The organism is Streptomyces sp. NPDC058674 (assembly GCF_042716505.1).
Classification (GTDB): domain Bacteria; phylum Actinomycetota; class Actinomycetes; order Streptomycetales; family Streptomycetaceae; genus Streptomyces.
The window spans coordinates 56,693-100,935 of sequence record NZ_JBHXSC010000019.1; the positions used below are offsets into that span (position 1 = coordinate 56,693).

50 protein-coding genes (1 of these 50 cut by a window edge) are annotated in these 44,243 nt (G+C 67.9%); 47 read left to right on the forward strand and 3 right to left on the reverse strand.

Annotation, left to right across the window (positions count from 1 at the left end; all coding sequences use genetic code 11):
- The 5 genes from ACFWU6_RS12860 to ACFWU6_RS12880 all read left to right on the forward strand — a co-directional run.
- On the forward strand, positions 1–672 hold the 3' portion of the coding sequence (locus tag ACFWU6_RS12860) for a hypothetical protein (protein WP_383980814.1). It extends 285 nt beyond the left edge of the window; 672 of the gene's 957 nt are visible here — the last part of the coding sequence; the start codon falls outside the window, past its left edge; the stop codon is at positions 670–672.
- 257 nt (positions 673–929) lie between these two features.
- The gene (rplJ, locus tag ACFWU6_RS12865) at positions 930–1,460 is read left to right on the forward strand and encodes a 50S ribosomal protein L10 (protein ID WP_267724692.1); all 531 of its coding nucleotides are present in this window, start codon (positions 930–932) and stop codon (positions 1,458–1,460) included.
- A gap of 110 nt (positions 1,461–1,570) precedes the next feature.
- Positions 1,571–1,954, forward strand: coding sequence for a 50S ribosomal protein L7/L12 (gene rplL / locus ACFWU6_RS12870; protein ID WP_356525203.1), 384 nt, complete (start codon positions 1,571–1,573; stop codon positions 1,952–1,954).
- 575 nt (positions 1,955–2,529) lie between these two features.
- Positions 2,530–6,012: a DNA-directed RNA polymerase subunit beta gene (gene rpoB / locus ACFWU6_RS12875; protein ID WP_383802552.1), complete on the forward strand. Its 3,483-nt coding sequence runs from the start codon at positions 2,530–2,532 to the stop codon at positions 6,010–6,012.
- A gap of 97 nt (positions 6,013–6,109) precedes the next feature.
- A complete protein-coding gene (locus tag ACFWU6_RS12880; protein ID WP_383802549.1) occupies positions 6,110–10,009 on the forward strand; it encodes a DNA-directed RNA polymerase subunit beta' in 3,900 nt (1,299 codons plus the stop codon).
- A 102-nt stretch (positions 10,010–10,111) separates the two neighbouring features.
- Here the strand turns inward: ACFWU6_RS12880 and ACFWU6_RS12885 are convergent, their stop codons facing one another.
- Positions 10,112–12,613 carry a YfhO family protein gene (locus ACFWU6_RS12885; RefSeq protein ID WP_383980821.1) on the reverse strand — a complete coding sequence of 834 codons (2,502 nt, stop codon included), beginning with the start codon at positions 12,611–12,613 and terminating at the stop codon, positions 10,112–10,114.
- A 411-nt stretch (positions 12,614–13,024) separates the two neighbouring features.
- Here ACFWU6_RS12885 and rpsL point away from each other — a divergent pair, with 411 nt between their 5' ends.
- From rpsL to tuf, 4 genes are all read left to right on the forward strand, one after another.
- Positions 13,025–13,396 carry a 30S ribosomal protein S12 gene (gene rpsL, locus ACFWU6_RS12890; RefSeq protein ID WP_007265893.1) on the forward strand — a complete coding sequence of 124 codons (372 nt, stop codon included), beginning with the start codon at positions 13,025–13,027 and terminating at the stop codon, positions 13,394–13,396.
- A 2-nt stretch (positions 13,397–13,398) separates the two neighbouring features.
- Entirely contained in the window at positions 13,399–13,869 is a 471-nt protein-coding gene (rpsG, locus tag ACFWU6_RS12895; RefSeq protein WP_330298073.1) for a 30S ribosomal protein S7, read from the forward strand.
- A 39-nt stretch (positions 13,870–13,908) separates the two neighbouring features.
- A complete protein-coding gene (fusA, locus tag ACFWU6_RS12900; protein ID WP_383802546.1) occupies positions 13,909–16,038 on the forward strand; it encodes an elongation factor G in 2,130 nt (709 codons plus the stop codon).
- Between the two features lie 149 nt (positions 16,039–16,187).
- A complete protein-coding gene (gene tuf, locus ACFWU6_RS12905; protein ID WP_215144011.1) occupies positions 16,188–17,381 on the forward strand; it encodes an elongation factor Tu in 1,194 nt (397 codons plus the stop codon).
- A 126-nt stretch (positions 17,382–17,507) separates the two neighbouring features.
- On the opposite strand, the gene rfbC is transcribed toward tuf, so the two are convergent.
- Positions 17,508–18,110 carry a dTDP-4-dehydrorhamnose 3,5-epimerase gene (gene rfbC / locus ACFWU6_RS12910; protein ID WP_383980816.1) on the reverse strand — a complete coding sequence of 201 codons (603 nt, stop codon included), beginning with the start codon at positions 18,108–18,110 and terminating at the stop codon, positions 17,508–17,510.
- Positions 18,107–18,982 (reverse strand): glucose-1-phosphate thymidylyltransferase RfbA, encoded by an 876-nt coding sequence (gene rfbA / locus ACFWU6_RS12915; protein WP_383802541.1) that lies wholly within the window; start codon positions 18,980–18,982, stop codon positions 18,107–18,109. Before rfbA ends, rfbC begins: the two co-directional genes overlap by 4 nt.
- A gap of 49 nt (positions 18,983–19,031) precedes the next feature.
- Between rfbA and rfbB the strand changes: the two genes are divergently transcribed.
- The 38 genes from rfbB to glmM all read left to right on the forward strand — a co-directional run bounded on the left by rfbB (position 19,032) and on the right by glmM (position 44,239).
- Complete coding sequence (gene rfbB / locus ACFWU6_RS12920; protein ID WP_383802539.1) at positions 19,032–20,009, forward strand: dTDP-glucose 4,6-dehydratase; 978 nt, start codon at positions 19,032–19,034, stop codon at positions 20,007–20,009.
- A gap of 47 nt (positions 20,010–20,056) precedes the next feature.
- Positions 20,057–20,956 carry a dTDP-4-dehydrorhamnose reductase gene (rfbD, locus tag ACFWU6_RS12925; protein ID WP_383980823.1) on the forward strand — a complete coding sequence of 300 codons (900 nt, stop codon included), beginning with the start codon at positions 20,057–20,059 and terminating at the stop codon, positions 20,954–20,956.
- A 424-nt stretch (positions 20,957–21,380) separates the two neighbouring features.
- Positions 21,381–21,689, forward strand: coding sequence for a 30S ribosomal protein S10 (rpsJ, locus tag ACFWU6_RS12930; RefSeq protein WP_003948644.1), 309 nt, complete (start codon positions 21,381–21,383; stop codon positions 21,687–21,689).
- A 14-nt stretch (positions 21,690–21,703) separates the two neighbouring features.
- Complete coding sequence (gene rplC, locus ACFWU6_RS12935) at positions 21,704–22,348, forward strand: 50S ribosomal protein L3 (RefSeq protein WP_215015311.1); 645 nt, start codon at positions 21,704–21,706, stop codon at positions 22,346–22,348.
- Between the two features lie 4 nt (positions 22,349–22,352).
- On the forward strand, positions 22,353–23,003 hold the full coding sequence (gene rplD / locus ACFWU6_RS12940) for a 50S ribosomal protein L4 (RefSeq protein ID WP_031146574.1): 651 nt from the start codon (positions 22,353–22,355) through the stop codon (positions 23,001–23,003).
- Positions 23,003–23,326, forward strand: coding sequence for a 50S ribosomal protein L23 (gene rplW, locus ACFWU6_RS12945; RefSeq protein WP_073912895.1), 324 nt, complete (start codon positions 23,003–23,005; stop codon positions 23,324–23,326). Before rplD ends, rplW begins: the two co-directional genes overlap by 1 nt.
- Positions 23,327–23,366: 40 nt before the next feature.
- Positions 23,367–24,203, forward strand: coding sequence for a 50S ribosomal protein L2 (gene rplB / locus ACFWU6_RS12950; protein WP_030388860.1), 837 nt, complete (start codon positions 23,367–23,369; stop codon positions 24,201–24,203).
- A gap of 12 nt (positions 24,204–24,215) precedes the next feature.
- Entirely contained in the window at positions 24,216–24,497 is a 282-nt protein-coding gene (gene rpsS, locus ACFWU6_RS12955) for a 30S ribosomal protein S19 (protein WP_008739713.1), read from the forward strand.
- Between the two features lie 43 nt (positions 24,498–24,540).
- Complete coding sequence (gene rplV, locus ACFWU6_RS12960) at positions 24,541–24,888, forward strand: 50S ribosomal protein L22 (RefSeq protein WP_267725087.1); 348 nt, start codon at positions 24,541–24,543, stop codon at positions 24,886–24,888.
- Positions 24,888–25,730, forward strand: coding sequence for a 30S ribosomal protein S3 (rpsC, locus tag ACFWU6_RS12965; protein ID WP_008739710.1), 843 nt, complete (start codon positions 24,888–24,890; stop codon positions 25,728–25,730). The genes rplV and rpsC overlap by 1 nt, the downstream gene beginning before the upstream one ends.
- Positions 25,731–25,735: 5 nt before the next feature.
- Complete coding sequence (rplP, locus tag ACFWU6_RS12970; protein ID WP_030026326.1) at positions 25,736–26,155, forward strand: 50S ribosomal protein L16; 420 nt, start codon at positions 25,736–25,738, stop codon at positions 26,153–26,155.
- Positions 26,155–26,379: a 50S ribosomal protein L29 gene (gene rpmC / locus ACFWU6_RS12975; protein WP_073912892.1), complete on the forward strand. Its 225-nt coding sequence runs from the start codon at positions 26,155–26,157 to the stop codon at positions 26,377–26,379. Before rplP ends, rpmC begins: the two co-directional genes overlap by 1 nt.
- A complete protein-coding gene (gene rpsQ / locus ACFWU6_RS12980) occupies positions 26,379–26,663 on the forward strand; it encodes a 30S ribosomal protein S17 (protein ID WP_355410230.1) in 285 nt (94 codons plus the stop codon). The genes rpmC and rpsQ overlap by 1 nt, the downstream gene beginning before the upstream one ends.
- Before the next feature lie 106 nt (positions 26,664–26,769).
- On the forward strand, positions 26,770–27,138 hold the full coding sequence (gene rplN / locus ACFWU6_RS12985; protein WP_008739701.1) for a 50S ribosomal protein L14: 369 nt from the start codon (positions 26,770–26,772) through the stop codon (positions 27,136–27,138).
- 2 nt (positions 27,139–27,140) lie between these two features.
- Positions 27,141–27,464, forward strand: a complete 324-nt coding sequence (gene rplX / locus ACFWU6_RS12990) for a 50S ribosomal protein L24 (protein WP_267724807.1) — start codon at positions 27,141–27,143, stop codon at positions 27,462–27,464.
- Positions 27,464–28,015 (forward strand): 50S ribosomal protein L5, encoded by a 552-nt coding sequence (gene rplE / locus ACFWU6_RS12995; RefSeq protein WP_383802527.1) that lies wholly within the window; start codon positions 27,464–27,466, stop codon positions 28,013–28,015. The genes rplX and rplE overlap by 1 nt, the downstream gene beginning before the upstream one ends.
- A gap of 5 nt (positions 28,016–28,020) precedes the next feature.
- Complete coding sequence (locus tag ACFWU6_RS13000) at positions 28,021–28,206, forward strand: type Z 30S ribosomal protein S14 (RefSeq protein ID WP_003956452.1); 186 nt, start codon at positions 28,021–28,023, stop codon at positions 28,204–28,206.
- Between the two features lie 223 nt (positions 28,207–28,429).
- Positions 28,430–28,828 carry a 30S ribosomal protein S8 gene (rpsH, locus tag ACFWU6_RS13005; RefSeq protein ID WP_007265911.1) on the forward strand — a complete coding sequence of 133 codons (399 nt, stop codon included), beginning with the start codon at positions 28,430–28,432 and terminating at the stop codon, positions 28,826–28,828.
- A 20-nt stretch (positions 28,829–28,848) separates the two neighbouring features.
- A complete protein-coding gene (rplF, locus tag ACFWU6_RS13010; RefSeq protein ID WP_383802525.1) occupies positions 28,849–29,388 on the forward strand; it encodes a 50S ribosomal protein L6 in 540 nt (179 codons plus the stop codon).
- A gap of 2 nt (positions 29,389–29,390) precedes the next feature.
- The gene (gene rplR, locus ACFWU6_RS13015; protein WP_383802522.1) at positions 29,391–29,774 is read left to right on the forward strand and encodes a 50S ribosomal protein L18; all 384 of its coding nucleotides are present in this window, start codon (positions 29,391–29,393) and stop codon (positions 29,772–29,774) included.
- 45 nt (positions 29,775–29,819) lie between these two features.
- On the forward strand, positions 29,820–30,422 hold the full coding sequence (rpsE, locus tag ACFWU6_RS13020) for a 30S ribosomal protein S5 (RefSeq protein WP_073912880.1): 603 nt from the start codon (positions 29,820–29,822) through the stop codon (positions 30,420–30,422).
- The gene (gene rpmD, locus ACFWU6_RS13025) at positions 30,422–30,604 is read left to right on the forward strand and encodes a 50S ribosomal protein L30 (protein ID WP_053682614.1); all 183 of its coding nucleotides are present in this window, start codon (positions 30,422–30,424) and stop codon (positions 30,602–30,604) included. The genes rpsE and rpmD overlap by 1 nt, the downstream gene beginning before the upstream one ends.
- A 1-nt stretch (position 30,605) precedes the next feature.
- Positions 30,606–31,061 (forward strand): 50S ribosomal protein L15, encoded by a 456-nt coding sequence (gene rplO / locus ACFWU6_RS13030; RefSeq protein WP_053682613.1) that lies wholly within the window; start codon positions 30,606–30,608, stop codon positions 31,059–31,061.
- Positions 31,062–31,248: 187 nt separating this feature from the next.
- Positions 31,249–32,562 (forward strand): preprotein translocase subunit SecY, encoded by a 1,314-nt coding sequence (gene secY, locus ACFWU6_RS13035; RefSeq protein WP_383802519.1) that lies wholly within the window; start codon positions 31,249–31,251, stop codon positions 32,560–32,562.
- Positions 32,562–33,209: an adenylate kinase gene (locus ACFWU6_RS13040; RefSeq protein ID WP_383802516.1), complete on the forward strand. Its 648-nt coding sequence runs from the start codon at positions 32,562–32,564 to the stop codon at positions 33,207–33,209. Before secY ends, ACFWU6_RS13040 begins: the two co-directional genes overlap by 1 nt.
- 94 nt (positions 33,210–33,303) lie before the next feature.
- On the forward strand, positions 33,304–34,155 hold the full coding sequence (gene map, locus ACFWU6_RS13045; protein WP_383802514.1) for a type I methionyl aminopeptidase: 852 nt from the start codon (positions 33,304–33,306) through the stop codon (positions 34,153–34,155).
- 138 nt (positions 34,156–34,293) lie between these two features.
- The gene (infA, locus tag ACFWU6_RS13050) at positions 34,294–34,515 is read left to right on the forward strand and encodes a translation initiation factor IF-1 (protein ID WP_003956442.1); all 222 of its coding nucleotides are present in this window, start codon (positions 34,294–34,296) and stop codon (positions 34,513–34,515) included.
- Between the two features lie 73 nt (positions 34,516–34,588).
- Positions 34,589–34,702 (forward strand): 50S ribosomal protein L36, encoded by a 114-nt coding sequence (gene rpmJ, locus ACFWU6_RS13055; RefSeq protein WP_003956441.1) that lies wholly within the window; start codon positions 34,589–34,591, stop codon positions 34,700–34,702.
- A gap of 199 nt (positions 34,703–34,901) precedes the next feature.
- Positions 34,902–35,282, forward strand: a complete 381-nt coding sequence (rpsM, locus tag ACFWU6_RS13060; RefSeq protein WP_214936437.1) for a 30S ribosomal protein S13 — start codon at positions 34,902–34,904, stop codon at positions 35,280–35,282.
- Between the two features lie 54 nt (positions 35,283–35,336).
- Positions 35,337–35,741, forward strand: a complete 405-nt coding sequence (rpsK, locus tag ACFWU6_RS13065) for a 30S ribosomal protein S11 (RefSeq protein WP_003956432.1) — start codon at positions 35,337–35,339, stop codon at positions 35,739–35,741.
- Positions 35,742–35,924: 183 nt separating this feature from the next.
- Complete coding sequence (locus ACFWU6_RS13070) at positions 35,925–36,947, forward strand: DNA-directed RNA polymerase subunit alpha (protein ID WP_008739666.1); 1,023 nt, start codon at positions 35,925–35,927, stop codon at positions 36,945–36,947.
- A 135-nt stretch (positions 36,948–37,082) separates the two neighbouring features.
- Positions 37,083–37,544: a 50S ribosomal protein L17 gene (gene rplQ / locus ACFWU6_RS13075; RefSeq protein WP_030008477.1), complete on the forward strand. Its 462-nt coding sequence runs from the start codon at positions 37,083–37,085 to the stop codon at positions 37,542–37,544.
- Positions 37,545–37,646: 102 nt separating this feature from the next.
- Positions 37,647–38,498, forward strand: a complete 852-nt coding sequence (truA, locus tag ACFWU6_RS13080) for a tRNA pseudouridine(38-40) synthase TruA (protein ID WP_383802508.1) — start codon at positions 37,647–37,649, stop codon at positions 38,496–38,498.
- Positions 38,499–38,551: 53 nt separating this feature from the next.
- Positions 38,552–40,171: an ABC-F family ATP-binding cassette domain-containing protein gene (locus ACFWU6_RS13085; RefSeq protein WP_383802506.1), complete on the forward strand. Its 1,620-nt coding sequence runs from the start codon at positions 38,552–38,554 to the stop codon at positions 40,169–40,171.
- 66 nt (positions 40,172–40,237) lie between these two features.
- A complete protein-coding gene (locus tag ACFWU6_RS13090) occupies positions 40,238–41,506 on the forward strand; it encodes a glycosyltransferase family 87 protein (RefSeq protein WP_383802503.1) in 1,269 nt (422 codons plus the stop codon).
- A gap of 231 nt (positions 41,507–41,737) precedes the next feature.
- Complete coding sequence (rplM, locus tag ACFWU6_RS13095; RefSeq protein ID WP_383802500.1) at positions 41,738–42,181, forward strand: 50S ribosomal protein L13; 444 nt, start codon at positions 41,738–41,740, stop codon at positions 42,179–42,181.
- 42 nt (positions 42,182–42,223) lie between these two features.
- Positions 42,224–42,745: a 30S ribosomal protein S9 gene (gene rpsI / locus ACFWU6_RS13100; RefSeq protein WP_383802497.1), complete on the forward strand. Its 522-nt coding sequence runs from the start codon at positions 42,224–42,226 to the stop codon at positions 42,743–42,745.
- A 135-nt stretch (positions 42,746–42,880) separates the two neighbouring features.
- Entirely contained in the window at positions 42,881–44,239 is a 1,359-nt protein-coding gene (gene glmM, locus ACFWU6_RS13105) for a phosphoglucosamine mutase (RefSeq protein WP_383802494.1), read from the forward strand.
- The last annotated feature ends 4 nt before the right edge of the window (positions 44,240–44,243 follow it).

A 44,243-nucleotide genomic window follows, 5' to 3' on the forward strand; every position in this document is an offset into this window, starting at 1 on the left:
GGCCCGGACGTCATGGACATCACCATGAAGGGCGCGCTCCCCGCCGGCTCCGGCGCCGAGTCGGTGCGCATGATCATGTCGAACAACGTCATGTTCATGGAGATGCCGGCCGGCTCCCCCACCGCCAAGGGCCTGGAGGGCATGGAGGGCATGGAGGGGAAGCGCTGGATGAAGCTCGACCTCAACGCCGCCGCGGCGGCGTCGGGCGACGCCGAGGCGCTGAGGAAGCTGGGCGGCCTGGGCGGCGTCGAGCAGGGCCAGGACCCGGCCAAGCAGCTCGCCCTGCTCCTCAGCTCGCCGAACGTGAAGCACGTCGGCAGCGAGAAGGTCGAGGGCACGGACGCCGAGCACTACAAGGGCACCGTCACCTTCGAGGAGATGCTGGCCGCGAACGACTCCGTCAAGGCACTGACCGAGGCGGAGCGCAAGCAGCTCACCGACGCCATGAAGACCGCCGGCATCACGGGCTACGACATGGACGTCTGGGTCAACAAGGACGGCTACCCGGTCCACATGAAGGTCGGCATGAGCATGCCGCAGGGGACCATGAACATGGACGCGTACTACTCGGACTACGGCTCGGCCGCCACCGTGCAGACGCCGCCGGACAGCGAGACCTTCGACCTGTTCGGCATGCTCAAGGAGCTGGGCAAGGCCGGCGCCGGGGCCTGACCACCCGAGGCGATTTGCCTCGGCTGGACCGTTTCACGTACGCTTCACGAGAAGCCAAAGACCGCTGGTCGTTGCCGTGCCCGCAAGGGTGCGGTGGCCGAAGGATCCGCTGAGTGCGGACGTCCTGCGCAGGTGTTCGTGGACACGCTCCCGGAGCAATTCGGTTGAGCTTACGCCCCGTGCGCTTGCGCCGGGGCGTTTCGTTTGTTCAGCCCCTTCTGAGCGGTCCTCATCACCCGGAAGGAGGCCGACGCTCTATGGCAAGGCCCGACAAGGCTGCCGCGGTAGCCGAGCTCACGGACCAGTTCCAGAGCTCGAACGCCGCCGTGCTGACCGAGTACCGGGGTCTCACCGTCGCGCAGCTCAAGACGCTGCGTCGTTCGCTCGGTGAGAACGCCCAGTACGCCGTGGTGAAGAACACGCTGACCAAGATTGCGGCCAACCAGGCCGGGATCACCGCGCTGGACGAGCACTTCGCTGGTCCGACCGCGGTCGCCTTCATCACCGGTGACCCGGTGGAGTCGGCGAAGAGCCTGCGTGACTTCGCCAAGGAGAACCCGAACCTCATCATCAAGGGCGGTGTCCTTGACGGTAAGGCGCTGACCGCCGATGAGATCAAGAAGCTCGCGGACCTCGAGTCCCGCGAGGTTCTGCTCAGCAAGCTGGCCGGCGCGTTCAAGGGCAAGCAGTCTCAGGCTGCCTCGCTCTTCCAGGCGCTGCCGTCGAAGTTCGTCCGCACCGCGGAAGCGCTTCGCGTCAAGCTCGCCGAGCAGGGCGGTGCCGAGTAATTCGGCTCGCGCACTGATCCACGCCGCCTAGTGCGTGGGTCGTAGCGGGCCGTTACGCCCGCCTCTCTATACATCCGGCACCTGCCGAATTAGTGGAAGGATCGCCCATCATGGCGAAGCTCTCTCAGGACGACCTCCTCGCCCAGTTCGAGGAGATGACCCTCATCGAGCTCTCCGAGTTCGTGAAGGCCTTCGAGGAGAAGTTCGACGTCACCGCCGCCGCGGCCGTCGCCGTTGCCGCCCCGGGCGCCCCGGGTGCCCCGGCCGAGGCCGCCGAGGAGCAGGACGAGTTCGACGTCATCCTCACCGGTGCCGGCGACAAGAAGATCCAGGTCATCAAGGTCGTGCGCGAGCTGACCTCCCTGGGCCTCAAGGAGGCCAAGGACCTCGTGGACGGCGCCCCGAAGCCCGTCCTCGAGAAGGTCGCCAAGGAGGCCGCTGACAAGGCCGCCGAGTCCCTCAAGGCTGCCGGCGCGGCTGTCGAGGTCAAGTAACACCTCTGGGGCCTCTCCGAGGCTCCTGCGAAGGGCGATCACCCGTAAGGGTGGTCGCCCTTTGGCGTACCCGTAGTGCCTGACTTGCCCTGGTCTCGTTGGGGAGTAGGGTGATCATCGTTGCCCCGGAGCTGGGTCCGAAGATGATCCGCACGGAGCAGGGGGCCTTGACGAACGGGACGCGGCGCGCAATTCTCAGACCCGTCGCCAGCTCGGACTCCTCGATCGGGGATTCGAGGCATGGATCGACCGTGAAGAGGGCAGTACTGATACGCGCTGTGTGTACGTGTACGAGGCCGCAGCGTTGGATGCAGGGTTTGTTTAACGACATGGGGAAGGCCTGTTGCCGGTTTCCGGAAACCTGGTCTGGACATCAGTGAGCCAAGTGGCTACACTGACCCTTTGCGCTGCCTGTTAGCTGCCCCCTGCCCGTCGCCAGGGGCATACCCACGCTTCAGCACACTTGATTGATTGCCCTGAGCTGGCCCTTCGGCCCAGATCGGGAGCGGCCGTCTTCTGTGTCCGCTGGGACCGGTACGCGCGTAGTGAGTCCGAGCCCTCGGAAGGACCCCCTCTTGGCCGCCTCGCGCAACGCCTCGACCAATACGAACAACGGTGCCAGCACTGCCCCGCTGCGCATCTCCTTTGCAAAGATCAAGGAGCCCCTCGAGGTTCCGAACCTCCTGGCGCTGCAGACCGAGAGCTTTGACTGGCTTCTCGGCAACGCTGCCTGGAAGTCTCGCGTCGAGTCGGCGCTTGAGAGTGGACAGGACGTCCCCACCAAGTCCGGTCTGGAAGAGATCTTCGAGGAGATCTCGCCGATCGAGGACTTCTCCGGGTCGATGTCGCTGACCTTCCGCGACCACCGTTTCGAGCCGGCGAAGAACTCTGTCGACGAGTGCAAGGACCGCGACTTCACGTACGCGGCGCCGCTGTTCGTCACAGCCGAGTTCACGAACAACGAGACCGGAGAGATCAAGTCTCAGACGGTCTTCATGGGCGACTTCCCGCTCATGACCAACAAGGGCACCTTCGTCATCAACGGCACCGAGCGTGTCGTCGTGTCGCAGCTTGTCCGCTCCCCTGGTGTCTACTTCGACTCCTCCATCGACAAGACGTCCGACAAGGACATCTTCGCCGCCAAGATCATCCCGTCCCGGGGTGCCTGGCTGGAGATGGAGATCGACAAGCGCGACATGGTCGGTGTCCGCATCGACCGCAAGCGCAAGCAGTCCGTCACCGTCCTCCTGAAGGCTCTCGGCTGGACCACCGAGCAGATCCTCGAGGAGTTCGGCGAGTACGAGTCCATGCGCGCCACCCTGGAGAAGGACCACACCCAGGGTCAGGACGACGCGCTGCTCGACATCTACCGCAAGCTGCGTCCGGGCGAACCGCCGACCCGCGAGGCCGCTCAGACGCTGCTCGAGAACCTCTACTTCAACCCGAAGCGCTACGACCTCGCCAAGGTCGGCCGCTACAAGGTGAACAAGAAGCTCGGCGCCGACGAGCCGCTCGACGCCGGCGTGCTCACCACCGACGACGTCATCGCGACCATCAAGTACCTGGTCAAGCTGCACGCCGGCGAGACCGAGACCACCGGTGAGTCCGGCCGTTCGATCGTCGTCGAGACCGACGACATCGACCACTTCGGCAACCGTCGTCTGCGCAACGTCGGCGAGCTCATCCAGAACCAGGTCCGCACGGGTCTGGCTCGTATGGAGCGCGTCGTCCGCGAGCGCATGACGACCCAGGACGTCGAGGCGATCACGCCGCAGACCCTGATCAACATCCGGCCGGTCGTCGCCTCCATCAAGGAGTTCTTCGGCACCAGCCAGCTGTCGCAGTTCATGGACCAGAACAACCCGCTGTCGGGTCTGACCCACAAGCGCCGCCTTTCGGCGCTGGGCCCCGGCGGTCTGTCCCGTGAGCGGGCCGGCTTCGAGGTCCGTGACGTGCACCCGTCGCACTACGGCCGCATGTGTCCGATCGAGACCCCCGAAGGCCCGAACATCGGTCTGATCGGCTCGCTCGCGTCCTACGGCCGCGTCAACGCGTTCGGCTTCGTCGAGACCCCGTACCGCAAGGTCATCGACGGTGTCGTCACCGACGACGTCGACTACCTGACGGCCGACGAGGAAGACCGCTTCGTCATCGCCCAGGCCAACGCCGGCCTGAACGACGAGATGCGCTTCACCGAGAACCGCGTGCTGGTCCGCCGTCGTGGCGGCGAGATCGACTACATCGCCGGCGACGACGTCGACTACATGGACGTCTCCCCGCGCCAGATGGTGTCCGTCGCGACCGCGATGATCCCCTTCCTGGAGCACGACGACGCCAACCGCGCCCTCATGGGCGCGAACATGATGCGCCAGGCCGTTCCGCTCATCAAGGCGGAGGCGCCGCTCGTCGGCACCGGCATGGAGTACCGCTGCGCGGTCGACGCCGGTGACTCGATCCGTGCGGAGAAGGACGGTGTCGTCCAGGAGGTCTCGGCCGACTACATCACCGTCGCCAACGACGACGGCACGTACACCACGTACCGCGTCGCGAAGTTCTCCCGCTCGAACCAGGGCACCTCGGTCAACCAGAAGGTCATCGTCAACGAGGGCGACCGGATCATCGAGTCCCAGGTCCTTGCCGACGGTCCCGCGACCGAAGAGGGCGAAATGGCCCTCGGCAAGAACCTGCTCGTCGCGTTCATGCCGTGGGAAGGCCACAACTACGAGGACGCGATCATCCTGTCGCAGCGCCTCGTACAGGACGACGTCCTCTCCTCGATCCACATCGAGGAGCACGAGGTCGACGCCCGTGACACCAAGCTGGGCCCCGAGGAGATCACCCGGGACATCCCGAACGTCTCCGAGGAGGTCCTGGCGGACCTCGACGAGCGCGGCATCATCCGCATCGGTGCGGACGTCGTCGCCGGCGACATCCTGGTCGGCAAGGTCACGCCCAAGGGCGAGACCGAGCTGACCCCGGAGGAGCGCCTGCTCCGCGCGATCTTCGGTGAGAAGGCCCGCGAGGTGCGCGACACCTCGCTCAAGGTGCCTCACGGTGAGATCGGCAAGGTCATCGGTGTCCGCGTCTTCGACCGCGAGGAGGGCGACGAGCTTCCTCCGGGCGTGAACCAGCTGGTCCGCGTCTACGTCGCCCAGAAGCGCAAGATCACCGACGGCGACAAGCTCGCCGGCCGCCACGGCAACAAGGGCGTCATCTCCAAGATCCTTCCGATCGAGGACATGCCCTTCCTGGAAGACGGCACGCCGGTCGACATCATCCTCAACCCGCTGGGTGTCCCGTCCCGAATGAACCCGGGACAGGTCCTGGAGATCCACCTCGGCTGGCTCGCCAGCCGCGGCTGGGACGTCTCCGGCCTGGCCGAGGACTGGGCCGAGCGTCTGAAGGTCATCGGTGCCGACAAGGTCGAGCCCGGTACCAACGTCGCCACCCCGGTGTTCGACGGCGCCCGCGAGGACGAGCTCGCCGGCCTCTTCGAGCACACCATCCCGAACCGCGACGGGGACCGCCTGGTCCTCCCGTCCGGCAAGGCGCGTCTGTTCGACGGCCGCTCCGGTGAGCCGTTCCCGGACCCGATCTCCATCGGGTACATGTACATCCTCAAGCTCCACCACCTGGTCGACGACAAGCTCCACGCTCGGTCGACCGGTCCGTACTCGATGATCACGCAGCAGCCGCTGGGTGGTAAGGCGCAGTTCGGTGGCCAGCGCTTCGGTGAGATGGAGGTGTGGGCGCTTGAGGCTTATGGCGCCGCGTACGCCCTCCAGGAGCTCCTGACCATCAAGTCCGACGACGTGACCGGCCGCGTGAAGGTCTACGAGGCCATCGTCAAGGGCGAGAACATCCCCGAGCCGGGCATTCCCGAGTCCTTCAAGGTGCTCATCAAGGAAATGCAGTCGCTCTGCCTCAACGTGGAGGTGCTGTCCTCGGACGGCATGTCCATCGAGATGCGCGACACCGACGAGGACGTCTTCCGCGCGGCGGAGGAGCTCGGTATCGACCTGTCCCGGCGCGAGCCGAGCAGCGTCGAAGAGGTCTGACGGGCCTGACGGGGGGCTCGCTCAAGAGCCCCCCGTCATCCCCGGGACCGTTCAGACCATGATTGAGACTCGACCCCGAAAGAGGGATTGACGCACAGTGCTCGACGTCAACTTCTTCGACGAGCTGCGGATCGGCCTTGCCACCGCGGACGACATCCGAACCTGGTCCCACGGCGAGGTCAAGAAGCCGGAGACCATCAACTACCGCACCCTCAAGCCCGAGAAGGACGGACTCTTCTGCGAGAAGATCTTCGGCCCGACCCGGGACTGGGAGTGCTACTGCGGCAAGTACAAGCGTGTCCGCTTCAAGGGCATCATCTGTGAGCGCTGTGGCGTCGAAGTCACGCGCGCCAAGGTGCGCCGCGAGCGGATGGGCCACATCGAGCTCGCCGCTCCCGTCACCCACATCTGGTACTTCAAGGGCGTCCCGTCGCGCCTGGGCTACCTGCTGGACCTCGCGCCGAAGGACCTCGAAAAGGTCATCTACTTCGCCGCGTACATGATCACGTTCGTGGACGACGAGCGCCGCACCCGCGACCTCCCGTCGCTGGAGGCGCACGTCTCCGTCGAGCGCCAGCAGATCGAGAACCGCCGCGACGCGGACCTCGAAGGCCGTGCCAAGAAGCTCGAGACCGACCTGGCCGAGCTCGAGGCCGAGGGCGCGAAGGCCGACGTGCGCCGCAAGGTGCGCGAAGGCGCCGAGCGCGAGATGAAGCAGCTCCGCGACCGCGCCCAGCGCGAGATCGACCGCCTCGACGAGGTGTGGGCCCGCTTCAAGAACCTCAAGGTCCAGGACCTGGAGGGCGACGAGCTCCTGTACCGCGAGCTGCGTGACCGCTTCGGCACGTACTTCGACGGCTGCATGGGCGCCGCCGCGCTGCAGAAGCGCCTGGAGTCCTTCGACCTCGAGGAGGAGGCCGAGCGCCTCCGCGAGATCATCCGTACCGGCAAGGGCCAGAAGAAGACCCGTGCGCTCAAGCGCCTCAAGGTCGTCTCCGCGTTCCTGCAGACCAGCAACAAGCCCAAGGGCATGGTTCTGGACTGCGTGCCGGTGATCCCGCCGGACCTGCGTCCGATGGTGCAGCTGGACGGTGGCCGCTTCGCGACCTCCGACCTGAACGACCTGTACCGCCGCGTGATCAACCGCAACAACCGCCTGAAGCGCCTTCTTGACCTCGGTGCCCCCGAGATCATCGTGAACAACGAGAAGCGCATGCTCCAGGAGGCCGTGGACGCCCTCTTCGACAACGGTCGTCGCGGCCGTCCGGTGACCGGTCCCGGCAACCGCCCCCTGAAGTCCCTCAGCGACATGCTGAAGGGCAAGCAGGGTCGATTCCGCCAGAACCTCCTCGGCAAGCGCGTGGACTACTCCGCGCGTTCCGTGATCGTCGTCGGCCCGCAGCTGAAGCTGCACCAGTGCGGCCTGCCCAAGGCCATGGCGCTGGAGCTCTTCAAGCCGTTCGTGATGAAGCGCCTGGTGGACCTGAACCACGCGCAGAACATCAAGTCGGCGAAGCGCATGGTCGAGCGCGGCCGCACGGTCGTCTACGACGTGCTCGAAGAGGTCATCGCCGAGCACCCGGTCCTGCTGAACCGTGCGCCCACGCTGCACCGCCTCGGCATCCAGGCCTTCGAGCCCCAGCTGGTCGAAGGCAAGGCCATCCAGATCCACCCGCTCGTCTGCACCGCGTTCAACGCGGACTTCGACGGTGACCAGATGGCCGTGCACCTGCCGCTCTCCGCGGAGGCGCAGGCCGAGGCCCGCATCCTGATGCTGTCCTCGAACAACATCCTGAAGCCGGCCGACGGCCGTCCGGTCACGATGCCGACCCAGGACATGGTCCTCGGTCTGTTCTTCCTGACCACCGACGGCGAGCTCCGTGACGTCAAGGGCGAGGGCCGTGCGTTCGGCTCGACCGCCGAGGCGACCATGGCGTTCGACAACGGCGAGCTCGCGCTCCAGTCGGCCGTCGACATCCGCTTCCCGGTGGGCACCATCCCGCCGCGGGGCTGGGTGCACCCGGTCGCCGAAGAGGGCGAGCAGGAGTTCCAGCCGGGCGACAGCTTCCGGCTGCGCACCACCCTGGGCCGCGCGCTCTTCAACGAGCTGCTGCCCGAGGACTACCCGTTCGTCGACTACTCGGTGGGCAAGAAGCAGCTCTCCGAGATCGTCAACGACCTGGCGGAGCGCTACCCCAAGGTCATCGTGGCGGCGACGCTCGACAACCTGAAGGCGGCCGGCTTCCACTGGGCGACCCGTTCGGGCGTCACCGTGGCCATCTCCGACGTCGTCGTGCCCGAGGCCAAGAAGGCCATCGTCAAGGGCTACGAGGAGCTGGACGAGAAGGTCCAGAAGCAGTACGAGCGCGGTCTGATCACCAAGGACGAGCGCACGCAGGAGCTCATCGCGATCTGGACCAAGGCGACCAACGAGGTTGCCGAGGCGATGAACGCGAACTTCCCCAAGACGAACCCCATCTTCATGATGGTTGACTCGGGTGCCCGAGGAAACATGATGCAGATGCGACAGATCGCCGGTATGCGCGGTCTGGTGTCGAACGCGAAGAACGAGACCATCCCGCGTCCGATCAAGGCGTCCTTCCGTGAGGGCCTCACCGTCCTGGAGTACTTCATCTCCACGCACGGTGCCCGTAAGGGTCTGGCGGACACCGCCCTGCGTACCGCCGACTCGGGTTACCTCACCCGTCGTCTGGTGGACGTCTCGCAGGACGTCATCATCCGCGAGGAGGACTGCGGCACCGAGCGCGGCCTGAAGCTGAAGATCGCCGTTCGCGGCGAGGACGGCGCGCTGCGCAAGGCCGACGACGTCGAGACCTCGATCTACGCCCGCATGCTGGCCGAGGACGTCGTCATCGACGGCAAGGTCATCGCGCCGGCCAACGTCGACCTCGGTGACGTGCTCATCGACGCCCTGGTCGCCAACGGCGTCGAGGAGGTCAAGACCCGCTCGGTCCTGACCTGTGAGTCCGCGGTCGGCACCTGTGCCTTCTGCTACGGACGCTCGCTCGCCACCGGCAAGCTGGTCGACATCGGTGAGGCGGTCGGCATCATCGCCGCCCAGTCCATCGGTGAGCCCGGTACCCAGCTGACGATGCGTACCTTCCACACCGGTGGTGTGGCCGGTGACGACATCACGCAGGGTCTGCCGCGTGTCGTCGAGCTCTTCGAGGCCCGTACGCCGAAGGGTGTCGCCCCGATCTCCGAGGCCGCCGGCCGCGTGCGGATCGAGGAGACCGAGAAGACCAAGAAGATCGTCATCACGCCCGACGACGGCAGTGACGAGACTCCCTTCCCGATCTCGAAGCGCGCCAAGGTCATCGTGCACGAGGGCGACCACGTCGAGGTGGGCCAGAAGCTCACCATGGGTGCCACCAACCCGCACGACGTGCTGCGCATCCTCGGCCAGCGTGCCGTCCAGGTCCACCTGGTCGGCGAAGTCCAGAAGGTCTACAACTCGCAGGGCGTGTCGATCCACGACAAGCACATCGAGATCATCATCCGGCAGATGCTGCGCCGCGTGACGATCATCGAGTCCGGCGACGCGGAGCTCCTGCCGGGCGAGCTGGTCGAGCGGTCGAAGTTCGAGACCGAGAACCGTCGTGTGGTCACCGAGGGCGGACACCCCGCCTCCGGCCGCCCGCAGCTGATGGGTATCACCAAGGCCTCGCTCGCCACCGAGTCGTGGCTGTCGGCGGCGTCCTTCCAGGAGACGACCAGGGTTCTGACGGACGCGGCGATCAACGCCAAGTCCGACTCCCTGATCGGCCTCAAGGAGAACGTCATCATCGGCAAGCTCATCCCGGCCGGTACGGGCCTCGCCCGCTACCGCAACATCCGGGTGGAGCCCACCGAAGAGGCCAAGGCCGCGATGTACTCGGCCGTCGGTTACGACGACATCGACTACTCGCCCTTCGGCACCGGCTCCGGCCAGGCCGTCCCGCTGGAGGACTACGACTACGGCCCGTACAACGGCTGAGGTCCGAGAGCGCCCAGCGCGTGAGCAGAAGCCCCCCGCACTCCGTGAGGAGCGCGGGGGGCTTCCGCGTACCCGGGGGCCCGGCGGCCGGCGCGGGGCGCGTCAGGCGCGGCGCCGGCGGCGCAGGGACGTGAGGGCGGTCGAGGCCAGGACCAGGAGGGCGAGGGCGCCGGCGGCCAGGCCCGGGGTGAGGCCGCGGGGGGTGAAGGTGCAGGCGACCTTCCGCGTGCCGGGGGAGAGGGGCACCGAGACCAGGCCGTGGAAGCTGCCCGCGGGGGCCGAGCACCGCCAGCCGGGGACGGCGGTCATCGCGAAGACCGCCGTCCCCGTGGCGCCCGCCGGGAGGGTGGCCTCGACGGTGTGGCCGCCGGTCTCGACGCCCGTGGCGCCGGTGGCCGTCAGGCGGGCGACGGCCCGGTCGAGCGCCGGGCGGTCCAGGCAGCCGAGGGGGAAGGCGCCGACCGGGCCCCCGCGGGCGCGGGTCCGCACCCGGACGTCGACCCGGCCCGAGGCGGGGACCCCGCCCAGGGGGGTGACCCCGGTCGCGGAGCCGTTCAGGGGCTGCTCGCGGCCGCCCGCGGAGACGGTGCCGTAGAGGTCGGGGGAGTACCAGAAGGCCTCGGAGCCCGGCGCGCAGCGGGCGGTGAGGCGCTGTCCGCCCGCGGTGCCGGCGCGGGCGGTGCGGGGGACCTCGTACACGGTGGCGCCCAGGAGGGTCTCCTGGCGGGCGTAGACGCTGTCCGGCGGGTGGGGCGAGGTGTAGGGGGCCGACCGTACGGTGACCAGCGGGGGCGCGGGGAAGCGGACCGCGGTCCAGGTGCCCGGGGCGCTCCCCGGGCGGACCCGGGCCCCGATGGAGAAGATCGCGTCGAGCACCGGGTTGTCGGCGCCGAAGAGGGTGCGGCCGTCGTTCTTGTAGCCGTAGCCGAGCGGCTCCAGCGCCTGGTACGTGGCCGCCGGGAGGTAGCTGCTGTAGTACTGCGGCCCCTGCGCCCGCAGGGCGAGCGCGTCGTTGTACGAGGTCTGCGGCGCGCCCGAGTCGGTCCGGTGGGCGGGCCAGCCGTCCACCGCCCGGACGGCGGCGAAGTGGTTCGTGATGGACCGGTTCGAGGTGGCGGCCGGCTTCGCCCAGCGCTCGCGGGCGCGGCGGGCGTCGGCGTTGACCGCCGCCGCGGTGGACTCGGCGAAGACGACGGCGGCCATCAGGGCGGCGGCCGCCGGGACCAGGAACCGGCGCCGCTCGCCGAGGCTCAGCAGGACCAGGGACAGCAGGGACAGCGCGCCGCCGCCCAGGACGGCCGGCCAGGTCCAGCCGCCGAAGTCGTCCGTGCGGCGGAGCACGAAGGCGGCCGCGGCCGGCAGGCCGGCCGCCAGGGCCAGGTGGAGCGGGCGCGGGCGGTGGGCCAGGGACAGCCAGGCGAGGACGACCAGCATCCCGCTGAGGACGAAGGCCTCCCGGTAGGGGTTGCCGTTCGGCACGGCGAGACCGTGCCAGGCGTACTGGGTGGGCGGGAACTGGAAGGAGGCGGCCACCAGGAGCGCCGCGCCGGTCCACACCAGCCGGGTCCGGCGCGCGATCGAGGTGTTGAGGACGAAGGCGCCGGCCAGGATCAGGCCGAGCGAGGCGATGTAGAGCCGGGGGCGGCCGCCCCACAGGTGGGTGGCCGGGAGCAGGCCCGCCAGGAAGACGTCGATCCGTACGGGGTCGAAGGCGCCGGCCCGGGTGGGCTGGGCGGCTCCGCTGGACAGGAACGACGGCAGGAGGAGGGGGAGGGTGAGCGCGATGCCCGTCCCCGCGGCCGTCGCGGCCCGCCAGGCGGCGCGCAGCCGCTGCCCGGGGGCGGGCGCGTCGAGGGTGAGGAGGCGGACGCCGAGGAGGACGCAGGCGGCCGTCGTGGCCATCATGGCCGTGTAGAAGTTGCCGTACCAGGCGAGCGCGACGAGCAGGGCCGCGCCGGGCCAGCGGCGCCCCTCCAGGCACCACTGCGCGGCGATGCCGAGCAGCGGGAGGGCGACCAGGCCCCAGAGCCACATGGGGATGTACGAGGCGTCGCTGAGCGCCCATCCGCACAGGCCGTAGCAGGCGCCGAGGACACCGCGCTGCCACCACGGGCCGGGGTGCAACCGGCCGAGGTAGACCGTCATGACGGCCGCGGCGGTGCCCATCGTGACCGGGGTGACGGCGAAGACGGCCAGGTCGACGTGGGCGCGGGGGACCAGGACGGCCGTCCAGGAGAACGGATTGCCGAGGTAGGTGTGGTAGTCCGAGAGGAACTGCTGGCCGAAGCCGCCGTGCCAGGTGAAGAGCAGGTCGCCGGCGGCGTGTCCGTGGACCAGGTCCCACAGCGCGCGGTGGAAGGGGACGTACTGGTTGGCCTGGTCGTTGAGGGCCCGGCCGGTGGCGCCGAAGGGATAGGCGCCGCGCGCCGCCCAGGCCGCGCAGAAAGCACCCGAAGTGATGAGGAAGGCGAGCAGCGGACCGTGCGGCCGGCCCCACCGGCGGGAGCGCCGGCGCCGGCGCGGGAACGGGCGGTCCGGTTCGGGCGGCCGGTGCTCCGGGCCGGGGTGCGGGGCGTGTTCCACGCTGGTCGGCTCCGGTGCCACGGTCCCCAATGCCCTGCTCCCTGCTGATCGACTCTCGCGCGCTGCGCGGAGGGCAGTGCGCAGCTTAGGGGCGCCGCCGGCCTGCGGCGGGCCGTGCCGGCCGGCGCCGGGGGCCGCCCGGGGGAGCCGTGCGGGGCGGGGGAGGGCGCCACCGCTTGCGCCCGGCGTGTTTTCGTGCTGGGCATTTGTTTTGACCTACCTCTGTGAGGTAGGTACGCTCTGACCTTGTGCCTGGGGTGTGCCTAGGCTCTCGTGCGTGTCCATCAACCGCATGTGAGCCGCATCGGCCACCGCGATCCAAGCGTCTCCGTGTCCGCACGGAGGTCCGCCGGATCCGACACACCCGACCGCGTGGGTCGGCAAATGTTCCAGGTTAGCTTCACTACACGGCACACAGAAACCGGAGAAGTAGTGCCTACGATCCAGCAGCTGGTCCGGAAGGGCCGGCAGGACAAGGTCGAGAAGACAAAGACCCCCGCGCTCGAGGCTTCGCCCCAGCGTCGCGGCGTCTGCACGCGAGTGTTCACGACCACCCCGAAGAAGCCGAACTCGGCGCTCCGTAAGGTCGCGCGTGTGCGTCTGACCTCCGGCATCGAGGTCACGGCCTACATTCCGGGTGAGGGACACAACCTGCAGGAGCACTCGATCGTGCTCGTGCGTGGTGGCCGTGTGAAGGACCTGCCGGGTGTTCGTTACAAGATCATCCGCGGTGCGCTTGACACCCAGGCTGTCAAGAACCGCAAGCAGGCCCGCAGCCGCTACGGCGCCAAGAAGGAGAAGTAAGAATGCCTCGTAAGGGCCCCGCCCCGAAGCGCCCGGTCATCATCGACCCGGTCTACGCATCTCCTCTGGTGACGTCGCTCATCAACAAGATCCTCCTGAACGGCAAGCGCTCCACCGCCGAGCGCATCGTCTACGGCGCCATGGAAGGCCTCCGCGAGAAGACCGGTGCTGACCCGGTCATCACGCTGAAGCGCGCGCTGGAGAACGTCAAGCCGTCCCTCGAGGTCAAGTCCCGCCGTGTCGGTGGCGCCACCTACCAGGTGCCGATCGAGGTCAAGCCCGGTCGCGCGGCGACCCTCTCGCTGCGCTGGATCGTGGGCTACTCCCGCGCCCGTCGCGAGAAGACCATGACCGAGCGCCTCATGAACGAGCTCCTCGACGCCTCGAACGGCCTCGGTGCGGCCGTCAAGAAGCGTGAGGACACGCACAAGATGGCCGAGTCCAACAAGGCCTTCGCGCACTACCGCTGGTAGTCCCACCCCACATCGAGACCGAGAGAAGACCGAAGCCTTATGGCTACCACTTCGCTTGACCTGGCCAAGGTCCGCAACATCGGGATCATGGCCCACATCGACGCGGGCAAGACGACCACCACCGAGCGCATCCTGTTCTACACCGGTGTGTCGTACAAGATCGGTGAGGTCCACGACGGCGCCGCCACGATGGACTGGATGGAGCAGGAGCAGGAGCGTGGTATCACCATCACGTCCGCCGCGACGACCTGCCACTGGCCTCTCGACGAGGTCGACCACACCATCAACATCATCGACACCCCGGGTCACGTCGACTTCACCGTCGAGGTGGAGCGTTCGCTCCGCGTCCTCGACGGCGCCGTCACCGTGTTCGACGGTGTCGCCGGTGTGGAGCCGCAGTCCGAGACGGTCTGGCGTCAGGCAGACCGCTACGGCGTTCCGCGCATCTGCTTCGTCAACAAGCTGGACCGCACCGGCGCCGAGTTCCACCGCTGCGTCGAGATGATCGAGTCGCGCCTCGGCGCGGTTCCGATCGTCATGCAGCTCCCCATCGGTGCCGAGATGGACTTCCAGGGCGTTGTCGACCTGGTCACCATGAAGGCGTTCGTCTGGTCCGCCGAGGCGACCAAGGGCGAGATGTACGACATCGTCGACATCCCGGCCACGCACACCGAGGCCGCCGAGGAATGGCGCGCCAAGCTCATCGAGCAGGTGTCCGAGAACGACGACGAGCTCATGGAGCTGTTCCTGGAGGGCACCGAGCCCTCCGTCGAGCAGCTGCACGCCGCCGTCCGCCGCATCATCATCGGCTCGGGCAAGGGCAACGGCGCCACGATCACCGCGGTGTTCTGTGGCACGGCGTTCAAGAACAAGGGCGTTCAGCCCCTGCTCGACGCCGTCATCCGCTACCTCCCGTCGCCGCTGGACATCGAGGCCATCGAGGGTCACGACGTCCGTGACGCCGAGGTCGTCGTGAAGCGCAAGCCTTCGGACGACGAGCCGCTCGCGGCGCTGGCGTTCAAGATCATGCGCGACCCGCACCTCGGCAAGCTCACCTTCGTCCGGGTTTACTCGGGCCGCCTGGAGGCCGGCACTGCGGTGCTGAACTCCGTCAAGGGCAAGAAGGAGCGCATCGGCAAGATCTACCGCATGCACGCGAACAAGCGGGAAGAGATCGCCGCGGTGGGCGCGGGCGACATCGTCGCCGTCATGGGCCTGAAGCAGACCACCACCGGTGAGACGCTGTGTGACGACAAGGCACCCGTGATCCTGGAGTCCATGGACTTCCCGGCTCCGGTCATCCAGGTCGCCATCGAGCCCAAGTCCAAGGGTGACCAGGAGAAGCTGGGTGTCGCCATCCAGAGTCTCGCGGAGGAGGACCCCTCCTTCCACGTTCACTCGGACGAGGAGACCGGCCAGACCATCCTCGGCGGTATGGGCGAGCTGCACCTCGAGGTGCTGGTCGACCGTATGAAGCGCGAGTTCAAGGTCGAGGCCAACGTCGGCAAGCCGCAGGTCGCGTACCGTGAGACGATCCGCAAGACCGTCGAGCGTCACGACTACACCCACAAGAAGCAGACCGGTGGTACCGGTCAGTTCGCCAAGGTGCAGATCGCGATCGAGCCGATCCTCGAGGCCGACGGCCCGGCGTACGAGTTCGTGAACAAGGTCACCGGTGGCCGCATCCCGAGGGAGTACATCCCCTCGGTGGACGCCGGTGCGCAGGAGGCCATGCAGTTCGGCATCCTGGCCGGCTACGAGATGACCGGCGTCCGCGTCATTCTTCTCGACGGCGGCTACCACGAGGTCGACTCCTCGGAGCTCGCCTTCAAGATCGCCGGTTCGCAGGCCTTCAAGGAGGCCGCGCGCAAGGCGTCGCCCGTACTTCTCGAGCCGATGATGTCCGTTGAGGTCACCACGCCCGAGGAGTCCATGGGCGACGTGATCGGCGACATCAACTCCCGCCGTGGCCAGATCCAGGCCATGGAGGAGCGTCACGGCGCGCGTCTCGTGAAGGGCCTCGTGCCGCTTTCGGAGATGTTCGGCTACGTCGGAGACCTCCGCAGCAAGACCTCGGGTCGCGCCAGCTACTCGATGCAGTTCGACTCCTACGCCGAGGTTCCCCGGAACGTCGCTGAGGAGATCATCGCGAAGGCCAAGGGCGAGTAACTCTTCCGAGTACACGCTTTAGGCTTGTCACCGGAGCCTCTGGGGCATCAGGAGCAACCCTCCCGCTGCCCCGGGGGAACCGGCTATCCAGCAAAGATCACCTGGCGCCGATGAGCAAGGCGTACAGAACCACTCTCCAGGAGGACCCCGTGGCGAAGGCGAAGTTCGAGCGGACTAAGCCGCACGTCAACATCGGCACCATCGGTCACATTGACCACGGTAAGACGACCCTCACGGCCGCCATTACCAAGGTGCTGCACGACGCGTACCCGGACCTGAACGAGGCCTCGGCCTTCGACCAGATCGACAAGGCTCCCGAGGAGCGCCAGCGCGGTATCACCATCTCGATCGCGCACGTCGAGTACCAGACCGAGGCGCGTCACTACGCCCACGTCGACTGCCCGGGTCACGCTGACTACATCAAGAACATGATCACCGGTGCCGCGCAGATGGACGGCGCGATCCTCGTGGTCGCCGCCACCGACGGCCCGATGCCGCAGACCAAGGAGCACGTGCTCCTGGCCCGCCAGGTCGGCGTCCCCTACATCGTCGTCGCGCTGAACAAGGCCGACATGGTGGACGACGAGGAGATCCTGGAGCTCGTCGAGCTCGAGGTCCGTGAGCTGCTCTCCGAGTACGACTTCCCGGGCGACGACCTTCCGGTCGTCCGCGTCTCCGCGCTGAAGGCGCTCGAGGGCGACAAGGAGTGGGGCGAGAAGCTTCTCGGCCTCATGTCCGCCGTCGACGAGGCCATCCCGACCCCGCCGCGTGACACCGAGAAGCCGTTCCTCATGCCCGTCGAGGACGTCTTCACGATCACCGGTCGCGGTACGGTCGTCACCGGCCGTATCGAGCGTGGTGTCCTGAAGGTCAACGAGACCGTCGACATCATCGGTATCAAGGAAGAGAAGACCACCACCACGGTCACCGGTATCGAGATGTTCCGCAAGCTGCTCGACGAGGGCCAGGCCGGCGAGAACGTCGGTCTGCTCCTCCGCGGCATCAAGCGCGAGGACGTCGAGCGCGGCCAGGTCATCATCAAGCCGGGCTCGGTCACCCCGCACAAGGAGTTCGAGGCTCAGGCCTACATCCTGTCGAAGGACGAGGGTGGCCGTCACACCCCCTTCTTCAACAACTACCGTCCGCAGTTCTACTTCCGTACCACGGACGTCACGGGTGTCGTCACCCTGCCGGCCGGCACGGAGATGGTCATGCCGGGCGACAACACCGAGATGACGGTCGCGCTGATCCAGCCGGTCGCCATGGAGGAGGGCCTGAAGTTCGCCATCCGTGAGGGTGGTCGTACCGTGGGCGCCGGCCAGGTCACCAAGATCACGGCCTAGTCCGTGCTCTGACCTGGTAGCCCGGCCACCGGGCACCGAGTCGCACTGAAGGGCCCCGGCCCACCGCTTCGGCGGTGGGGCGGGGCCCTTCGGCGTACCCGGCCCCGGCCGTGCGCCGGCCCGGGGTCAGCCCGCCCGGAGCGACGCGGTGAAGGCCGTGCAGGCCGCATAGTCGGGCAGCAGCCCGCTCGCGAGGGCCTCGGCCAGCGTGGGGGCGGCCTCGTCGCGGGCGGAGAGCCGCGGCGCCCCGGCCGTCGGCCACTCGATGCCGAGGTCGGGGTCGAGCGGGTGGACCGCGTGCTCGCCGGACGGGCTGTAGGGCGCCGAGCAGAGGTACGCGAGCGTGGCGTCGTCGTCGAGCGCGCAGAACCCGTGGCCCAGGCCCTCGGACAGGTAGACCGCGCGCCGGTCGGCGTCGTCCAGCCGTACGCCCTCCCAGCGGCCGAAGGTGGGGGAGCCGACCCGCAGGTCCACGACCACGTCGAGCACGGCGCCCCGCACGCAGGTGACGTACTTGGCCTGGCCGGGCGGCACGTCGGCGAAGTGGACGCCGCGGACCACGCCGCGGGAGGAGACCGAGAGGTTGCCCTGCGCCAGGCTCAGGGGGTGGCCGACCGCTTCGGCCAGCCGGTCGGAGCGGTACCACTCGGAGAACAGTCCGCGCGGGTCGCCGTGGAGCCGCGGGGTGATCTCGAAGGCGCCCTCGACGGACAGCTCGCGGAACCTCACCGCACGGCCTCCTCGGCGAGCAGGGTCATCAGGTAGTCCCCGTACCCGCTCCTGGTCAGCGGCTCGGCGAGCCGGCGCAGCTGCGCGGAGCCGATCAGCCCGGCCCGCCAGGCCGCCTCCTCGACGCAGCCGATCTTGAGGCCCTGCCGCTCCTCGATGACGCGGACGAACTCGGAGGCCTGCACCATCGACACGAAGGTGCCGGTGTCCAGCCAGGCGGTACCGCGGTCGAGGACCGTGACGTGCAGCTCGCCGGCCCGCAGGTAGGCGTCGTTGACCGCGGTGATCTCCAGCTCGCCGCGGGCGCTGGGTTCGAGGCCGGCGGCCATCGCGACGACCCGGTTGTCGTAGAAGTAGAGCCCCGGCACCGCGTAGCGGGACTTGGGCCTGGCCGGCTTCTCCTCGATGGAGACGGCCTGGCCCCCGGCGTCGAACTCGACCACGCCGTACGCGGACGGGTCCGCCACCGGGTAGGCGAACACGTGCCCGCCCTTGGGGTCGGTGTGCTGGGCGAGCCGGGTGCCGAGCCCGCTGCCGTGGAAGATGTTGTCGCCGAGGATCAGCGCGACGGACGCGTCGCCGATGAAGTCGGAGCCGAGGACGAGGGCCTGGGCGATGCCCTCCGGACGCGCCTGGACGGCGTACTCCAGCCGCAGGCCGAACTGCGATCCGTCGCCGAGCAGCCGCTCGAACTGTTCGCGGTCCTCCGGGGTGGTGATGATCAGGATCTCGCTGATCCCCGCCATCACCAGGGTGGAGAGGGGGTAGTAGATCATCGGCTTGTCGAAGACGGGCAACAGCTGCTTCGAGACTGCCCGGGTCAGCGGCCAGAGTCTGGAGCCGGTGCCACCGGCTAAGAGGATTCCTCGCATGCGGAGAACCTATGCGAGGGGCGTTCGACAGGCGGCTAGTCTTCGGATTATGCGCATCCTCGTGACCGGCGGCGCCGGGTTCATCGGTTCGGAGTTCGTCCGACAGCAGCTCGGTGCGGATGCGGCCGCGCGGATCACGGTCCTCGACAAGCTGACCTACTCCGGTGTCGAGTCCAACCTGGCTTCCGTGTCGGGCCACTCGGGGTACACCTTCGTCCGGGGCGACATCTGCGACGCCGAGACCGTCGACCGGGTGATGCCCGGTCACGACGTCGTCGTCCACTTCGCCGCCGAGTCCCACGTGGACCGCTCGATCGCGGGCGCGGGGCCCTTCGTCACGACCAACGTCCTCGGTACGCAGGTGCTGTTGGACGCCGCCCGCGCGCACGGGGTCGGCCGCTTCGTGCACATCTCCACGGACGAGGTCTACGGGTCCATCGCCGAGGGCTCCTGGACCGAGGAGTGGCCGCTGGCGCCCAACTCCCCCTATTCCGCGACGAAGGCCTCCTCCGACCTGTTGGCGCTGGCCTATCACCGCACCCACGGCCTGGACGTGGTCGTCACGCGCTGCTCCAACAACTACGGGCACCACCAGTTCCCGGAGAAGGTCATCCCGCTGTTCGTCTCGAACCTGATGGACGGCAGGAAGGTCCCGCTGTACGGCGACGGCGGCAACGTGCGCGACTGGCTGCACGTCTCCGACCACTGCCGCGGCATCGACCTGGTGATGCGCGCGGGCCGCTCCGGCGAGGTCTACAACATCGGCGGCGGCGCCGAGCTCACCAACGAGGAACTCACCGGCGTCCTGCTGGAGGCCTTCGGCCTCGGCTGGGACATGGTGGAGCGGGTCGAGGACCGCAAGGGCCACGACCTGCGCTACTCGATCGACATCGGCAAGATCGGTGACGAGCTCGGCTACGCCCCCCGGACCGGCTTCGAGGAGGGCATCAGGGCCACCGTCGACTGGTACCGCGAGAACCGTGCCTGGTGGGAGCCGTTGAAGGCGAAGGCGGCGCTGCGCACGTGACCGCGCACCCGGGAACCGCCCGCTGGCTGGTCACCGGCGCCGCCGGCATGCTCGGCCGCGACGTCCTGGCCGAGCTGGCCGCCGCCGCGGCGCGGGACGCCCGTACCGAGGTCGCCGGCCTGGGCCGCGCCGATCTCGACATCACCGACCCCGACGCCGTCCGGACCGCCGTCGCCGGCGCCGACGTGGTCGTCAACTGCGCCGCGTGGACCGACGTGGACGGCGCCGAGACGGCCGAGGAGGCCGCCACCGCCGTCAACGGCACCGGGGTGCGCGTCCTCGCCGGGGCCTGCGCCGCGGCCGGGGCGCGCCTGCTGCACGTCTCCACCGACTACGTCCTGCCCGGGACCGCCACCCGGCCCTGTCCGGAGTCCGCCGCGACCGGCCCGGTCAACGCCTACGGCCGCGGCAAGCTCGCGGGGGAGCGGGCCGTCGCCGAGCTCCTGCCGCGGGACGGGTACGTGGTCCGTACGGCCTGGCTGTACGGGGAGCACGGCGCGAACTTCGTCGCCACCATGCTGGAGCTGGCCGCCCTGCGGGACACCCTCGACGTCGTGGACGACCAGCACGGCCAGCCCACCTGGTCCCGCGCCCTGGCCACCCGACTGGTCGAACTGGGCCGGGCCGCGCTGGAGGGCCGGGCCCCGGCGGGCGTCTACCACGGCACCGCGGGCGGCCGTACGACCTGGTACGGCCTGGCGCGCGAGACGTACCGGCTGAGCGGCCTGGACCCGGAGCGGATCCGGGCGACCACCTCCGCGGCCTTCGTGCGCCCGGCCGCCCGCCCGGCCTTCAGCGTGCTCGGACACGACCGCTGGGCCGAAGCGGGCCTGGCCCCGCCGGCCGACTGGCGCGAGCAGCTGGCCGAGGCCCTGCGCACCCCGGCCTTCGGCGGGCTGGCCGCCCGGGCCCGGGAGGCGGGCGGTTCGGGGCGGCCGACAGTTTGACCACTCAGCGTGGCGGGGTATTCTCTTCGGCCCGATTGGCGCAGTACGTGCCTCGTATGGCAGACTAATCAAGTTGCTCGGTTGAGTGCCGATGCTGCGCGCCTCCCGCCGGGAGGACCGGAAGCGAGTCCCACAGTACTCGTCGTCCTTAATCTGCCCCTCGGGGCAGCAATGGGGACGGACGTACGGGAATCTTCTGGGAAGTGTCAGCACGGTGGTCACCAGGCGCTCGGTGGGTGTTTCTCCCCCGCAGCGCGGTCCAGGGACCGCACCCCTTTCGCAAGGGAGTTTCCGTATGGGAATTTTCTGTAGAGGGTGTGCGACACGCCCGACCGCGTGGGTCGGAGGAGAGGCCGCGGGATACGTCCCGCAGCCAGCCGGGGGCCAGAGCGTTTCCACATAGAGACAGGACTACGGAGTAGCCATGGCGGGACAGAAGATCCGCATCCGGCTCAAGGCCTACGACCACGAGGTCATCGATTCCTCGGCGAAGAAGATCGTCGAGACGGTGACGCGCACTGGTGCGTCGGTCGCGGGCCCGGTGCCGCTGCCCACTGAGAAGAACGTGTACTGCGTCATCAAGTCGCCGCACAAGTACAAGGACTCGCGCGAGCACTTCGAGATGCGCACGCACAAGCGCCTGATCGACATCCTCGACCCGACCCCCAAGACCGTTGACTCGCTGATGCGCCTGGACCTTCCGGCCGGCGTTGACATCGAGATCAAGCTCTGAGAGGCGTCGAGAAGATGGCAAAGCAGATCAAGGGCGTCCTGGGCGAGAAGCTCGGCATGACCCAGGTCTGGGACGAGAACAACCGTGTCGTCCCGGTGACCGTGGTCAAGGCCGGACCCTGCGTCGTTACCCAGGTCCGTAAGAACGACATCGACGGCTACGAGTCGGTCCAGATCGCCTTCGGCGAGATCGACCCGCGCAAGGTGAACAAGCCCCTCAAGGGCCACTTCGCCAAGGCCGACGTGACCCCCCGCCGCCACCTGGTGGAGCTCCGCACCTCCGACGCCAGCGAGTACACGCTCGGCCAGGAGATCACCGCCGCTGTGTTCGAGTCGGGCGTCAAGGTCGACGTCACGGGCAACAGCAAGGGCAAGGGCTTCGCCGGTGTCATGAAGCGTCACAACTTCAAGGGCCTCGGTGCCGGTCACGGCGTCCAGCGCAAGCACCGCTCCCCCGGTTCGATCGGTGGCTGCGCCACCCCTGGGCGTGTCTTCAAGGGCATGCGCATGGCCGGTCGTATGGGTAACGAGCGCGTCACCACCCAGAACCTGACCATCCACGCGGTTGACGCGGAGAAGGGTCTGCTCCTCATCAAGGGCGCAGTCCCCGGTCCGAACGGCGGCCTCGTCCTGGTCCGTACCGCGGCCAAGGGGGCTTGAGGTAATGAGCACCATTGACATCCTTTCGCCGGCAGGCGACAAGGCCGGTACCGTCGAGCTCCCCGCGGAGATCTTCGACGCGAAGACCAGCGTTCCGCTGATCCACCAGGTCGTTGTCGCCCAGCTGGCAGCTGCCCGTCAGGGCACGCACAAGACCAAGCGTCGTGGCGAAGTCCGTGGTGGTGGCCGCAAGCCGTACCGCCAGAAGGGCACCGGCCGCGCGCGTCAGGGTTCGACCCGAGCCCCGCAGTTCGTCGGCGGTGGCGTCGTCCACGGCCCGCAGCCGCGTGACTACTCCCAGCGGACCCCGAAGAAGATGAAGGCCGCCGCCCTCCGCGGTGCCCTCTCGGACCGTGCACGTCACTCCCGCATCCACGTCGTCACCGGCGTGGTCGAGGGTGCCGCCTCCACGAAGGCCGCCAAGACGCTGTTCGGCAAGATCTCGGAGCGCAAGAACCTGCTCCTGGTCGTCGACCGCGCCGACGAGGCCGCGTGGCTGTCCGCCCGCAACCTGCCCCAGGTCCACATCCTGGAGCCGGGCCAGCTGAACACGTACGACGTGATCGTCTCTGACGACGTGGTCTTCACTCAGGCCGCTTTCGAGTCCTTCGTGTCTGGCCCCAAGGCCGATGAGACCGAAGGGAGCGACGCCTGATGTCTGAGGCGACCGTTACCAGCAAGACCTTCACTGACCCGCGCGACCTGCTGATCAAGCCGGTTGTCTCGGAGAAGAGCTACGCGCTGCTCGACGAGAACAAGTACACGTTCATCGTCGCGCCCGGCGCCAACAAGACCCAGATCAAGCAGGCCGTCGAGGCGGTCTTCTCGGTCAAGGTCACCGGGGTCAACACGATCAACCGTCAGGGTAAGCGCAAGCGCACCAAGACCGGTTTCGGCAAGCGCGCGAACACCAAGCGCGCCATCGTGACCCTCGCTGAGGGCGACCGAATCGACATCTTCGGCGGCCAGGGCTCCTAACGGAGTCCTGAGTCGTCCGGAATCGGACGAGGACTGAGAAATGGGTATCCGCAAGTACAAGCCGACGACCCCGGGCCGTCGTGGCTCCAGCGTCGCCGACTTTGTCGAGATCACGCGGTCCACGCCGGAGAAGTCGCTGGTTCGCCCGCTGCACAGCAAGGGCGGCCGTAACAACACCGGTCGGATCACTGTTCGCCACCAGGGTGGCGGCCACAAGCGCGCCTACCGCGTGATCGACTTCCGTCGTCACGACAAGGACGGCGTGCCGGCCAAGGTCGCGCACATCGAGTACGACCCCAACCGCACCGCGCGCATCGCGCTGCTGCACTACGCCGACGGCGAGAAGCGCTACATCATCGCGCCGCGCGGCCTGCAGCAGGGTGACCGGATTGAGAACGGCCCCACGGCCGACATCAAGCCGGGCAACAACCTCGCTCTGCGCAACATCCCGGTTGGTACGACCATCCACGCCATCGAGCTGCGTCCCGGTGGCGGTGCGAAGTTCGCCCGCTCCGCCGGTGCGTCCGTGCAGCTGCTCGCGAAGGAGGGCGTCATGGCCCACCTCCGCATGCCGTCCGGTGAGATCCGTCTCGTCGACGCGCGCTGCCGCGCCACGGTCGGCGAGGTCGGCAACGCCGAGCAGTCGAACATCAACTGGGGCAAGGCCGGCCGCATGCGCTGGAAGGGCGTTCGCCCGTCCGTCCGCGGTGTCGCGATGAACCCGGTTGACCACCCGCACGGTGGTGGTGAGGGCAAGACCAGTGGTGGTCGCCACCCGGTCTCCCCGTGGGGTCAGAAGGAGGGTCGTACTCGCTCGCCGAAGAAGGCTTCGAGCAAGTACATCGTCCGCCGCCGCAAGACGAACAAGAAGCGCTAGGAGCGGGTTTAGATGCCGCGCAGTCTCAAGAAGGGGCCCTTCGTCGACGACCACCTCGTAAAGAAGGTGGACGTCCAGAACGAAGCCGGCACCAAGAACGTCATCAAGACCTGGTCCCGTCGCTCGATGATCATCCCCAGCATGCTGGGTCACACCATCGCGGTGCACAACGGCAAGACCCACGTCCCGGTGTTCGTCACCGAGTCGATGGTCGGCCACAAGCTCGGCGAGTTCTCGCCGACTCGCACCTTCCGCGGCCACGTCAAGGACGACCGGAAGTCGAAGCGCCGCTAAAGGCGGGGTGGTTACGACTATGACTTACACCGAAGGGACAACCATGGAAGCCAGGGCCCAGGCGCGGTACATCCGCGTCACGCCCATGAAGGCCCGCCGAGTGGTGGACCTTATCCGTGGCATGGATGCCACGGAGGCTCAGGCGGTCCTGCGTTTCGCCCCGCAGGCCGCGAGCGTGCCGGTTGGCAAGGTGCTGGACAGCGCCATTGCCAACGCCGCACACAACTACAACCACCCGGACGCCTCTTCGCTGGTCATCAGCGAGGCGTTCGTGGACGAGGGCCCGACCCTGAAGCGGTTCCGTCCGCGTGCGCAGGGCCGTGCCTACCGGATCCGCAAGCGGACCAGCCACATCACCGTGGTCGTCAGCAGCAAGGAAGGTTCCCGGTAATGGGCCAGAAGGTAAACCCGCACGGGTTCCGGCTCGGCATCACCACCGACTTCAAGTCGCGTTGGTACGCCGACAAGCTGTACAAGGACTACGTCAAGGAAGACGTCGCCATCCGCCGGATGATGACGTCCGGCATGGAGCGCGCCGGCATCTCGAAGGTTGAGATCGAGCGCACCCGTGACCGCGTGCGTGTGGACATCCACACCGCTCGTCCGGGCATCGTCATCGGCCGCCGTGGCGCCGAGGCCGACCGCATCCGCGGTGACCTCGAGAAGCTCACGGGCAAGCAGGTCCAGCTGAACATCCTCGAGGTCAAGAACCCCGAGCTCGACGCTCAGCTGGTTGCCCAGGCCGTTGCCGAGCAGCTCTCCTCCCGCGTCTCCTTCCGTCGCGCCATGCGCAAGAGCATGCAGGGCACGATGAAGGCCGGCGCCAAGGGCATCAAGATCCAGTGTGGCGGTCGCCTCGGCGGCGCCGAGATGTCCCGCTCCGAGTTCTACCGCGAGGGTCGTGTGCCGCTGCACACGCTGCGCGCGAACGTGGACTACGGCTTCTTCGAGGCCAAGACCACCTTCGGCCGTATCGGTGTGAAGGTCTGGATCTACAAGGGCGACGTCAAGAACATCGCCGAGGTTCGCGCCGAGAACGCTGCGGCCCGTGCGGGTAACCGCCCGGCCCGTGGCGCGCAGGGCGCTGGCGACCGTCCCGCCGGCCGTGGTGGCCGTGGTGGCGAGCGCGGCGGCCGTGGTGGCCGCAAGCCGCAGCAGGCTGCTGGTGCCGAGGCCCCCAAGGCCGACGCTCCCGCCGCCGCTCCGGCCGAGAGCACCGGAACGGAGGCCTGACCGACATGCTGATCCCTCGTAGGGTCAAGCACCGCAAGCAGCACCACCCGAAGCGCCGCGGTATGGCCAAGGGCGGTACTGAGGTCTCGTTCGGCGAGTACGGCATCCAGGCGCTGACCCCGGCGTACGTGACGAACCGCCAGATCGAGGCGGCTCGTATCGCGATGACCCGCCACATCAAGCGTGGCGGCAAGGTCTGGATCAACATCTACCCGGACCGCCCGCTCACCAAGAAGCCTGCCGAGACCCGCATGGGTTCCGGTAAGGGTTCTCCCGAGTGGTGGATCGCGAACGTGCACCCGGGCCGGGTCATGTTCGAGCTGTCCTACCCGAACGAGAAGATTGCTCGTGAGGCGCTCACCCGCGCTGCTCACAAGCTTCCGATGAAGTGCCGGATTGTTCGGCGCGAGGCAGGTGAGTCGTGATGGCGACGGGAACCAAGGCGTCCGAGCTGCGTGAGCTCGGCAACGAGGAGCTCGTTGGCAAGCTGCGCGAGGCCAAGGAGGAGCTGTTCAAGCTCCGCTTCCAGGCGGCCACGGGTCAGCTGGAGAACAACGGCCGGCTCAGGTCCGTCCGCAAGGACATCGCTCGCATCTACACCCTGATGCACGAGCGTGAGCTCGGTATCGAGACGGTGGAGAGCGCCTGATGAGCGAGAACAACGTGACTGAGAACAAGACCGACCGCGGCTTCCGCAAGACCCGTGAGGGTCTCGTCGTCAGCGACAAGATGGACAAGACCGTCGTCGTCGCCGTCGAGGACCGCGTGAAGCACGCCCTGTACGGCAAGGTCATCCGCCGTACGAACAAGCTCAAGGCGCACGACGAGCAGAACGCTGCCGGCGTCGGCGACCGCGTCCTCATCATGGAGACGCGTCCGCTGTCGGCGAGCAAGCGCTGGCGCATCGTCGAGATCCTCGAGAAGGCCAAGTAAGCACCTGAGGGGTTTCCCTCAGGTTCGTTCCGCCAGGCTCGGTGGGGGCGTCAGCTCTTCGGAGTGAGGCCCCCGCCGGGAACCGGCAGACAAACAGGAGATACACGTGATCCAGCAGGAGTCGCGACTGCGTATCGCCGACAACACTGGTGCCAAGGAAATCCTTTGCATCCGTGTTCTCGGTGGTTCCGGTCGCCGCTACGCGGGCATCGGTGACGTCATCGTCGCCACCGTCAAGGACGCGATCCCCGGTGGCAACGTGAAGAAGGGTGACGTCGTCAAGGCAGTCATCGTTCGCACCGTCAAGGAGCGTCGCCGCCAGGACGGCTCGTACATCCGCTTTGACGAGAACGCCGCCGTCATTCTGAAGAACGACGGCGACCCTCGCGGCACCCGTATCTTCGGCCCGGTGGGCCGTGAGCTGCGCGAGAAGAAGTTCATGAAGATCATCTCGCTCGCGCCGGAGGTGCTGTAAGCATGAAGATCAAGAAGGGCGACCTGGTTCAGGTCATCACCGGTAAGGACAAGGGCAAGCAGGGCAAGGTCATCGCGGCCATGCCCACTGCCAACCGCGTCCTGGTCGAGGGTGTCAACCGGGTCAAGAAGCACACCAAGGCCGGTCAGACCGCTGGTGGGTCCCAGACCGGTGGCATCGTGATCACCGAGGCGCCGATCCACGTCAGCAACGTTCAGCTGGTTGTGGAGAAGGACGGCCAGAAGGTCGTTACCCGCGTCGGGTTCCGCTTCGACGACGAGGGCAACAAGATCCGCGTTGCCAAGCGGACGGGTGAGGACATCTGATGACTACCACTCCGCGTCTCAAGACGAAGTACCGCGAGGACATCGCGGGCAAGCTGCGTGAGGAGTTCTCCTACGAGAACGTCATGCAGATCCCCGGCCTCGTGAAGATCGTGGTCAACATGGGTGTGGGCGACGCCGCCCGCGACTCCAAGCTGATCGACGGCGCCATCAAGGACCTGACGACGATCACCGGTCAGAAGCCGGCCGTCACGAAGGCCCGGAAGTCCATCGCGCAGTTCAAGCTGCGCGAGGGTCAGCCGATCGGCTGCCACGTCACCCTCCGTGGTGACCGCATGTGGGAGTTCCTGGACCGTACGCTGTCGCTCGCGCTGCCGCGTATCCGTGACTTCCGTGGTCTGTCGCCGAAGCAGTTCGACGGCCGTGGCAACTACACCTTCGGTCTCACGGAGCAGGTCATGTTCCACGAGATCGACCAGGACAAGATCGACCGTACCCGGGGTATGGACATCACCGTGGTTACCACGGCGACCAACGACGACGAGGGCCGCGCCCTCCTTCGTCACCTCGGCTTCCCCTTCAAGGAGGCGTAAGCGAGATGGCGAAGAAGGCTCTCATCGCGAAGGCTGCCCGCAAGCCCAAGTTCGGTGTGCGTGCGTACACCCGCTGCCAGCGCTGCGGTCGCCCCCACTCCGTGTACCGCAAGTTCGGCCTGTGCCGCGTGTGCCTTCGTGAGATGGCTCACCGTGGCGAGCTGCCGGGCGTGACCAAGAGCTCCTGGTAACTCCTCCTCGTCCGCAAGGACTTGAGGGGTACCAGGCACTCTCGGTAAGCATCTGGTCGGCAGATGCCCAGCCGCGCATGCCGTAGGCTTGTGTGGTTGGGCGTCTGCCGCCCATAACGACTTACTACGCCGTAGGTCCCCGCACCGCACCCGTCCCGCCACTGAGTGGGGAGAGGGATGGCGCATACAGGAAACCCCGGCGAGAGAGGCCGAAGGCCACTTCATGACCATGACTGACCCGATCGCAGACATGCTCACGCGTCTGCGTAACGCTAACTCGGCGTACCACGACACCGTCGTGATGCCGCACAGCAAGATCAAGTCGCACATCGCGGAGATCCTCAAGCAAGAGGGTTTCATCACCGGCTGGAAGGTCGAGGACGCCGAGGTCGGCAAGAACCTCGTCCTCGAGCTGAAGTTCGGGCCGAACCGTGAGCGCTCCATCGCGGGCATCAAGCGGATCTCGAAGCCCGGTCTGCGCGTGTACGCGAAGTCCACCAACCTGCCCAAGGTGCTCGGCGGCCTGGGCGTGGCGATCATCTCCACGTCCCACGGTCTGCTCACCGGCCAGCAGGCAGGCAAGAAGGGCGTAGGTGGGGAAGTCCTCGCCTACGTCTGGTAGTCGGGAACGGAGGAAAAGCAATGTCGCGAATCGGCAAGCTCCCCATCCAGGTTCCCGCCGGTGTGGACGTCACCATCGATGGCGCCACGGTTGCCGTGAAGGGCCCCAAGGGCTCCCTCACGCACACCGTGAAGGCTCCCATCGCAGTCGAGAAGGGTGAGGACGGCGTTCTGAACGTCACCCGCCCCAACGACGAGCGTCAGAACAAGGCCCTGCACGGCCTGTCCCGCACGCTGGTGGCGAACATGATCACCGGTGTGACCACGGGATACGTCAAGGCTCTCGAGATCAGCGGTGTCGGTTACCGCGTCGCCGCGAAGGGCTCCAACCTGGAGTTCCAGCTTGGTTACAGCCACCCGATCCTGATCGAGGCGCCCGAGGGCATCTCCTTCAAGGTCGAGTCGCCCACCAAGTTCTCGGTCGAGGGCATCGACAAGCAGAAGGTCGGCGAGGTCGCCGCCAACATCCGCAAGCTGCGGAAGCCCGACCCGTACAAGGCCAAGGGTGTCAAGTACGCCGGCGAAGTCATCCGCCGCAAGGTCGGAAAGGCTGGTAAGTAGCCATGGCATACGGTGTGAAGATCGCCAAGGGCGACGCGTACAAGCGTGCCGCCAAGGCCCGCCGCCACATCCGCATCCGCAAGCACGTCTCGGGTACGGCGGAGCGTCCGCGCCTCGTCGTGACGCGTTCCAACCGCAACATCGTTGCTCAGGTCATCGACGACCTCCAGGGTCACACCCTGGCGTCCGCGTCGACCCTGGACACTTCGATCCGCGGTGGCGAAGGCGACAAGAGCGCCCAGGCCCAGGCCGTCGGCGCACTCGTCGCCGAGCGTGCCAAGGCTGCGGGTGTCGAGACCGTCGTGTTCGACCGCGGTGGCAACCGATACGCCGGGCGCATTGCCGCTCTGGCTGACGCCGCCCGCGAAGCCGGGCTGAAGTTCTAAGCCCCGGTTCCGGGACTCACGGACGTAACAGAGAGAGGTAATCCAATGGCTGGACCCCAGCGCCGCGGAAGCGGTGCCGGTGGCGGCGAGCGGCGGGACCGGAAGGGTCGCGACGGTGGCCCTGCCGCCGAGAAGACCGCTTACGTTGAGCGCGTTGTCGCGATCAACCGCGTCGCCAAGGTTGTCAAGGGTGGTCGCCGCTTCAGCTTCACCGCGCTGGTCGTGGTGGGCGACGGTGACGGCACTGTAGGTGTCGGTTACGGCAAGGCCAAGGAAGTTCCCGCGGCCATCGCCAAGGGTGTCGAGGAAGCCAAGAAGAGCTTCTTCAAGGTTCCGCGCATCCAGGGCACGATCCCTCACCCGATCACGGGCGAGCGTGCCGCGGGCGTCGTGCTCCTGAAGCCGGCTTCCCCCGGTACCGGTGTTATCGCCGGTGGTCCGGTGCGCGCCGTTCTGGAGTGCGCCGGCGTTCACGACATCCTGTCGAAGTCGCTCGGCTCTTCGAACGCGATCAACATCGTGCACGCGACCGTGGCGGCCCTCAAGGGCCTGCAGCGTCCCGAGGAGATCGCGGCTCGCCGTGGTCTGCCCCTCGAGGACGTCGCCCCCGCGGCCCTGCTTCGTGCACGTGCCGGGGCGGGTGCGTAATGGCCCGCCTCAAGATCACGCAGACGAAGTCGTACATCGGCAGCAAGCAGAACCACCGCGACACTCTGCGTTCGCTCGGGCTCAAGCGCCTGAACGACGTGGTCGTCAAGGAGGACCGCCCCGAGTTCCGCGGAATGGTGCAGACCGTCCGCCACCTCGTGACGGTTGAGGAGGTTGACTAACATGGCTGAGAACAGCCCGCTGAAGGCCCACAACCTCCGTCCCGCCCCCGGCGCCAAGACCGCGAAGACCCGTGTCGGTCGTGGTGAGGCGTCGAAGGGTAAGACGGCCGGTCGTGGTACGAAGGGCCAGAAGGCCCGCTACCAGATCCCGCAGCGCTTCGAGGGCGGGCAGATGCCCCTCCACATGCGTCTGCCGAAGCTCAAGGGCTTCAAGAACCCGTTCCGCACCGAGTTCCAGGTCGTGAACCTGGACAAGCTCGGCGCTCTCTACCCCGAGGGTGGAGAGGTCACGGTGGCCGACCTGGTCGCCAAGGGCGCGGTTCGCAAGAACAGCCTCGTCAAGGTCCTGGGCCAGGGCGAGATCTCCGTGGCGCTGCAGGTTTCGGTTGACGCCGTCTCCGGCTCCGCCAAGGAGAAGATCGCCGCCGCAGGTGGCACTGTCACCGAGCTCGTCTAAGACGAGAACCGTGGCTAAATAGCTCGAAACCCGACCGGGGATGCCTCACATATGGGGCATCCCCGGTTGGTCGTTCCACGGAGGGCCGTGTCGCCGGTAAGGTGGCCTGCACCTTTGCTTGTACGTATTCGTCGATCCCTCAGACCGTCACCTCTGACGCAGTAGCGCGGGGGTCGCAGGAGGCACCGTGCTCACCGCGTTCGCCCGGGCGTTCAAGACGCCCGACCTGCGCAAGAAGCTGCTCTTCACGCTCGCCATCATCGCGTTGTTCCGCCTCGGGTCCCACATCCCGGTACCCGGCGTGAACTACAAGAACGTGCAGTTCTGTGTCGACCAGGCAGGGAGCAGCAATGGGCTGTTCGGTCTGGTCAACATGTTCAGCGGTGGTGCACTGCTGCAGATCACGATCTTTGCGCTCGGCATCATGCCGTACATCACGGCGAGCATCATCCTGCAGCTGCTGACCGTGGTCATCCCGAAGCTGGAGAACCTCAAAAAAGAGGGCCAGTCCGGCACGGCCAAGATCACTCAGTACACGCGCTACCTGACGGTCGCGCTGGCGATCCTGCAGGGCACCGGCCTCGTCGCCACGGCCCGCACGGGCGCTCTCTTCCAGGGCTGCCAGCTCGCCAGCCAGATCGTCCCCGACCGGTCGATCTTCACCACCGTCGTCATGGTCATCACCATGACCGCCGGCACCTGTGTCGTCATGTGGCTCGGTGAGCTCATCACCGACCGCGGCGTCGGCAACGGCATGTCGATCCTGATGTTCATCTCGATCGCCGCCGGCTTCGTCGGCTCCCTCTGGACCATCAAGCTCCAGGGCAAGATCGCGGACGGCTGGGTCGAGTTCGGCGTCGTCATCCTCGTCGGCCTCGCGATGGTCGCCCTGGTGGTCTTCGTCGAGCAGGCGCAGCGCCGCATCCCGGTCCAGTACGCGAAGCGGATGATCGGCCGGCGTGCCTACGGAGGCACCTCGACCTACATCCCGCTCAAGGTGAACCAGGCCGGTGTCATCCCGGTCATCTTCGCCTCGTCGCTGCTCTACATCCCGGCGCTGATCGTCCAGTTCAGCGGCTCGAAGGCCGGCTGGGCCACCTGGATCAGCAAGCACTTCGTCAAGGGCGACCACCCGTACTACATCGCGGTCTACTTCCTCCTGATCGTCTTCTTCGCGTTCTTCTACGTGGCGATCTCGTTCAACCCCGAGGAAGTTGCAGACAACATGAAGAAGTATGGTGGGTTCATCCCGGGTATCCGCGCCGGTCGACCCACCGCCGAGTACCTGAGCTACGTACTCAACCGGATCACCTGGCCGGGGTCGCTGTACCTGGGTCTCATCGCTCTTGTGCCGACGATGGCGTTGGCGGGCTTCGGGGCGAACCAGAACTTCCCGTTCGGCGGGACGAGCATCCTGATCATCGTGGGTGTGGGTCTGGAAACCGTGAAGCAGATCGAGAGCCAGCTCCAGCAGCGTAATTACGAAGGGTTCCTCCGCTGATGCGAATCGTCCTCGTCGGACCGCCCGGTGCGGGCAAGGGAACGCAGGCCGCGTTCCTCGCCAAGAACCTGTCGATCCCGCACATCTCCACGGGCGACCTGTTCCGGGCCAACATCAGCCAGGGCACCGAGCTCGGCCGGCGCGCGAAGGCCTTCATGGACGCCGGCGACCTCGTCCCCGACGAGATCACCATCGGCATGGCCAAGGACCGCATGGAGCAGTCGGACGCCGTGAACGGCTTCCTGCTCGACGGATTCCCGCGCAACGTCTCGCAGGCCGCGGCGCTGGACACGATGCTCCAGGACGCGGGCATGAAGCTGGACGCCGTCCTCGACCTGGAGGTCGAGGAGGACGAGGTCGTCAAGCGGATCGCCGGTCGCCGGATCTGCCGCAACGACTCCGCGCACGTCTTCCACGTGACGTACGCCCCGCCGAAGGCCGACGGGGTCTGCGACGCCTGCGGCGGCGAGCTCTACCAGCGTGACGACGACTCCGAGGCCACGGTGCGCAACCGGCTGGACGTCTACCACACGCAGACCGAGCCGATCATCGACTACTACAAGGCCCAGGGCCTGCTGGTGACGATCCCCGCCCTCGGTGAGGTCCAGGAGATCACCCGGCGCGCGATGGACGCCCTGAAGAAGTAGTACCCCCTGCTGTGCAGGTACGGCCGCGGTGTCCCCGGGACATCGCGGCCGTACTGTTGAAAAGACCCGTTCCGAAGCTGGAAGGCACGTTCCCATGGTCCAGATCAAGACCCCCGAGCAGATCGCGAAGATGCGCGAGGCGGGGCTGGTCGTCGCCGCGATCCACGCGGCGACCCGCGAGGCGGCCGTGCCGGGCGCCACGACGCGGGATCTGGACATGGTGGCCCGCAAGGTCATCGACGACGCCGGCGCCAAGTCGAACTTCCTCGGCTACGGCGGCTTCCCGGCGACGATCTGCACGTCGGTGAACGAGGTCGTCGTCCACGGCATCCCGGACGACAAGACCGTCCTCAAGGACGGCGACATCATCTCGATCGACGCCGGCGCGATCATCGACGGCTGGCACGGCGACGCCGCGTACACCGCCTTCGTGGGCACTGGGCACGCGCCTGAGCTCGTGGAGCTCTCCCGGGTGACCGAGGAGTCCATGTGGGCCGGTATCGCCGCCATGAAGCTCGGCAACCGCCTCGTGGACATCTCCAAGGCCATCGAGACGTACATCAAGCGTCAGCCGCGGCCGTCCACGGGCGAGCACAGCCTCGGCAAGTTCGGGATCATCGAGGACTACGGCGGCCACGGCATCGGCTCCGAGATGCACATGGACCCGCACCTGCTGAACTACGTCTCGCGCAAGCGGGGCAAGGGGATCAAGCTCGTCCCGGGCCTGTGCCTGGCGATCGAGCCCATGGTCTCCCTGGGCACCGCCCAGACGGAGGTCCTGGCCGACGACTGGACCGTCATCACCACGGACGGCACCTGGTCCTCGCACTGGGAGCACTCCATCGCGCTGACCGAGGCCGGTCCGATCGTCCTGACCAGCCCGGACTGCGGCAAGGCGAAGCTGGCGGAGTATGGCGTGACGACCGCGCCGGACCCGCTCGGTTAATGATCTAGACTCTGGGGCAAACTTTCCGGATTCGTCTTTCCGGATGCCCTGTCGTAGACTGACTCGTCGGCTCCCGTGCACTTCCATGCCTGCATGGCACACGGGGTCGATCAAGGTAGCCGATTCGAAAGGCGAAGCGTGGCCAAGAAGCAAGGTGCCATCGAAATCGAGGGCACCGTGATCGAGTCCCTCCCGAACGCGATGTTCAAGGTGGAACTCCAGAACGGTCACAAGGTCCTCGCGCACATCAGTGGCAAGATGCGCATGCACTACATCCGCATCCTGCCCGATGACCGGGTTGTCGTGGAGCTCTCTCCGTACGACCTGACGCGTGGCCGGATCGTCTACCGATACAAGTAGATCTTGTTGTCACTCCGTCTGGGCATCTCGTCCCGGCGCGGGTGGTGGCACTGACCCGGAGAACCTCACCAACATGAAGGTCAAGCCGAGCGTCAAGAAGATCTGCGACAAGTGCAAGGTGATCCGCCGTCACGGTCGGGTCATGGTCATCTGCGACAACCTGCGCCACAAGCAGCGCCAGGGCTGACGCACGCCGACCGACCTGCCTTCCGCAGTTCTTCGCGCGACGTAAGTACACGTACATACGCAGAACCCGCCCAGCCCTGAACGGGGCCGGCGGTACCTCCGGCGGGGGCCGGGGACCCGGGCGTACCACCACCCATCAGGCGTGGTCGGCGGTCGGGACTGGTTCTGCTGAAGACCCCCGAACACACAGGAGCCATTGAATGGCACGCGTTTCCGGTGTCGACATCCCGCGCGAAAAGCGCGTGGAGATCGCACTCACCTACGTCTTCGGTGTCGGGCGCACCCGGTCCAAGGAGATCCTTGAGGCCACCGGTGTGAACCCGAACACCCGCGTTCGTGACCTGGCCGAAGAGGACCTGGTCAAGATCCGCGAGTACGTGGACGCCAACCTCCGCACCGAGGGTGACCTCCGCCGCGAGATCCAGGCCGACATCCGCCGCAAGGTCGAGATCCAGTGCTACCAGGGCATTCGCCACCGTCGTGGCCTGCCGGTGCACGGTCAGCGCACCAGCACGAACGCCCGTACCCGCAAGGGTCCGCGTCGCGCGATCGCCGGTAAGAAGAAGCCGGGCAAGAAGTAGTCCTGTTCAGCGGTCTTGCGCTGTAGGACCGACCACCTCCCGTAGGAGATTTAGATGCCCCCCAAGGGTCGTCAGGGCGCTGCCAAGAAGGTGCGCCGCAAGGAAAAGAAGAACGTCGCTCATGGGCACGCCCACATCAAGAGCACGTTCAACAACACCATCGTTTCGATCACCGACCCCTCGGGCAACGTGATCTCCTGGGCCTCCGCCGGCCACGTCGGCTTCAAGGGCTCGCGCAAGTCCACCCCCTTCGCCGCGCAGATGGCCGCCGAGTCGGCCGCCCGCCGCGCGCAGGAGCACGGCATGCGCAAGGTCGACGTCTTCGTCAAGGGTCCCGGCTCCGGCCGTGAGACCGCGATCCGCTCCCTCCAGGCCACCGGCCTCGAGGTCGGCTCGATCCAGGACGTCACCCCCACCCCGCACAACGGCTGCCGCCCGCCGAAGCGCCGGCGCGTCTGACGACTGCCGGACTTTCCGCTTCGTCGAAGCGGAAGGCCGCGTCTGACGCAGCGGACGCACCTGTGCGTCTTTGAGTGTCCGGGCGGTACGAACCCCTTCGGGGGGACGTGCCGCCCGTACCCTTGCTGTAGGTAGTGCCCGTCGGACGTCAAATAGTGGGCGTCCACGACTGAAGGAACACACATGCTTATCGCTCAGCGTCCTTCGCTGACCGAAGAGGTCGTCGACGAGTACCGCTCGCGGTTCGTGATCGAGCCGCTGGAGCCGGGCTTCGGCTACACCCTCGGCAACTCGCTCCGCCGTACGCTCCTGTCCTCGATCCCGGGTGCCGCTGTCACCAGCATCCGCGTGGACGGCGTCCTGCACGAGTTCACCACCGTGCCGGGTGTCAAGGAAGACGTCACCGACATCATCCTCAACATCAAGCAGCTGGTCGTCTCCTCGGAGCACGACGAGCCGGTCGTGATGTACCTGCGCAAGCAGGGTCCCGGCCTGGTCACCGCTGCCGACATCGCGCCCCCGGCCGGCGTCGAGGTGCACAACCCGGACCTGGTCCTCGCCACGCTCAACGGCAAGGGCAAGCTGGAGATGGAGCTGACCGTCGAGCGCGGTCGCGGCTACGTCTCCGCCGTCCAGAACAAGCAGCTGGGCCAGGAGATCGGTCGCATCCCGATCGACTCCATCTACAGCCCGGTCCTCAAGGTCACCTACAAGGTCGAGGCGACCCGAGTCGAGCAGCGCACCGACTTCGACAAGCTCATCGTCGACGTCGAGACCAAGCAGGCCATGCGCCCGCGTGACGCCATGGCGTCGGCGGGCAAGACCCTGGTCGAGCTGTTCGGCCTGGCGCGCGAGCTCAACATCGACGCCGAGGGCATCGACATGGGCCCGTCCCCGACGGACGCCGCGCTCGCCGCCGATCTGGCGCTGCCGATCGAGGAGCTCGAGCTCACGGTCCGCTCGTACAACTGCCTCAAGCGCGAGGGCATCCACTCCGTGGGTGAGCTCGTGGCCCGCTCCGAGGCCGACCTGCTCGACATCCGCAACTTCGGTGCGAAGTCGATCGACGAGGTCAAGGCGAAGCTGGCCGGCATGGGCCTGGCCCTCAAGGACAGCCCGCCCGGATTCGACCCGACCGCCGCCGCCGACGCCTTCGGCGCCGACGACGACGCGGACGCCGGTTTCGTCGAGACCGAGCAGTACTGATTCTTCCCGTCGCAGGCGGCCGGGGTCCCGACCTCGACCGCCTGCCGGGTCCGTAGGACTTTCCCGGGGCAGCCGCCCCGGGGGAACTGACACCGGTACCTGACACGGCCGGTGCAGATATGAAGGAGTATGACCATGCCGCGTCCCGCAAAGGGTGCCCGTCTGGGCGGCAGCGCCGCGCACGAGAAGCACCTCCTCGCGAACCTCGCGAAGTCGCTCTTCGAGCACGGCCGCATCACCACCACCGAGGCCAAGGCCCGCCGCCTGCGTCCCTACGCCGAGCGTCTGGTGACCAAGGCCAAGAAGGGCGACATCCACAACCGTCGCCTGGTGCTGCAGACGATCACGGACAAGAGCATCGTGCACACGCTCTTCACCGAGATCGCCCCGCGCTACGAGAACCGCCCCGGTGGTTACACGCGCATCACCAAGATCGGCAACCGTCGTGGCGACAACGCCCCGATGGCCGTGATCGAGCTGGTCGAGGCCCTTACGGTCGCCCAGCAGGCCACCGGTGAGGCCGAGGCCGCCACCAAGCGCGCGGTCAAGGAGGCGGAGGCCGTCGAGACCCCCGCCGAGGAGACCAAGGAGGCCTGATCCTCCGGGATCTCGCTTGCTTGAACGGCTCTGAACGGGCCCGCCCCCTTCCCGGGGCGGGCCCGTTCTGTTTCTTCCGCGCGTCTTGAGAGGATCGGTTGCGTGAGTGACGAGGTGGAGCCCGGGCACGTCCGGGTGCGGCTGGACCTGTCGTACGACGGCAGGGACTTCTCCGGCTGGGCGAAGCAGCGCGTGCTGCGGACCGTGCAGGGCGAGCTGGAGAGCGCCCTGCAGACCGTGATGCGGCTCAAGGAGCCCGTCGAGCTGACCGTGGCCGGGCGCACCGACGCCGGCGTGCACGCGCGCGGCCAGGTCGCGCAGTTCGACCTGGCCGAGGAGGTGTGGGCCGAGCACCACGACAAGCTGCTGCGCCGCCTCGCCGGGCGCCTGCCGCACGACGTGCGGGTGTGGCGGGCCGCGCAGGCCCCCGAGGGCTTCAACGCGCGCTTCTCCGCCATCTGGCGCCGCTACGCCTACCGCGTAGGCGACCACCCGGCCGGAGTGGACCCGCTGCGCCGCGGGCACGTGCTGTGGCACCAGTGGCCGCTGGACGTCGACGCCATGAACGAGGCGGCCGCCGCGCTGCTCGGCGAGCACGACTTCGCCGCGTACTGCAAGAAGCGCGAGGGCGCCACGACGATCCGTACGCTCCAGCAGCTCAGCTGGGTGCGCGACGGGGACGGGATCGTGACCGCCACCGTGCGGGCCGACGCCTTCTGCCACAACATGGTCCGCTCGCTGGTCGGCGCGCTGCTGCACGTCGGCGACGGGCACCGGCCCGTGGAGTGGCCCGGGCAGGTGCTGGCCGCCGCCGTACGGGACTCCTCGGTGCACGTGGTGAAGCCGCACGGCCTGACGCTGGAGGAGGTCGGCTACCCCGCCGACGAGCTGCTGGCCGCCCGCAGCAAGGAAGCGCGGAACATGAGGACCCTCCCCGGGGCCGGCTGCTGCTGACCCCGGTCTAATCCGTTTGGGCGGATCGGTGTCGGGCCTGGACAATGCCCCGCATGGGACATCTCGAAGCCAGCCACCTGGAGTACTACCTTCCCGACGGGCGGGTGCTCCTCTCCGACGCCTCCTTCCGGGTGGGGGAGGGGTCGGTGGTGGCCCTGGTGGGGGCGAACGGCGCCGGCAAGACCACCCTGCTCAAGCTGATCTCCGGTGAGCTCCAGCCGCACGGCGGCGGGACCACCGTGAGCGGCGGCCTCGGCGTGATGTCGCAGTTCGTGGGCTCCGTGCGGGACGAGACGACCGTGCGGGACCTGCTGGTCTCGGTCTCCCGGCCCCGGATACGCGAGGCCGCCGCGGCGGTGGACCGCGCCGAGCACCTGATCCTCACGGTGGACGACGAGGCCGCGCAGATGGCGTACGCGCAGGCGCTGAGCGACTGGGCGGACGTCCAGGGCTACGAGGCGGAGACCCTGTGGGACGTCTGCACCACGGCCGCGCTGGGCATGCCGTACGACACCGCGCAGTTCCGCGAGGTGCGCACGCTGTCGGGCGGTGAGCAGAAGCGGCTCGTCCTGGAGGCGCTGCTGCGCGGGCCCGACGAGGTGCTGCTGCTCGACGAGCCGGACAACTACCTGGACGTGCCCGGCAAGCGCTGGCTGGAGGAGCAGCTGCGCGCCACCCGCAAGACGGTGCTGTTCATCAGCCACGACCGGGAGCTGCTGGCCCGGTCCGCACAGAAGATCGTCAGCGTCGAGCCCGGTCTGGACGGCTCCGACGTGTGGATGCACGGCGCGGGCTTCGACACCTTCCACGCCGCGCGCCGGGAGCGCTTCGCGCGCTTCGAGGAGCTCAAGCGCCGCTGGGAGGAGAAGCACGCCCAGCTGAAGAAGCTGGTGCTGAACCTGCGCCAGGCGGCGTCGATCAGCCACGAGCTGTCCTCCCGGTACGCCGCGGCGCAGACCCGGCTGAAGAAGTTCGAGGAGGCCGGCCCGCCGCCGGAGCCGCCGCGCGAGCAGGAGATCACCATGCGGCTCAAGGGCGGCCGTACCGGCGTGCGCGCGCTCACGGTCGAGAACCTGGAGCTGACCGGCCTGATGAAGCCGTTCTCGCTGGAGGTGTTCTACGGGGAGCGGGTCGCGGTCCTCGGCTCCAACGGCTCCGGCAAGTCGCACTTCCTGCGGTTGCTCGCCGGTGAGGACGTCAAGCACACCGGCGCCTGGAAGCTGGGCGCACGGGTGGTTCCCGGCCACTTCGCGCAGACCCACGCGCACCCGGAGCTCTTCGGGCGCACCCTCGTCGACATCCTGTGGACGGAGAGCGCCAAGGACCGGGGCGCCGCGATGTCGGTGCTGCGCCGGTACGAGCTGGAGCGCCAGGGCGACCAGCCCTTCGACAAGCTCTCGGGCGGCCAGCAGGCCCGTTTCCAGATCCTGCTGCTGGAGCTGGCGGGCACGACGGCGCTGCTGCTGGACGAGCCGACGGACAACCTGGACCTGGAATCGGCGGAGGCGCTGCAGGACGGGCTGGAGGCGTATGACGGCACTGTGTTGTGTGTCACGCACGACCGGTGGTTCGCGCGCACATTTGACCGTTACCTGGTCTTCGGTTCGGACGGTGTTGTGCGGGAGACTCAGGAGCCCGTCTGGGACGAACGTAGAGTCGAGCGCAAGCGCTAGGGGGAGACCGCCCCCTCTGAGGACTGAGGGGAATGCGTCGTGGGGCTGCGCCCTAGCATCTGGCTGATGAAGTGGGAGGCCGAGGCCTTCCGGGGCATCGACTCGGGGAACCGGCTGGTCGACTGGCTGCTGCGGCCGGCCTCGCGGCCCTGGCGGCTGGTCTCGCTGGCGGTGCTCGTGGGGATCGCGGTCTCCACGAGCCTGCGGCAGAACTGGGGCTCGGACAACGCCTTCGTGGTGAAGGCCGCGCAGACGCTCCTGGAGGGCGGCTCCCCGTACGAGGACAAGCGCTTCCTGTACCTGCCCAGCGCGGTGCTGATGGCCGTACCGGAGGCGCTGCTCCCGCAGACCGTGCTCCGCTGGGCGCTGCCGATGGGGATGTCGGGGCTGCTGGGCGCCGGCTGGCTGGCCGCGCTGCGGCTGTTCTCGGTGCCGTTGCGCTCGCGCTTCGCGGTCCTCGGCCTCCCGGTCCTGGCCCTGGCCTACAAGCCGTACGTGAACCTCGTGCTGATCGGGAACTGGACGGCCATCTCGGCGGCCGCGCTGCCGGTGGCGCTGCTGCTCGCGCACCACAGGCGGTGGGGGGCGGCCGGGGTGGTGATCGGGCTGGCCATCGCGTGCAAGCCGATGCTGGTGCCGATCGGGCTGCTCTTCCTGCTGGCCCGGCAGTGGCGGGGGCTGGCCGCGGCCGTGCTGCTGCCGCTGGGGCTCTCCCTGGCGGGGGCGCTGCTGATGCCGAGCCCGTCGCTGTTCTTCACCAAGACCCTGCCGTTCCTGCTCAACGGGCAGGACGCCTACGCGCTGCCGTGGGACGCCTCGCCGATCGCGGTGCTGCCGCGGCTGGGGGTCCCGGAGCCGCTGGCGGTGCTCGTGGCCTTCACGGGTGCCGGGGTCGGCCTGTGGGGGGCCTGGGTCCGCTGGCGGCGGCCCGACGAGTGCGACGAGGGGCAGCTGCGGCTGGCGGAGACGGCCTGCATGGTGATGCTCGCCGCATTCCTGGTGTCGCGTCCGTCCTTCGACCACTACCTGCTGGTGGTGGTGCCGCTGCTGCTCGCCTCGGCGGTGCGGCCGGGCTCGATGCCGCGCTCGCCCTGGTTCTGGGCGGCCCTCGGGCCCCAGCTGGCGGGCATCCCGTGGCCCTCGGAGCTGGAGGCCAAGCGGCGGGCCTTCAAGGACTGCGCCACCCTGTGCGGGCTGGCGATCCTGCTGGCGCGTCACGCGCTGCTCTCCGGCCGGGTTATCCTGGGCCCAGTAACAACTGCGGGGTCCCCACCCAGGACCGAACCGGAGTGCGCCGCGACGCCAGCAGAATCGGCATCGCGGACCGCGTTTTGACCCGTACGGGTTTGCTTGGGTACTCTGCTGGTTTGTTATGCGTATTGGCTTGCTCATTCTCACGTGAAAGGGCCTTGCGCCGGTCCACCGGACCGATGACCAGCAGTTCACACGGGTTGCGTCCCCGATGTGAACGAGGGCTGTCGTGATCGTCCGTGGTGACCCTGTCAGGACCTTCCCGTGGGGCTTGCGCCCTCGGGATACCACCACTGAAGAAGCGAAGGCATACGCGTGCGTACGTTCAGCCCCAAGCCCGGCGACATCTCGCGCCAGTGGCTCGTCATCGACGCCCAGGACGTTGTCCTCGGCCGTCTGGCGACCCAGGTCGCTGCCCTCCTGCGGGGCAAGCACAAGCCGACCTACGCCCCCCACATGGACATGGGCGACTTCGTGATCGTCGTCAACGCCGACAAGGTGCACCTGTCCGGCAACAAGGCGACCCAGAAGATGGCGTACCGCCACTCCGGCTACCCGGGCGGCCTCCGCTCGGTGCGCTACGACGACCTCCTCGCGAACAACCCCGAGAAGGCCGTCGAGAAGGCCATCAAGGGCATGCTCCCCAAGAACACCCTGGGCCGTCAGATGCTGTCCAAGCTGAAGGTCTACTCGGGCGACCAGCACCCCCACGCTGCCCAGCAGCCGGTGCCGTTCGAGATCACCCAGGTCGCGCAGTAGTTCCGGCCACCCCCTAAGACGTAGAAAATTCTGAGGAGCATCGTGGCCGAGACCACCGCCGAGACGACCCCCGTCGACGAGTTCGAGGGCAACGTCGAGGAGTACACCAGCGAGTCCGAGGTCGTCGCCGAGGGCGACTACACCTCCGAGTCCCTTGCCGGCCGCTTCGGCGACCCCCAGCCGGCCGCCGGCCTGGGCCGTCGCAAGAACGCCATCGCCCGCGTCCGGATCGTTCCGGGCACCGGCAAGTGGAAGATCAACGGTCGCACCCTTGAGGACTACTTCCCCAACAAGGTGCACCAGCAGGAAGTCAACGAGCCGTTCAAGCTGCTCGAGCTGGACAACCGCTACGACATCATCGCCCGCATCGCGGGTGGCGGCGTCTCCGGCCAGGCCGGCGCCCTGCGCCTCGGCGTGGCCCGTGCGCTGAACGAGGCGGACGTGGACAACAACCGCCCGGCGCTGAAGAAGGCCGGCTTCCTCTCCCGCGACGACCGTGCGGTCGAGCGCAAGAAGGCCGGTCTCAAGAAGGCCCGTAAGGCTCCGCAGTACAGCAAGCGTTAATCTGCGCCTGCTGTTCTGCAACGAAACCGCCCCGGCAGCACTCTCTGTGCTGCCGGGGCGGTTCGTTTACCGCCACAAGCGGCACATATCTGTCACAAGCGGTCACACGCGAAGCAGAAACTCGGGAGGACAACAGTGGGACGACTCTTCGGGACGGACGGTGTACGCGGCGTCGCCAACGCGGATCTGACGGCTGAGCTCGCGCTCGGCCTCTCCGTCGCGGCTGCCCATGTACTGGCCGAGGCGGGCTCCTTCGCGGGCCACCGGGCCACCGCCGTGGTCGGCCGTGATCCCCGGGCCTCCGGTGAATTCCTGGAGGCCGCCGTCGTGGCCGGTCTCGCGAGCGCGGGCGTGGACGTCCTGCGCGTCGGTGTGCTGCCCACCCCGGCGGTGGCGTATCTCACCGGTGCGCTGGGTGCCGACCTCGGCGTGATGCTCTCGGCCAGCCACAACGCCATGCCCGACAACGGGATCAAGTTCTTCGCGCGCGGCGGCCACAAGCTCGCCGACGAGCTGGAGGACCGGATCGAGTCCGTCTACGAGGAGCACCGCACCGGTGCCCCGTGGGACCGGCCCACCGGCTCCGGTGTCGGCCGGGTCTCCGACTACACCGAGGGCTTCGACAAGTACGTCGCCCACCTGATCGCGGTCCTCCCCAATCGCCTGGACGGCCTCAAGGTCGTCCTGGACGAGGCGCACGGGGCTGCCGCGTACGTCTCGCCCGAGGCCTTCACCCGGGCCGGCGCGGAGATCGTCACGATCGGCGCGGAGCCCGACGGCCTGAACATCAACGAGGGATGCGGCTCGACCCACCTCGGCCTGCTCAAGGCCGCGGTGGTCGAGCACGGCGCCGACCTCGGCATCGCGCACGACGGTGACGCCGACCGCTGCCTGGCCGTGGACGGCACCGGCGCGGAGGTCGACGGCGACCAGATCCTCGCCGTGCTGGCCCTGGCCATGCGCGAGGCGGACCAGCTGCGCGAGAACACGGTCGTCGGAACCGTGATGTCCAACCTCGGCTTCAAGCTCGCCATGGAGGCCGAGGGCATCCAGGTCGTGCAGACCGGGGTCGGCGACCGGTACGTGCTGGAGTCGATGAAGCAGCACGGCTACGCCCTGGGCGGCGAGCAGTCCGGCCACGTGATCATCCTCGACCACGCGACGACCGGCGACGGCACGCTGACCGGCCTGCTGCTGGCGGCGCGCGTCGCGGCGACGGGCAGGTCCCTGGCCGAGCTGGCGGGCGTGATGACGCGGCTGCCGCAGGTCCTGGTCAACGTGCCCGACGTGGACAGGTCCCGGGTGACGACCTCCGCCGAGCTCGCCGCGGCGGTCACCGACGCCGAGCGCGAGCTCGGCACCACCGGGCGGGTGCTGCTGCGTCCGTCCGGTACGGAGCCGCTCGTACGGGTGATGGTCGAGGCCGCCGACATCGAGCAGGCCCGCGCGATCGCCGGGCGGCTCGCCGACGTCGTGAAGTCGGCGCTGGGCTGAGCCC

What these genes read in the sequence shown, in the direction of transcription:
- ACFWU6_RS13000 (WP_003956452.1), top strand. Translation starts at nt 28,021, where the DNA reads ATGGCGAAGAAGGCTCTCATCGCGAAGGCTGCCCGCAAGCCCAAGTTC.
- rfbB (WP_383802539.1), top strand. Translation starts at nt 19,032, where the DNA reads ATGCGCATCCTCGTGACCGGCGGCGCCGGGTTCATCGGTTCGGAGTTC.
- rpsG (WP_330298073.1), top strand. Translation starts at nt 13,399, where the DNA reads ATGCCTCGTAAGGGCCCCGCCCCGAAGCGCCCGGTCATCATCGACCCG.
- rplC (WP_215015311.1), top strand. Translation starts at nt 21,704, where the DNA reads ATGGCAAAGCAGATCAAGGGCGTCCTGGGCGAGAAGCTCGGCATGACC.
- rplQ (WP_030008477.1), top strand. Translation starts at nt 37,083, where the DNA reads ATGCCGCGTCCCGCAAAGGGTGCCCGTCTGGGCGGCAGCGCCGCGCAC.
- rpsQ (WP_355410230.1), top strand. Translation starts at nt 26,379, where the DNA reads ATGAGCGAGAACAACGTGACTGAGAACAAGACCGACCGCGGCTTCCGC.
- rfbA (WP_383802541.1), bottom strand. Translation starts at nt 18,982, where the DNA reads ATGCGAGGAATCCTCTTAGCCGGTGGCACCGGCTCCAGACTCTGGCCG.
- rpsC (WP_008739710.1), top strand. Translation starts at nt 24,888, where the DNA reads ATGGGCCAGAAGGTAAACCCGCACGGGTTCCGGCTCGGCATCACCACC.
- rplP (WP_030026326.1), top strand. Translation starts at nt 25,736, where the DNA reads ATGCTGATCCCTCGTAGGGTCAAGCACCGCAAGCAGCACCACCCGAAG.
- rplE (WP_383802527.1), top strand. Translation starts at nt 27,464, where the DNA reads ATGACTACCACTCCGCGTCTCAAGACGAAGTACCGCGAGGACATCGCG.
- rplF (WP_383802525.1), top strand. Translation starts at nt 28,849, where the DNA reads ATGTCGCGAATCGGCAAGCTCCCCATCCAGGTTCCCGCCGGTGTGGAC.
- rplX (WP_267724807.1), top strand. Translation starts at nt 27,141, where the DNA reads ATGAAGATCAAGAAGGGCGACCTGGTTCAGGTCATCACCGGTAAGGAC.
- fusA (WP_383802546.1), top strand. Translation starts at nt 13,909, where the DNA reads ATGGCTACCACTTCGCTTGACCTGGCCAAGGTCCGCAACATCGGGATC.
- rplO (WP_053682613.1), top strand. Translation starts at nt 30,606, where the DNA reads ATGGCTGAGAACAGCCCGCTGAAGGCCCACAACCTCCGTCCCGCCCCC.
- map (WP_383802514.1), top strand. Translation starts at nt 33,304, where the DNA reads ATGGTCCAGATCAAGACCCCCGAGCAGATCGCGAAGATGCGCGAGGCG.
- rplV (WP_267725087.1), top strand. Translation starts at nt 24,541, where the DNA reads ATGGAAGCCAGGGCCCAGGCGCGGTACATCCGCGTCACGCCCATGAAG.
- ACFWU6_RS13040 (WP_383802516.1), top strand. Translation starts at nt 32,562, where the DNA reads ATGCGAATCGTCCTCGTCGGACCGCCCGGTGCGGGCAAGGGAACGCAG.
- rfbD (WP_383980823.1), top strand. Translation starts at nt 20,057, where the DNA reads ATGCTCGGCCGCGACGTCCTGGCCGAGCTGGCCGCCGCCGCGGCGCGG.
- rplR (WP_383802522.1), top strand. Translation starts at nt 29,391, where the DNA reads ATGGCATACGGTGTGAAGATCGCCAAGGGCGACGCGTACAAGCGTGCC.
- ACFWU6_RS13070 (WP_008739666.1), top strand. Translation starts at nt 35,925, where the DNA reads ATGCTTATCGCTCAGCGTCCTTCGCTGACCGAAGAGGTCGTCGACGAG.
- rplD (WP_031146574.1), top strand. Translation starts at nt 22,353, where the DNA reads ATGAGCACCATTGACATCCTTTCGCCGGCAGGCGACAAGGCCGGTACC.
- rpsJ (WP_003948644.1), top strand. Translation starts at nt 21,381, where the DNA reads ATGGCGGGACAGAAGATCCGCATCCGGCTCAAGGCCTACGACCACGAG.
- rplB (WP_030388860.1), top strand. Translation starts at nt 23,367, where the DNA reads ATGGGTATCCGCAAGTACAAGCCGACGACCCCGGGCCGTCGTGGCTCC.
- ACFWU6_RS13090 (WP_383802503.1), top strand. Translation starts at nt 40,238, where the DNA reads ATGAAGTGGGAGGCCGAGGCCTTCCGGGGCATCGACTCGGGGAACCGG.
- ACFWU6_RS13085 (WP_383802506.1), top strand. Translation starts at nt 38,552, where the DNA reads ATGGGACATCTCGAAGCCAGCCACCTGGAGTACTACCTTCCCGACGGG.
- rplL (WP_356525203.1), top strand. Translation starts at nt 1,571, where the DNA reads ATGGCGAAGCTCTCTCAGGACGACCTCCTCGCCCAGTTCGAGGAGATG.
- rpsH (WP_007265911.1), top strand. Translation starts at nt 28,430, where the DNA reads ATGACCATGACTGACCCGATCGCAGACATGCTCACGCGTCTGCGTAAC.
- rpmJ (WP_003956441.1), top strand. Translation starts at nt 34,589, where the DNA reads ATGAAGGTCAAGCCGAGCGTCAAGAAGATCTGCGACAAGTGCAAGGTG.
- rpmD (WP_053682614.1), top strand. Translation starts at nt 30,422, where the DNA reads ATGGCCCGCCTCAAGATCACGCAGACGAAGTCGTACATCGGCAGCAAG.
- rpsK (WP_003956432.1), top strand. Translation starts at nt 35,337, where the DNA reads ATGCCCCCCAAGGGTCGTCAGGGCGCTGCCAAGAAGGTGCGCCGCAAG.
- rpsE (WP_073912880.1), top strand. Translation starts at nt 29,820, where the DNA reads ATGGCTGGACCCCAGCGCCGCGGAAGCGGTGCCGGTGGCGGCGAGCGG.
- rpsS (WP_008739713.1), top strand. Translation starts at nt 24,216, where the DNA reads ATGCCGCGCAGTCTCAAGAAGGGGCCCTTCGTCGACGACCACCTCGTA.
- rplW (WP_073912895.1), top strand. Translation starts at nt 23,003, where the DNA reads ATGTCTGAGGCGACCGTTACCAGCAAGACCTTCACTGACCCGCGCGAC.
- rpmC (WP_073912892.1), top strand. Translation starts at nt 26,155, where the DNA reads ATGGCGACGGGAACCAAGGCGTCCGAGCTGCGTGAGCTCGGCAACGAG.
- rpsM (WP_214936437.1), top strand. Translation starts at nt 34,902, where the DNA reads ATGGCACGCGTTTCCGGTGTCGACATCCCGCGCGAAAAGCGCGTGGAG.
- rplJ (WP_267724692.1), top strand. Translation starts at nt 930, where the DNA reads ATGGCAAGGCCCGACAAGGCTGCCGCGGTAGCCGAGCTCACGGACCAG.